Annotated in this window: 51 protein-coding genes and 1 pseudogene (1 of these 52 running past the window's edge); 30 read left to right on the plus strand and 22 right to left on the minus strand. The window is 69.9% G+C overall.

The features are described 5' to 3' along the window. The coding region (locus AC1MLT_RS16510) for a transporter associated domain-containing protein (RefSeq protein WP_481035099.1) at positions 1–196 on the plus strand (196 nt) is incomplete at its 5' end. A gap of 143 nt (positions 197–339) precedes the next feature. On the opposite strand, the pseudogene AC1MLT_RS16515 reads toward AC1MLT_RS16510, so the two are convergent. From AC1MLT_RS16515 to AC1MLT_RS16540, 6 genes and pseudogenes are all read right to left on the minus strand, one after another. After that, positions 340–1,145: pseudogene (locus AC1MLT_RS16515) on the minus strand (AraC family transcriptional regulator). Continuing rightward, positions 1,142–2,014, minus strand: a complete 873-nt coding sequence (locus AC1MLT_RS16520) for an oxidoreductase (protein WP_481035100.1) — start codon at positions 2,012–2,014, stop codon at positions 1,142–1,144. Before AC1MLT_RS16520 ends, AC1MLT_RS16515 begins: the two are co-directional and overlap by 4 nt. A 154-nt stretch (positions 2,015–2,168) precedes the next feature. Next, a complete protein-coding gene (locus tag AC1MLT_RS16525) occupies positions 2,169–3,149 on the minus strand; it encodes a Bug family tripartite tricarboxylate transporter substrate binding protein (RefSeq protein WP_481035101.1) in 981 nt (326 codons plus the stop codon). 32 nt (positions 3,150–3,181) lie between these two features. Then, the gene (locus tag AC1MLT_RS16530; protein WP_481035102.1) at positions 3,182–3,985 is read right to left on the minus strand and encodes an enoyl-CoA hydratase-related protein; all 804 of its coding nucleotides are present in this window, start codon (positions 3,983–3,985) and stop codon (positions 3,182–3,184) included. A gap of 33 nt (positions 3,986–4,018) precedes the next feature. Beyond that, complete coding sequence (locus tag AC1MLT_RS16535) at positions 4,019–5,233, minus strand: CaiB/BaiF CoA transferase family protein (RefSeq protein ID WP_481035104.1); 1,215 nt, start codon at positions 5,231–5,233, stop codon at positions 4,019–4,021. Between the two features lie 108 nt (positions 5,234–5,341). After that, complete coding sequence (locus AC1MLT_RS16540) at positions 5,342–6,235, minus strand: LysR substrate-binding domain-containing protein (RefSeq protein ID WP_481035105.1); 894 nt, start codon at positions 6,233–6,235, stop codon at positions 5,342–5,344. 182 nt (positions 6,236–6,417) lie between these two features. Here AC1MLT_RS16540 and AC1MLT_RS16545 point away from each other — a divergent pair, with 182 nt between their 5' ends. Then, positions 6,418–7,401: a tripartite tricarboxylate transporter substrate binding protein gene (locus AC1MLT_RS16545; RefSeq protein WP_481035107.1), complete on the plus strand. Its 984-nt coding sequence runs from the start codon at positions 6,418–6,420 to the stop codon at positions 7,399–7,401. 48 nt (positions 7,402–7,449) lie between these two features. Here the strand turns inward: AC1MLT_RS16545 and AC1MLT_RS16550 are convergent, their stop codons facing one another. Next, positions 7,450–8,400: a LysR family transcriptional regulator gene (locus AC1MLT_RS16550; RefSeq protein ID WP_481035109.1), complete on the minus strand. Its 951-nt coding sequence runs from the start codon at positions 8,398–8,400 to the stop codon at positions 7,450–7,452. 107 nt (positions 8,401–8,507) lie between these two features. Here AC1MLT_RS16550 and AC1MLT_RS16555 point away from each other — a divergent pair, with 107 nt between their 5' ends. The 3 genes from AC1MLT_RS16555 to AC1MLT_RS16565 are packed head-to-tail and all read left to right on the plus strand — an operon-like array spanning position 8,508 to position 11,928. Next, positions 8,508–10,346 carry a gamma-glutamyltransferase family protein gene (locus tag AC1MLT_RS16555; RefSeq protein ID WP_481035110.1) on the plus strand — a complete coding sequence of 613 codons (1,839 nt, stop codon included), beginning with the start codon at positions 8,508–8,510 and terminating at the stop codon, positions 10,344–10,346. Between the two features lie 48 nt (positions 10,347–10,394). Beyond that, a complete protein-coding gene (locus AC1MLT_RS16560) occupies positions 10,395–11,360 on the plus strand; it encodes a Bug family tripartite tricarboxylate transporter substrate binding protein (protein ID WP_481035111.1) in 966 nt (321 codons plus the stop codon). Next, the gene (locus AC1MLT_RS16565) at positions 11,353–11,928 is read left to right on the plus strand and encodes a GAF domain-containing protein (protein ID WP_481035112.1); all 576 of its coding nucleotides are present in this window, start codon (positions 11,353–11,355) and stop codon (positions 11,926–11,928) included. Before AC1MLT_RS16560 ends, AC1MLT_RS16565 begins: the two co-directional genes overlap by 8 nt. On the opposite strand, the gene AC1MLT_RS16570 is transcribed toward AC1MLT_RS16565, so the two are convergent. Beyond that, a complete protein-coding gene (locus AC1MLT_RS16570) occupies positions 11,925–13,589 on the minus strand; it encodes a tannase/feruloyl esterase family alpha/beta hydrolase (RefSeq protein WP_481035113.1) in 1,665 nt (554 codons plus the stop codon). The genes AC1MLT_RS16565 and AC1MLT_RS16570 overlap by 4 nt on opposite strands. A gap of 362 nt (positions 13,590–13,951) precedes the next feature. On the opposite strand from AC1MLT_RS16570, the gene AC1MLT_RS16575 reads away from it, so the two are divergent. Next, positions 13,952–15,673: a carboxylesterase/lipase family protein gene (locus AC1MLT_RS16575; protein ID WP_481035114.1), complete on the plus strand. Its 1,722-nt coding sequence runs from the start codon at positions 13,952–13,954 to the stop codon at positions 15,671–15,673. 42 nt (positions 15,674–15,715) lie between these two features. Here the strand turns inward: AC1MLT_RS16575 and AC1MLT_RS16580 are convergent, their stop codons facing one another. Both AC1MLT_RS16580 and AC1MLT_RS16585 read right to left on the minus strand, forming a co-directional pair. Then, on the minus strand, positions 15,716–17,899 hold the full coding sequence (locus tag AC1MLT_RS16580) for a putative bifunctional diguanylate cyclase/phosphodiesterase (RefSeq protein WP_481035116.1): 2,184 nt from the start codon (positions 17,897–17,899) through the stop codon (positions 15,716–15,718). Positions 17,900–17,940: 41 nt separating this feature from the next. After that, entirely contained in the window at positions 17,941–18,825 is an 885-nt protein-coding gene (locus AC1MLT_RS16585; RefSeq protein ID WP_481035117.1) for a LysR family transcriptional regulator, read from the minus strand. Positions 18,826–18,900: 75 nt separating this feature from the next. Here AC1MLT_RS16585 and AC1MLT_RS16590 point away from each other — a divergent pair, with 75 nt between their 5' ends. The 5 genes from AC1MLT_RS16590 (at position 18,901) to AC1MLT_RS16610 (ending at position 23,969) form a co-directional block, all read left to right on the plus strand. Next, positions 18,901–19,770, plus strand: a complete 870-nt coding sequence (locus AC1MLT_RS16590) for an HpcH/HpaI aldolase/citrate lyase family protein (RefSeq protein ID WP_481035118.1) — start codon at positions 18,901–18,903, stop codon at positions 19,768–19,770. A 73-nt stretch (positions 19,771–19,843) separates the two neighbouring features. Further along, positions 19,844–20,839 carry a tripartite tricarboxylate transporter substrate binding protein gene (locus tag AC1MLT_RS16595; protein WP_481035119.1) on the plus strand — a complete coding sequence of 332 codons (996 nt, stop codon included), beginning with the start codon at positions 19,844–19,846 and terminating at the stop codon, positions 20,837–20,839. A 14-nt stretch (positions 20,840–20,853) separates the two neighbouring features. Continuing rightward, positions 20,854–22,050 carry a CaiB/BaiF CoA transferase family protein gene (locus tag AC1MLT_RS16600; protein ID WP_481035120.1) on the plus strand — a complete coding sequence of 399 codons (1,197 nt, stop codon included), beginning with the start codon at positions 20,854–20,856 and terminating at the stop codon, positions 22,048–22,050. 110 nt (positions 22,051–22,160) lie between these two features. Continuing rightward, positions 22,161–22,949, plus strand: coding sequence for an amidohydrolase family protein (locus tag AC1MLT_RS16605; RefSeq protein WP_481035122.1), 789 nt, complete (start codon positions 22,161–22,163; stop codon positions 22,947–22,949). Positions 22,950–22,994: 45 nt separating this feature from the next. Continuing rightward, positions 22,995–23,969 carry a tripartite tricarboxylate transporter substrate binding protein gene (locus AC1MLT_RS16610; RefSeq protein WP_481035123.1) on the plus strand — a complete coding sequence of 325 codons (975 nt, stop codon included), beginning with the start codon at positions 22,995–22,997 and terminating at the stop codon, positions 23,967–23,969. On the opposite strand, the gene AC1MLT_RS16615 is transcribed toward AC1MLT_RS16610, so the two are convergent. Further along, entirely contained in the window at positions 23,956–24,726 is a 771-nt protein-coding gene (locus AC1MLT_RS16615; RefSeq protein WP_481035124.1) for an SDR family oxidoreductase, read from the minus strand. The two genes, AC1MLT_RS16610 and AC1MLT_RS16615, sit on opposite strands and share 14 nt — an antisense overlap. Before the next feature lie 115 nt (positions 24,727–24,841). On the opposite strand from AC1MLT_RS16615, the gene AC1MLT_RS16620 reads away from it, so the two are divergent. The 8 genes from AC1MLT_RS16620 (at position 24,842) to AC1MLT_RS16655 (ending at position 33,543) form a co-directional block, all read left to right on the plus strand. After that, positions 24,842–25,867 carry a GlxA family transcriptional regulator gene (locus AC1MLT_RS16620; RefSeq protein WP_481035125.1) on the plus strand — a complete coding sequence of 342 codons (1,026 nt, stop codon included), beginning with the start codon at positions 24,842–24,844 and terminating at the stop codon, positions 25,865–25,867. Between the two features lie 130 nt (positions 25,868–25,997). Beyond that, a complete protein-coding gene (locus AC1MLT_RS16625) occupies positions 25,998–27,167 on the plus strand; it encodes an ROK family protein (RefSeq protein ID WP_481035834.1) in 1,170 nt (389 codons plus the stop codon). Then, positions 27,164–28,684, plus strand: a complete 1,521-nt coding sequence (locus AC1MLT_RS16630) for a sugar ABC transporter ATP-binding protein (RefSeq protein WP_481035126.1) — start codon at positions 27,164–27,166, stop codon at positions 28,682–28,684. Before AC1MLT_RS16625 ends, AC1MLT_RS16630 begins: the two co-directional genes overlap by 4 nt. A 146-nt stretch (positions 28,685–28,830) precedes the next feature. Further along, positions 28,831–29,841: an ABC transporter permease gene (locus AC1MLT_RS16635; protein WP_481035127.1), complete on the plus strand. Its 1,011-nt coding sequence runs from the start codon at positions 28,831–28,833 to the stop codon at positions 29,839–29,841. Positions 29,842–29,990: 149 nt separating this feature from the next. Then, positions 29,991–30,953, plus strand: a complete 963-nt coding sequence (locus AC1MLT_RS16640; protein ID WP_481035129.1) for a substrate-binding domain-containing protein — start codon at positions 29,991–29,993, stop codon at positions 30,951–30,953. A 23-nt stretch (positions 30,954–30,976) separates the two neighbouring features. Beyond that, complete coding sequence (locus tag AC1MLT_RS16645; RefSeq protein ID WP_481035131.1) at positions 30,977–31,984, plus strand: sugar phosphate isomerase/epimerase family protein; 1,008 nt, start codon at positions 30,977–30,979, stop codon at positions 31,982–31,984. 26 nt (positions 31,985–32,010) lie between these two features. Continuing rightward, a complete protein-coding gene (locus tag AC1MLT_RS16650) occupies positions 32,011–33,168 on the plus strand; it encodes a Gfo/Idh/MocA family protein (protein WP_481035133.1) in 1,158 nt (385 codons plus the stop codon). 153 nt (positions 33,169–33,321) lie between these two features. After that, complete coding sequence (locus tag AC1MLT_RS16655) at positions 33,322–33,543, plus strand: hypothetical protein (RefSeq protein WP_481035134.1); 222 nt, start codon at positions 33,322–33,324, stop codon at positions 33,541–33,543. Positions 33,544–33,584: 41 nt separating this feature from the next. Here AC1MLT_RS16655 and AC1MLT_RS16660 read toward each other — a convergent pair whose 3' ends face one another. The 7 genes from AC1MLT_RS16660 to AC1MLT_RS16690 form a co-directional block, all read right to left on the minus strand. Next, positions 33,585–34,382 carry an HpcH/HpaI aldolase family protein gene (locus AC1MLT_RS16660; protein WP_481035135.1) on the minus strand — a complete coding sequence of 266 codons (798 nt, stop codon included), beginning with the start codon at positions 34,380–34,382 and terminating at the stop codon, positions 33,585–33,587. Positions 34,383–34,411: 29 nt separating this feature from the next. Beyond that, on the minus strand, positions 34,412–35,470 hold the full coding sequence (locus AC1MLT_RS16665) for a Bug family tripartite tricarboxylate transporter substrate binding protein (RefSeq protein WP_481035137.1): 1,059 nt from the start codon (positions 35,468–35,470) through the stop codon (positions 34,412–34,414). A 53-nt stretch (positions 35,471–35,523) separates the two neighbouring features. Beyond that, a complete protein-coding gene (locus AC1MLT_RS16670; protein ID WP_481035138.1) occupies positions 35,524–36,525 on the minus strand; it encodes a Bug family tripartite tricarboxylate transporter substrate binding protein in 1,002 nt (333 codons plus the stop codon). Positions 36,526–36,580: 55 nt separating this feature from the next. Further along, positions 36,581–37,654 carry a LacI family DNA-binding transcriptional regulator gene (locus AC1MLT_RS16675; protein WP_481035139.1) on the minus strand — a complete coding sequence of 358 codons (1,074 nt, stop codon included), beginning with the start codon at positions 37,652–37,654 and terminating at the stop codon, positions 36,581–36,583. Next, entirely contained in the window at positions 37,651–38,436 is a 786-nt protein-coding gene (locus AC1MLT_RS16680; RefSeq protein ID WP_481035141.1) for an SDR family NAD(P)-dependent oxidoreductase, read from the minus strand. The genes AC1MLT_RS16675 and AC1MLT_RS16680 overlap by 4 nt, the downstream gene beginning before the upstream one ends. Before the next feature lie 5 nt (positions 38,437–38,441). After that, positions 38,442–39,764, minus strand: coding sequence for a histidinol dehydrogenase (gene hisD / locus AC1MLT_RS16685; protein WP_481035142.1), 1,323 nt, complete (start codon positions 39,762–39,764; stop codon positions 38,442–38,444). A 132-nt stretch (positions 39,765–39,896) separates the two neighbouring features. Next, complete coding sequence (locus tag AC1MLT_RS16690; RefSeq protein WP_481035143.1) at positions 39,897–40,685, minus strand: IclR family transcriptional regulator; 789 nt, start codon at positions 40,683–40,685, stop codon at positions 39,897–39,899. Positions 40,686–40,895: 210 nt separating this feature from the next. Between AC1MLT_RS16690 and AC1MLT_RS16695 the strand changes: the two genes are divergently transcribed. From AC1MLT_RS16695 to AC1MLT_RS16715, 5 genes are read left to right on the plus strand one after another with little or no spacing between them, the layout of a single operon-like run. Further along, positions 40,896–41,942: an amidohydrolase family protein gene (locus tag AC1MLT_RS16695; protein WP_481035144.1), complete on the plus strand. Its 1,047-nt coding sequence runs from the start codon at positions 40,896–40,898 to the stop codon at positions 41,940–41,942. A 43-nt stretch (positions 41,943–41,985) separates the two neighbouring features. Further along, on the plus strand, positions 41,986–42,933 hold the full coding sequence (locus AC1MLT_RS16700) for a hydroxymethylglutaryl-CoA lyase (protein ID WP_481035145.1): 948 nt from the start codon (positions 41,986–41,988) through the stop codon (positions 42,931–42,933). Beyond that, a complete protein-coding gene (locus AC1MLT_RS16705; protein WP_481035146.1) occupies positions 42,926–44,152 on the plus strand; it encodes a CaiB/BaiF CoA transferase family protein in 1,227 nt (408 codons plus the stop codon). The genes AC1MLT_RS16700 and AC1MLT_RS16705 overlap by 8 nt, the downstream gene beginning before the upstream one ends. A 4-nt stretch (positions 44,153–44,156) precedes the next feature. Beyond that, positions 44,157–45,140, plus strand: coding sequence for a Bug family tripartite tricarboxylate transporter substrate binding protein (locus tag AC1MLT_RS16710; RefSeq protein ID WP_481035147.1), 984 nt, complete (start codon positions 44,157–44,159; stop codon positions 45,138–45,140). A 26-nt stretch (positions 45,141–45,166) separates the two neighbouring features. Further along, positions 45,167–46,138, plus strand: coding sequence for a Bug family tripartite tricarboxylate transporter substrate binding protein (locus tag AC1MLT_RS16715; RefSeq protein WP_481035148.1), 972 nt, complete (start codon positions 45,167–45,169; stop codon positions 46,136–46,138). Between the two features lie 36 nt (positions 46,139–46,174). On the opposite strand, the gene AC1MLT_RS16720 is transcribed toward AC1MLT_RS16715, so the two are convergent. Further along, positions 46,175–46,690, minus strand: coding sequence for a hypothetical protein (locus tag AC1MLT_RS16720; protein ID WP_481035149.1), 516 nt, complete (start codon positions 46,688–46,690; stop codon positions 46,175–46,177). 312 nt (positions 46,691–47,002) lie between these two features. Here AC1MLT_RS16720 and AC1MLT_RS16725 point away from each other — a divergent pair, with 312 nt between their 5' ends. Both AC1MLT_RS16725 and AC1MLT_RS16730 read left to right on the plus strand, forming a co-directional pair. Beyond that, positions 47,003–48,778, plus strand: a complete 1,776-nt coding sequence (locus tag AC1MLT_RS16725; RefSeq protein ID WP_481035150.1) for an alkaline phosphatase D family protein — start codon at positions 47,003–47,005, stop codon at positions 48,776–48,778. Between the two features lie 149 nt (positions 48,779–48,927). Then, entirely contained in the window at positions 48,928–49,134 is a 207-nt protein-coding gene (locus AC1MLT_RS16730) for a hypothetical protein (protein ID WP_481035151.1), read from the plus strand. A 225-nt stretch (positions 49,135–49,359) separates the two neighbouring features. Here the strand turns inward: AC1MLT_RS16730 and AC1MLT_RS16735 are convergent, their stop codons facing one another. Then, the gene (locus AC1MLT_RS16735) at positions 49,360–50,259 is read right to left on the minus strand and encodes a LysR family transcriptional regulator (protein WP_481035153.1); all 900 of its coding nucleotides are present in this window, start codon (positions 50,257–50,259) and stop codon (positions 49,360–49,362) included. 172 nt (positions 50,260–50,431) lie between these two features. On the opposite strand from AC1MLT_RS16735, the gene hglS reads away from it, so the two are divergent. Then, entirely contained in the window at positions 50,432–51,835 is a 1,404-nt protein-coding gene (hglS, locus tag AC1MLT_RS16740) for a 2-oxoadipate dioxygenase/decarboxylase HglS (protein WP_481035154.1), read from the plus strand. 68 nt (positions 51,836–51,903) lie between these two features. Here hglS and AC1MLT_RS16745 read toward each other — a convergent pair whose 3' ends face one another. After that, complete coding sequence (locus tag AC1MLT_RS16745) at positions 51,904–53,070, minus strand: mandelate racemase/muconate lactonizing enzyme family protein (RefSeq protein ID WP_481035155.1); 1,167 nt, start codon at positions 53,068–53,070, stop codon at positions 51,904–51,906. 104 nt (positions 53,071–53,174) lie between these two features. Between AC1MLT_RS16745 and AC1MLT_RS16750 the strand changes: the two genes are divergently transcribed. Next, positions 53,175–54,074 (plus strand): LysR family transcriptional regulator, encoded by a 900-nt coding sequence (locus AC1MLT_RS16750; protein ID WP_481035156.1) that lies wholly within the window; start codon positions 53,175–53,177, stop codon positions 54,072–54,074. A gap of 138 nt (positions 54,075–54,212) precedes the next feature. Beyond that, entirely contained in the window at positions 54,213–54,638 is a 426-nt protein-coding gene (locus AC1MLT_RS16755; RefSeq protein WP_481035157.1) for a universal stress protein, read from the plus strand. Here AC1MLT_RS16755 and AC1MLT_RS16760 read toward each other — a convergent pair. Beyond that, positions 54,631–55,209: a hemerythrin domain-containing protein gene (locus AC1MLT_RS16760; protein ID WP_481035158.1), complete on the minus strand. Its 579-nt coding sequence runs from the start codon at positions 55,207–55,209 to the stop codon at positions 54,631–54,633. The two genes, AC1MLT_RS16755 and AC1MLT_RS16760, sit on opposite strands and share 8 nt — an antisense overlap. Before the next feature lie 155 nt (positions 55,210–55,364). Between AC1MLT_RS16760 and AC1MLT_RS16765 the strand changes: the two genes are divergently transcribed. Further along, positions 55,365–55,421: the start of a universal stress protein gene (locus tag AC1MLT_RS16765; RefSeq protein ID WP_481035159.1), read on the plus strand. It continues 450 nt past the right edge of the window; 57 of the gene's 507 nt are visible here — the first part of the coding sequence; the start codon lies at positions 55,365–55,367; its stop codon lies beyond the right edge, outside the window.

Here is a 55,421-nt window from a genome sequence, read left to right on the forward strand (position 1 = left end):
TGAAGAGGACCGGGGTCGCTATCACACCCTCAGCGGCATGATGATGCTGCTGACCGGACGGTTGCCCAAAGTGGCTGATACGGTCGATTGGGAAGGGTGGCGGTTCGAGATCGTCGACATGGATGGCAAGACGATTGATAAAGTCCTGGCAAGTCGATTGCCCGAGGCAACGAAATCTGACGCGGATGTCGCTTGAAGAATGAATTGTTCCGGGCTGCCGTTAACTTATCAAAGCGATTCTCGGCATCGCGCCAGGATACCGATGGGCCCAGCCCGACCAAGTCAAAGTTCACAACACGCTCCAGGAGATCGGGGACGATCCAGCATGGGACGAGCGCATCAATGCGACGAGATCCACTGCTTCGGCCCAGGCATCTCCGGCATGGCGTAAGCGCTTCGCAGGCGCGCGACTTCCAAAGCCGGGCTCGAACCGAAAAGACGTTTGAATTCGCGACTGAACTGTGATGCGCTTTCGTAGCCCACATGCACTGCCGCAGCAGCGGCCGTCATGTTCTCCCGCAGCATCAGGAGCCGGGCCTTGTGCAGGCGTAGCGATTTCAGGTACTGGAGCGGGGACGCATGGGTCACTTCCTTGAAATGCGTGTGGAATGTGGCGACGCTCATGCCGGCCTCGGAGGCCAGGGTGTCGACCGCGAACGATTCGGCGTATGCCCCATGGATTCGTTGCAGCACCTTGCAGATTCGTGCCACGCGGCCTTTGTCAGACAACGCCGCCCGCAATGCGGGGCCTTGCGTTCCGCTCAGGACGCGAAAGTAGATTTCCTGGATCACTCCAGGGGACAGGATCGCGGCTTGGACGGGCGAGCCGATGACCTCCAGCAAACGCAGGACGCAGGCGGACAGATCCTCGTCGATGGGAGTCGAAAGCAGGCTGACCGGTGCCTGCTCGGGCGGACCGAGCAGATCGTCGAGTTGGATCGCGATCCGAGCGACCACCGGCAGGTCGAGCGTCAGGTAAACAGCTCGTACAGGACGGGTGTGGTCTTCAGTGGACGATCCGAACGCAGCAGTCGCACGCCCGAGACCGGCGTCGCGGTGTAGCCCTCCGACGGCGCAAGCCTGCGCATCAGGGAGACTGTGCGCTGGCGAATCGTTGCCCGGTCGTGCCCGAGGGTCTGCTTCATGGCACCCGAGCGTACCGGTCCCCGACGCACTGCCAGGCGTTGTCGGTGGAACACGTCAGCGCTTCATGGGCGGCGATTTGGGATTCCATGTCTCTGAGCCTTTCCCGCACGAGCCCGAGGGCGTCACTGCCGAGCAACAGCTGCACAGGTGGATCCTGCATCTGGACAAGTTCGAGGATGGCGGCCGCAGCCCTGGCTGGGTCACCGAGCTGTCTGCCGTGCTTCTGGTGACGCGCGTGGCGGATGGGATCGAAGAGCGCGTCGTAATCAGGAATGGTGCGATCCGAACGAACCATGGAGCGCCCGGCCCAGTCGGTGCGGAACGAGCCCGGCGCGACGGCGGTGACGGCCACGCCAAACGGCTTCATCTCCTTGGCCAGCACCTGTGAAATGCCTTCCAGGGCGAATTTGCTGCCGCAGTAGTAGGCGATGCCTGGCATGGTGATGAAGCCGCCCATCGAAGTGATATTGACGATGCGACCAGCACGGCGTTGACGCATGCCAGGGATCACCGCCTTGGCCAATGCCACGGCGCCGAAGACGTTCACGTCGAACTGCCTGCGCATCTCCTCGATGGGCGATTCCTCCATGATTCCCTCATGCCCATAGCCAGCGTTGTTGATCAGCACGTCGATCGGGCCGATCGAGGCCTCGACTTCGGCCACGACGGGTTCGATCCTTTCGAACTGTGTGATGTCGAGCAGGCGGGCATGGGCGCGGCCCGGTTGCAAGGCATCGAACAGCCGACGTGCCTCTTCGTCGCGGACGGTACCGACGACCTGATGGCCTGCGGACAGCGCGGCCATGGCAATGGCGCGCCCGAAGCCGCTGCTGACGCCGCTGATGAAAAAGAGCTTGGAGATGTTCATGGCCTGAATCGTAGGGAGGCAGGGTGGCGTCGCCTATGTCGAATCGTCTGGCATGCTTGCCTGATTCTCCGAAACATGCGCCCAGCAACCGCTGCCCGTGCAGGACCGATCTCCCGCGGGGACGGTCTCGATCTCCGTCTGATCGGCGAGGTCATCACTCCGGCTGGATGCCGGCGGCGCGGATCACGCCGCCCCACTTGCGCGAGTCCTGCGCCTGGAACTGCGCCAGTTCCTGCGGCGTGGTCGTCCAGGCCTCGGTGCCGGTCGCGTCGAAGAACGACTTCGCCTGCGGACTGCGGGTGGCATCGATCAGGAGTGCGCGCAGTTTCTCCACCACCGCAGGCGACGCCGCGGCGGGCAGGTAGGCGGCGAACCAGTAGCCGATGTCGTAGCCCTTCACGCCCGCTTCATCGATGGTGGGCGTGCCCGCGAGCCGAGCCAGACGGCGGGTGGTCGATACGCCCAGCGCACGCAGCTTGCCGCTCTCGATGTGTGGCAGGCCGGTGATGGTGTCGACCACCATCGAGTCGATCTGGCCTCCCAGCAGATCGGTGATCGCATTGGGATTGCTTTTGTAGGGGACGTACAGGATGTCGGTGCGACTCAATTGCTTGAACAGTTCACCGGCCACGCGACTGGATGAATTGCCGGCGCCGAAGCTGAGCCGACCCGGCTCGGCGCGTGCCCTGGCGACGAGGTCCGCGACGGTCCTGTAGGGCGCGTCGGCCCGCACGACCAACACCTGGCCGCCGCGTCCGAGGCCGGTGACCGGCCTGAAGTCCTTCTCGGGGTCATAGGGCAATTTCTTGAACAGGTGCGGATTGGCCGTCTGGGTGGTGTTGGTCGTGATGAGCACGGTATAGCCATCGCCTGCCGCGCGCGCGGCCTCCTGCGCCGCGATCAGGCCGCTGGCGCCGCCGCGGTTGTCGACGATGACCGGCTGCCGGGTCTGGGTCGTGACCGAGTGGGCGATAGCCCTGGCGATCTGGTCGGTCGCGCTGCCGGCGGCGAACGGCACCAGGAAGGTGATCGGGCGGTTCGGGTAGTCGGGCGCCTGGGCGAGGGCGGCACCGGTCGAGACCAGCGTGGCCCAGAAGGCGGTCGCGGATGCGAGGCGTGACATGAGTTTGTTCATGGGGGTCTCCATGGCGTCGTGCGCTCGAGCGGTCAGTCGCGCGCCGCCGGGCGTTCCAGGAAGCGTGCGACGCGCTCCTTGTGTTCGGCCCCGCAAAGCAGGATCGCCTGCATCGAGGCCGCCATCTCCAGGGTCGCTTCCAACGACGAGGTGGCCGATTCGCGTACGAGCTTCTTCGCCATGCGAAGGGCGTTCGGCGGGTTGGACGCGATGCGCCTGGCCCACGCGGTCGCCGTGCCATGGAGGTCCTCGCGCGGCACCACCTCGGAGACGATGCCCAGGCGCAGCGCCGTCCCGGCATCGAGGAACTCGCTGGTGAGCGTCATCTCCAGGGCCTTGGCCAGGCCCACGATGCGGGTCAGGAACCAGGCGCCGCCGATGCCCGAGACGAGGCCGATGCGCAGGAAGCTCTCGGCGAAGCGGGCATCGTCCGCCGCGATGCGGAGGTCGCACATCAGGGCCAGGTCGCAGCCCGCGCCGACGGCCGCGCCTTGCACCGCGGCGATGACCGGTGCGTCGATGGCCCTGATCGCCAGGGGAATCCGGTGCAGGCTCCTGCGCAGGCGTTCCCGCACCTCCTCCACGCCACCCTGCATCAGGTCGGCGCCGTCGCGCATGTCCTTGACGTTGCCGCCGCTGCAGAAGTGGCGGCCGGTCGACCGCAGCAGCACGCAGTGGACGTCCGGCTGCCGCGAGGCATCCTCCAGCGCCGAGGCCAGCGCCGCCGTCATGGCGACGGTCAGCGGGTGCCCGGGTTCGGCGGAGGACAGCGTGAGGGTCAGCACACCGTCCTCGGTGTGGCGGGTGACGAGTGGCGTGTCGGTGACGGGTTTCATGATGTCTCGATTCGATGGTTGGCGGATGTGGTGTCAGGCCGATGCGTCCGACGGCAGATCCTGGGCGACGAGGGCGCCGCTCGCATGCAGCGCCAGGGCTTCGGCGGCTGGAATGCCGTAGTCGGCCAGGATGCGCATGGAGTGCTGTCCCAGCATCGGCGCGGCTCGGTAGGGCGTCGCCCGATCGGTGCCGATCGCCAGGCCCGGCATGCGCACGGGACCGGCGATCGGATGCTCGGTCGTGATCTCGACGCCATTCGCGCGGTATTCGAGCGAGCCGCACACATCGCCATAGCTGGCGATCGGCGCGCACAGGATGTCGGCTTCGCTCAGGAGCGCGAGCCAGTGGTCCGTGCCGTGGCGCCGCAGCAGCGGGTCGAGTTCGGCGTGCAGGAGCGCGCGGTGGGCCACGCGGTCGTCGTTGGTGGCGAACCTGGGGTCCTCACGAAGGCCTGGAGCGCCCACCAGGCCGCAGAACCGGCGCCACCGCTCCGGGTGGTAGGCCGCGATCATCAACCAGCCGTCGGCACTCGGATAGGCCTCGTTGGGCGCCGCATAGGGCGCGGCGCTGCCGAGCCGGCCGGGCTCCTCGCCCGTGGACAGGTGAAAGGCCAGTCCCACCTGCTGAAGCATCAAGGTCGAATTGAACAGACTCAGGTCCAGATGCTGGCCCTGGCCGCCGGCGCGGACCTGGTGCAACGCGGCCAGCGTCGCGATCGTCGCCAGGTAGCCGGTGCTCATGTCCGCCACCGGAATGCCGACCTTGCAAGGCTCGCCTTCCCCTGCGCCCAGCATGCTCATGAGGCCCGAGGCCGCCTGGATGATCCCATCGACGCCGGCCTTGTCGCGCCCCGGTCCGGTCTGGCCATAGGCGGAGATCGAGCAGTACACCAGGCGTGGGTGGTCGTGCCGCAGGGACTCGTAATCCAGTCCGAAGCGGGCCATGACACCCGGGCGGAAGCTCTCCAGGACCACATCGGCGGACAGCGCCATCCTGCGCACCACGGCCCGGCCGGCCTCGCTCTTGAGATCGATGGCGAGACCGCGCTTGCTGCGGTTGACGCTCAGCGCCACGAGACTCTCGCCGTTCTGCCACGGCGGGCCGATCGCTCGCCCGAGCTCGCCCCCCAGCGGCTCGATCTTGCTGACATCCGCGCCCAGGTCGCCCAGCAGCATGCCGCAGACGGGTCCGGCGACCACATGTGAAAAGTCCAGCACACGCAGTCCGGACAGGCTGTCTCGCATCATCCTTCTCCGGCCCGACGGATGACGTCGGGTGCTTCTTCGTTGGGAAGGCTGAAGCGTATGGAGGGGCGACGGCGGCGGCAAACGACTTTTCGGGACGGTCCCTTGACTTTATGTCGATGCCAGCCAATCGAGAAAGGCCACGAGCGCCATGGAAGGTGGACGATCGGCGGGCCAGACGAAATGGTAGGTATGGCCGTGTCGGTCGAGCACGAAGTCCAGCGGCGCGACCAGCTCGCCGCGCTCGATCTCCCGTGCGACGAGCGCGCGTTGGGCCAGCGCGATCCCGTGGCCTTCCATGGCCGCCTGGTAGGCAAGCAGGGAGGTCTCGTATTTCATCCCGGCATAGGCGTTGACGGTCGTCGCTCCCGCGGCATCGAGCCAGAGGCGCCAGTCGTCGGGGCGCGCCAGGGAGTGCAGCAGCACGCAGCGCCGGAGATCGGCGGCCGTCGACGGTAGCGCGAAACCGGCCGTCGGTGCCATGACCGGAAGCAGCTGGTTGTCCAGCAGCCGCCGCGAATGGATCCGGGGCCGCGACCCATCGCCCAGTTCCACGCCGCCGTCGAGTTCCTCGCGGTCGAAGTCCAGCGGTGTGGAGGACGTCGCCACCTGCACGTCGATGTCCGGATGCGCGCCATGGAAGCCGGCCAGACGCGGGATGAGCCATTTGACGGCCAGCGTCGCCGGCGAGCGCAGTCGCAGCACATGCCGCCGGAAGCTGCCTCCCATGACCGCGTTGGTCGCTTCGCGCAGCCCGACCAGCAGGGGCGAGATGGCTTCGAGATAGCGCCGGCCCGCTTCGGTCAGGACGAAGCGTCCGCCCGTGCGATCGAACAGCTGCACGCCCAGGAAATCCTCGAGCGAGCGGATCTGGCGGCTGACCGCCGCCGGCGTGACGTGGAGTTCCTCCGCCGCCCGGGTGATGCTGCGCCATCTCGCGGCGACTTCGAATGCCTTGAGGGGATTGAGCGGCGGCAGCGGCAGCATGAAGGGCGTGGATGTCATTGCGGTGCGGACCGGCGACATGGCCGATCGGGTGATTCCTCATCAACGCGAACGCCGGGCAACAGCGGTCCGTGCGGCCGTCGGGCGGCCACTGTCCGCCAGCCGCTGTCCGCCAGCCGCCCGAGGCGAGAATACCGTTCGCTTCCTCGACCCCACGAACAAACAGGACCGGAAAAAAAAGAATGAAGAGACATACCTTGTTGCGCGTCTTCGCGGTCGCGGCGCTCGGCGCCGCATTCAGCCCCATCGCGTCGTCGGCGACCTGGCCGGAACGGCCCATCCGCCTGGTGGTGCCTTTCCCGCCCGGGCAGGCCACCGACATCTTCGCTCGCGCATTGGCCGAACAACTCGGCAAGCGATTGGGTCAGCCGGTCATCGTCGACAACAAGGGCGGTGCCGGCAGCAACATCGGGACCGAGATGGTGGCACGTGCGCCCGCGGACGGTTACGCGCTGCTGGTGGCGGGCAGCGCCATGGCCGTGAATCACACGCTCTACAAGACCCTGCCCTATGACGTCAAGAACGACCTGACCGGCATCACGCTCATCGCCAAGGTCCCGCTGGTGTTCCTGGCGACGCCGGCCTCCGGAATCACCTCCATCCAGGACCTGATCCGGCGCGCCAGGGCCGAACCCGGCGTCCTGAACTACGCCAGTGCCGGCGTGGGCGGGACCCAGCACCTGTCGGCCGAGATGTTCAAGGCGGCCACGGGCACCTTCATCACCCATATCCCGTATCGGGGCAGCGGTCCGGCACAGGCCGACTTCATGGCGGGACAGGTGCAGCTGATGGTCGACTCGGTGACTTCGGCATTGCCGCTGATCCAGAGCAACCGCGCCGTGCCGCTGGCCGTGACCTCGGTGAACCGCTCTGCGCAACTGCCCGGGGTGCCCGCCATGCGCGAGACCGGCATCGCCGCGTTGAAGGGGTTCGAAGGCGTGGGGTGGCTGGGCCTGATGGCACCCGCCCAGACGCGGCCCGACGTGGTCGCGCGTCTGAATCAGGAGGTCACGGAGATCCTCCGATCCGAGTCGATGGCGCGTTTCATCGGTGACCGTGGATCGATCGCGGCGCCGTCCACCGGGGCTGAATTCGATCGCTTCATCCAGACCGAGATCGTCAGGTGGGGCGATGCGGTGCGGCGATCCGGTGCCACGGCCCAGTAGCTGATTCGAGCGGATCGACGGCCGCGCCTGGCGCCTGGACGTCCGTGCCTAAGCGCCCGGGCGCAGGCCCGCCAGGATCGCATCGCGCAGGCCACTGATCACCGCCTCCTTGGGTGAGCCCTTGAGCCAGGCCAGTCCCACCGGTGGCAGCGACCAGGGCAGGGCCTGAGGCAGCACCTCGCCGGCGCCATCCTGCGCCACCGCCTGGGCGATGTCGTCCGGCAGCACGGTGACCCCGCGCGGCAGCCGCCGCAGGGCCGAAGCGAGGGTGCGCACGGCATAGGCCTCCAGCAGCGGCACGGGCGAGCGCTTGCCGGCGCTGGCGAACAAGGCGTCGATCACCTGACGGATGGGGGTGTCGGTGGGGGGGAACAGCCAGTCCATGTCCGACAGCTGGGCGATGTCGATCCGTGGATAGCCGCCCAGCCGCGCCGCGCTGGGCCGGGCCACCACCAGGCGGGGCCGTTGCTGGTAGAGCAGCACCTGCTGGATGTCGTCGTCGACCTCGGCCTGCGAGAAGCGGCAGATGGCGCAGTCGAGCGAGCGTTCGCGCAGTGCCCGCAGCAGGTTGCCGGTGAGGTCCTCCACCGACTCCACCGTGATGCGTGGCTGATAGGCGAAGAGATGCCCCCAGGTGAGGTCGAGCACCCGATCGGAGGCGTAGGGCAGCACGCCCAGCCGCAGGCGTCCCTGGCGTCCCACCCGCACGCTGTCCAGTTCCCGAACCAGCGCCTGGTTCTCCGCCACGGTGCAGCCGGCACGGGCGATGACCAGTTCGCCCGCGACGGTGGGCTCCAGGCCGCGACCGGTGCGAACGAACAGCAGCGTGCCGAAGATCTCCTCGATGTCGGCCAATGCCCGGGTCACGGTCGGCTGGCTGGTGCCCAGCAGCTCGGCCACCCGGGTGACGGAGCGATGCCGCGCCAGGGCGATCAGCAGGGTGTAGTGGCGCAGCTTGAGCCGGTTCTCGATGGCATCGGGCAGGGAAGCGGGTGGCATGCGCATCGACGATGAAGACATAGCAGAAAGGACATTGTGTCATGCATGGACATGCCCCTTGGTCTATTTCATGCTTCGCTCCCTCACATCCGACCGACCGCACCACCATGAGCACGTTCACCACCCGCCCCGAGATCACCGGCACCTTCGGCGTCGTCTCGTCCACCCACTGGCTCGCCTCGCAGACCGCGATGGGCGTGCTGGAGCGCGGCGGCAACGCCTTCGACGCCGCGGTCGCCGGCGGTTTCGTGCTCCAGATGGTCGAGCCGCACCTCAATGGCCCGGGCGGCGAGGTGCCATTGCTGCTGTGGAGCGAGTCCGAGCAACGCATGCTGGCCGTCAACGGCCAGGGCGTGGCGCCGGCCGAGGCCTCGGCGCAGGCCTTCCGGCGCCTGGGCTTCGAGCAGGTGCCGGGCATCGGCCTGCTGCCGGCCACCGTGCCGGGCGCGTTCGGGGCCTGGATGCGGGTGCTGCGCGACCACGGCACCTGGTCGCTCGCCGAGGTGCTGGCGCCCGCCATCGGCTATGCGCGCGACGGCTTTCCGCTGATCGAACGCGCGGTGCAGGCCATCTACGCGGTGCAGGACCTGTTCCGCGAGCAGTGGACATCGTCGGCCGCGACCTGGCTGCCGGACGGCCGGGTGCCCGCGCCCGGAGCGCTCTTTCGCCTGCCCGTGCTGGCCGCCACCTACGAGCGGCTGGTCGGCGAGGCCCAGCGCCGCGGGCCGGGGCGCATCGCCGAGATCGATGCCGCGGTGGACATCTGGTATCGCGGCTTCGTCGCCACCGAGATCGACGGCTACTACCGCACCGCCCGGGTGCGCGACTCCAGCGGCGAGTCGCATGGCGGCCTGCTGCGCTACGACGACCTGGCTAACTGGCGGGCCACGGTCGAGTCGCCGCTGACCATCGACTTCGGCCGCTACACCCTGGCCAAGTGCGGCTTCTGGAGCCAGGGCCCGGCCTTCCTGCAGCAGATCGGCATGCTGCGCCATGCCGGCCTGGAGCGGCACGCGCCGCACACCGCCGGCTTCGTCCATCGCATCGCCGAGGCCGCCAAGCTGGCCATGGCCGACCGCGCGGCCTGGTATGGCGCCGCGCCGGGCGCCTCGGCCGCGGCGCAGGCCGCGCTGCTGACCGACGACTACCTGCGCGCGCGCTGGGCCGAGACCGGCGAGCGCGCCGCGACCGACTTCCGGCCCGGCCATCCGGGCGGCCGCGAGCCCCGCCTGCCGGACCTCGACGTCGCGGCGCGCACCCTGCGCACCGCCGACGTGCGCTTCGGCATCGGCGAGCCGACCTTCGCCGCGCTGCCGCCGGTGGCCGAGTGGGCCGAGCGCGAGGTCTTCGTCGGCGACACCTGCCACATCGACGTCATCGACCGCCATGGCAACATGGCCGCCGCCACCCCGTCGGGCGGCTGGCTGTCGTCCAGCCCGACCATTCCCGCGCTCGGCTTCGCCATCAACACGCGGCTGCAGATGACCTGGATGGACGAGGGCCTGCCCAACACCGTCACCCCCGGCGTGCTGCCGTGCACCACGCTGTCGCCCTCGATGGCGCTGCGCGACGGCCGGCCCTACATGGCCTTCGGGACGCCGGGCGGCGACCAGCAGGACCAGTGGGCGCCGGCCTTCTTCCTGCGCCACGCGGTGCATGGCATGAACCTGCAGCAGGCCATCGATGCCCCGGCCTGGCACGTCGACCACTTCCCGGCGTCCTTCTGGCCGCGCCCGACCACCCTCAACCGCCTGACCGTCGAATCGCGTTTCGATCCGGCGCAGATCGAGGCCCTGCGCGCCGCCGGCCACGAGGTGCGCGTGGGCGAACCCTGGTCCGAGAGCCGCATGTCGGCCTGCACCCAGGAGCGCGACGCCCGGGGCCGCCTGCTGCTGCGCGCGGGCGCCAACCCGCGCGGCATGCAGGGCTACGCGGTGGGCCGCTGAACCGTTTCTCCGCTCTTTTCCATCCACTTCCAACTCCGGGCTCTTCCCATGACTTCCATCCTCCGACGCGGCCTGCTGGCCGCCGCTCTCCTCGGCACCGCGGGCCTGGCCTTCGCGGCCTATCCCGAGAAGCCCATCACGCTGATCGTGCCCTGGGCCGCCGGCGGTTCGACCGACATCCTGGCCCGCGCCCTGGCCGAACAGCTGACCCGGTCCATGGGCCAGCCGGTCATCGTCGACAACCGCGCGGGCGCTTCCGGCAACATCGGCTCCAACTTCGTCGCCAAGGCCAGGCCGGACGGCTACACCCTGCTGGTCGGCTCGATGAGCACCCACGCCATGAATCCCGCGATGATGGAGAAGATGCCCTTCCGGGGCGTCGAGGACTTCACGCCCATCGCGCAGATGGCCAACGTCGTCAACACCATGGTGGTCAGCAACTCGGTGCCGGTGAAGAACGTCAAGGAGTTCATCGCCTATGCCAAGGCCAATCCCGGCAAGCTGAACTACGCCAGCGCCGGCCCCGGCTCGACCAACCACCTGAGCGCGGTGCTGTTCGAGAAGGCGGCCGGCGTGCAGATGGTGCACGTGCCCTACAAGGGCGGGGCGCCGGCGGTGCTCGACACGGTGTCCGACCAGACCCAGGTGCTGTTCTCGGCCGGCACCCAGACCCTGCCGCACGTGAAGGGCGGCAAGCTGAAGCTGCTGGCCGTCACCGAGGCCCAGCGTTCGCCCCTGCTGCCGGACGTGCCGGCCGTCGCCGAGACCCTGCCCGGCTACGAGCTGAGCGTGTGGTATGGCCTCTTCGGCCCCGCCGGCATGCCCCGGGACCTGGTCGCCCGGCTGAACGAGGCGACCAATGCCGCGCTGTCGGATCCCGCCATCCGCGCCCGCATGGACAGCATCGGCGTCGAGGTCGTCAGGACCACGCCCGCGGTGTTCGCGGACATCCTGAAGAAGGACGCCGAGCGCTATGGCAAGACCATCCGCGACCTGGGCATCAAGAATGAATGAGGCATCCACCGAGCCGGCCGACCTGGCACTCCCGGCCGCCATCTGCCGGTTGCTGAGCCACGACCTGCCACGGGCGGCCGACCCCGGGGCGGCCCTGGCCATCGTCGAGGCGGTGCGCCAGCAGTTGCTGGGCGACGGCCTGCTCACCATCAACCTGGACGTCACCTCGCCGGAGGCGGCACCGGGCGTGGTCGAGCTGCAGCGCGCCTGGTCCTCGCGGCCGGCGCACTATCCGGTGGCGGGCCGCAAGCGCAAGACGCTCACGCCCTGGACGCGGCAGCTGCTGCGGCAGGCCGAAGTGTTCGTGGGCGAGGGCGACGATGCCCTCGCCGCCGTGTTCGACGATGCCGCCCTGATCCGTTCCATGGGCCTGCACGCGGTGGTCAACGTGCCGCTGGTCGAACCCGGCGGCCGGTGCTTCGCCACCTTCAACGTGCTCGGTGGCAACCAGGCCTGGACCCCGCGGGAGCGCCTGCTCATCGAGTTGCTGGCCGTGCTGGCGCTGCCGGCGGTCGGCCGCATCGCCGAGCGCCTGCGACCGGCGGCGGCGATGGCACCGGCGGGCTAGCCCGGTGCCCTGGCGCCGGTGACGGCGGCCGGCGCGACGCAGGTGAAATTCGCCGCGTCGTCGGTGCTGCCGCTGCCGACGTGGACGGCCTTCCTCGGATAGGGGCACAGCGGGCGGGTCCGCCCGGCGACGCCGCCCACGACACGGGTCGCCACGATGCGCTGCGGCGCCACGCCCTGATCCACCCAGCGATCCAGCGCCGAGAGCAGATCCCGATCGGCATCGACGACGGGCGAGGACGCGCCCGCGTTGCCGAAGTTCGACGTGCCGGTGCCGCCGGAGCAGTGGCCCATCCCGGGAACCAGGAAGAGACGGAAGAAGTCGTCCGTGGCCGCCTGCGAACCCTGCCGGTCGCGGACCTGCTCGTAGTAGGCGATGGTGTCCGCGGCATTCACCACGGGATCGGCCCAGCCCTGGTAGACGATCGCCTTCGCGCCACGCGACCTGAAGGCCTCGATGTCGGGGTTGACCTGATCGACCAGCGGGCTCACCAGGGCATCGGCGAGCTGCAGATCCCGGTCGTAGTCGAAGCTCCACCAGTTCCATGCCGCATCGTTGTGGACCCACAGCCGCCAGTAGTCGGAGCGCACCGGCTCAGTCGAGCCCCAGTAGCCGGGCCAGCCGGACTCGGTGCCCACCACCAGACCCGGATAGATCTGCGCGCCGGTGGTGGGGCTGCGGGGACCCGCGTAGATCTTCCGGGCCACGTCGAGCTCCGCCGGACTCAGGCAGCTGCCCGCGTTGCCGGTGCTGGCACACGAGAGGGACGCCACATCGAACGCCGGGGCGGTGCAGGCGCGCGGATCCTCCATCACGCCATCGGTCACGCCGTCGAGCGCATCGCATGCCTTGACGGCGGCGGTGGTGATGGCGGCCGCCTTGGCGGCCGACAGGATCACCGGGGTGTTGGTGTTCGGCTGGCGGTTTGAGAGGAAGCGGTGCATGAACTCGACATTCAGCCGGGTGCGATTGCCGCCCGGCGCACCGGCGATGACGCCGTCGAAATCCTGCGGATAGCGCTGGATCTCGGCATAGCCCTGGTGTCCGCCCGTGGAGCATCCGTAGTAGTACGCCTTCCGGGCGGGCACGCCCTGCAGTTCGGTGATCAGGCGCTTGGCCGGCACGGTGATCGCATGGATGGAGCGCGTGCCCCAGTCGGTGATCTTCTCCGGGTGTCCCCGGCCCCAGGCCATGTCCTCGGTGGTGTGGCCGGTGTCGCCGCCGATCACGGCATAGCCCTGCCGCATCGCGTAGGCCATGTCCGCATAGCTGAGCTGCGGGCTGTAGCCGCCATTGCCGGTGGTCACCATCTTGCCGTTCCAGCCCGAGCCCTGCGGCACCCAGACCTGGAAATCGATCGACGAATCGCTGCTGGGCTTCGCGTTGGCGTCGATGCGGCAGAAGGCGGGCAATCCAGCCAGCGCCGGGGCACCGGTGGCCGGCACATAGGCACCCGCCGGCACCGGCTTGGCGCTGCGGACCACGGCGCCCTCGAGCCCGAGGCGGGCGAAGCTGTCGACGTCGCAGGCCTTGGCGACGCCGGAACCCGTGCCACCGCCCGTCGGCGTGCCTTCGTCGCCACCGCCGCCGCCTCCGCCGCATGAGGCCAGCAGGCCCGAGGCCAGCAACGCGACGCAGGGAATGAAATACCGATTCGTCATGGTGTCTCCGATTCTTGGTGGGGCAGCCTAAGCCTGCGGACACTTCATGGGCAAATCAGAATTTCAGATCGATTCATTTGTATTCCGGATCGCTCCCGAATCCATCGACCGATTCATTGATCGATCCATGGATCACCCGATGGATGGCACGGCGTCGCTCCGACGCGGACCCCGACCGCGACGGGACAGGGCCCCACGACCCATAGCCCATCGTGATCGATCCCTCACGATGATTGAATGTCCAGGACGCGGCGGGCGGGATAACGTCGGCGGCCATGAATGCCAGAACCGACGACGAGACATCCGGGCCGGTCCCGCCAGGGCGGCGGACCTGGCGGTGGCGGGCATCCGCCGGCCTGGCGATGTCCCTCGCGCTGCTGGCGGGTGGCTGCGCGATCGAGCGCGGTGCGCCTTCCATGCAGCGCCGCACGACGGCGGGGCCGGTCGTCGGCAGCGACGACGGCCGGACGTCGGGCACCTGGAGCTGGAAGGGCGTGCCCTATGCCAGGGCGCCGGTCGCGGACCTGAGATGGCGTGCGCCGCGCGACGCGCGGGCCTGGACCGAACCCCGATCGGCCACGGCCTTCGGACCCGCCTGCGTCCAGACCGGTCGGCTGTACGGGCCCGGCCTGAACAATCGCCACGACGACAGCATCGGGACCACGCTGGGCAGGACCGTCGGGTCGGAGGACTGCCTGACGCTCAACATCTGGTCGCCCGCCGCGCCGGCGACCGTGCTCAGGCCGGTCATCGTGTTCGTCCACGGTGGCAGCAACATCGCCGGCTACACGGCGGATCCCGTCTACGACGGCGCGGCGCTCGCCCGCAGCCAGGATGCCGTCGTGGTGTCGCTCAACTACCGGCTGGGCGTCTTCGGGTTCCTGAACCAGGCGCAGCTCAAGAACGGCGACCGCGAAGAGGATTCGGGCAACTTCGCATTGCTCGACATCGTCAAGGCCCTGACCTTCGTGCAAGCCGACATCGCCGGGTTCGGTGGCGATCCGGGCCGGGTGACCCTGATGGGCCAGTCGGCCGGCGCCGTGAATGTCCATGCGCTCCTGACCTCGCCCATGCTGGTGGCGCGCGCCAGGCCCCTGTTCCACCGCGCCGTGGTGCTCAGTGGCGGCATCTCGACGGCCGCCTCGCTGCCCCAGGGCGCCATCGCGGGCGTGCTGCCGGCCGCGCTGTGGGCCGCGCGTGGCGACGCCCTGCTCGACGAGGGGCTCGTCGCCCAGGGGCGCGCCTCCGATGCGGCCGGCGCGCGTCGACTCGTCGCGGAGTCCGGCGCGGCGGCGGCGGGCGGGTGGCTCCGGGGCATGCCGGCCGACCTGGTGCTGGAACTGGTGCGGACGCGGCTCGCGGCGCGCGGCATGGCGTCGTCCAATCCGATCCCCGATGGCTGGGTGGTCGCGCGGGACCCCATCGCCGCCATCCGCGCGGATCGCTACCTCCACGTTCCGGTGCTCGCCGGCCATGCCCGCGACGAGACCAGGCTCTTCCCGCAGCTGCTGGCCCTGCGCCCGGAGTTCGGCGGCATCAGCGGACGCCTGCTCGACGATGCGGCTGTCTTCGCGCTGGTGGCGCACTACGACCCGGAAGCCGCGCCAGGCACGACGATCGAGCAGTGGATACCCGGCGCGCTGCTGCCGGTCGATGCGCCGATCACGGGCTTCGGTGCCTGTTCGGCCGCGCTGGACCGGCTCTGGTTCGCCGCCATACGGGACGACGCGCTGGATGCGCTGCGCGGCCGGCAGGCCGCCGTCTGGGCCTATGAATTCGACTGGGACCGGCTTCCCGCGCCCTTCGACAGGATCTTCGGAGCCGCGCATACCTTCGACCTGCCATTCGTGTTCGGCAATTTCGGTCCCTCCCTGTATTCGGGAATCTCGTTCACCCGGGCCAACGAACGTGGCCGGCTGGCCCTGTCGCGGGTGATGCAGGACGCGCTCGGCGCTTTCGCGCGCGATGGCGATCCGAACCATGCCGGTCTCGACGTGACGTGGAGGCCCTGGCCGGGCCGATTGCGATTCGACGCCGACCAGGACGTCCCGCGGGTGACCGCGCAGCAGGGCGATGCGTCCTGAGGCGGGCGGCGCGTGCGCCCGTCGGCGGCCCGGCGAGTCGCCTCAGGCGGCGAACACCTTCCGCTGGAGGAAATGCGTCAGGTCCGCGATGGCCATCGGCTTGCCATACAGATAGCCCTGGACGTGGCGGCAGCCGCATCGCTGCAGGAAGTCGCGCTGCTCGATGGTCTCGACGCCTTCGGCGATCACCTGCAGCTGGAGCTTGTCGGCCAGGAAGATGACGGCCTTGACGATCGCGGCATCGGCCTCGTCCTTGCAGATCTCGGTGATGAAACTGCGATCGATCTTCAGTCGCGTCAGCGGATAGCGCTTGAGCAGGCTCAGCGAGGCATAGCCGGTGCCGAAGTCGTCGAAGGCGATGCCCACGCCCAGGTGACGCAATGCGCGCAAGGGCTCCAGCACGAGTTCGTCGTGCGCCAGGATGATGTTCTCGGTGATCTCGAGCTCGAGCGCCTGGGGCGGAAGACCGGTGGCTTCGAGCACGCGCAGGACGTCGTGGGCCAGTTGCCCGTTCTGGAACTGGGCGCCGAAGAGGTTGACGCCCATGACCAGGTCGGGCAGCACCTTGCGCAGCTCCACCGCGTAGGCGCAGGCCGTCGCCAGCACCCACTGCCCGACCTCGGCCGCGCAGGCGCCCGATTCGATGGCGGCGATGAACCGGACCGGCGTCAGCAGACCCTCGGTCGGATGCCGCCAGCGCAGCAGTGCCTCCAGACCCACCAGGGCCTGATCGGCCACGCGGATCTGCGGCTGGTAGAACAATTCGAATTCCTGGTGCTCGAGGGCGCGCCGGAGCTCGCCTTCCAGCGCGCGTCGCGTCACGACCTTGTCCCTCAGCCGCGTGTTGAAGAAGCGCACGCGGTTGCGACCCTGCGCCTTGGCTTCGTACATCGCCAGGTCCGCCGCCGACAGCAGATCGCCCACGTCGGCGCCATCGCCGGGATGCACCGCGATCCCGATGCTCGCTGTGACGTGGGTCGGATGGGCATCGATGGCCTGGGGCGAGGCGATGGCCTTGAGCATGCACTGCGCGCCATGCTCGATCCGGCTCAGGATCGTCTCGCCCGGCATCAGGATGGCGAATTCGTCGCCGCCCAGGCGAGCCACGGTATCGATCGGCCGGGCGCACGACAGCAGTCGCGCGGCGACCTCCTTGACCACCTGATCGCCGGCGCGGTGGCCCAGCGTGTCGTTGACGTCCTTGAAGCCATCGAGATCGAGCATCATCAATGCGAACGGCTCCTGGCGATCCAGGCATTCGGCGACCCGGCCGAGCAGCACGCCGCGGTTGGGCAGGCCCGAGAGACTGTCGATGTGGGCGAGCTGGAACAGTCGCTCCTCGTCGGCCCGGCGGGTGGTCATGTCGCGGATGATGGCGCCGAAGCTGGCCTGGCCATCCTCCTTCCACGCGGACAGCGACAACTCGATCGGGAACTCCCGGCCGTCCTGGTGGCGCGCATCCAGCCCGACCGTGCTTCCCACCAGACGCGGAGCACCCCCGGCCACGACCCGCTGCAGGCCGGCGCCGTGGCTGCCGCGCATCCGCGGCGGCACGATCAGATCGATGCTCGAGCCGACCGCGTGCGTCGCCTCGAAGCCGAACAGCCGCTCGCAGGCCGAGTTCCAGAACGTGATGCGACCCTCGTGGTCGGCACAGATGATCCCGTCGGGCGAGGTGGCGGCGATCTGCTCGAAGCGGGTCTGGCCCGCGCGATGCGCGACGGCCAGCCGACGGACCTCGAGCTTGTCGAGCACCAGGCTCGCCAGGGCCTTCAGGTGCTCGCGATCCTGCGTCGACAGGCCATGGCGGGGGCGGTGATCGAGGATGCACAGCGTGCCCAGCACATGCCCACCGGGCGTGACCAGCGGCATGCCCGCATAGAAGCGTATGAAGGGGGGGCCCAGCACGAATGGGTTGTGGGCGAAACGCGGATCCAGCTTGGCATCGGCGACGACCAGGATGTCGTCGAGCTCCAGCGCGTGGGCGCAGAACGCCACGTCGCGCCCCGTCTCGCAGACATCCAGGCCCGTTCGGGCCGAGAAGAACTGGCGCTCGCGCTCGACGATGGAAACCAGGGCGATCGGCACGTCGAACAATCTCGATGCCAGCTGGACGATGGCATCCAGCCGCAATTCGCTGTCGTCCGCCTTGAGGTCGTATTCCGCCAGCGAGGCGAGACGGGCCGATTCATCGAGCGGCAATGGGGTGTATCGCATACGAGACATGAGGATGCCGGGTCTTGTTTCGGGGTGGAATGTCGACGCCGTCAGTGTGCCGCTTTCGCCGCGACGACCGCTTCCGCGCTGTCCACGAAGCCCTCGATCAGCGCCAGGCGGGCCGATCCGCGCAGCCACAGCACGCCGAATCGCCGTGGATCGGAGGGCAGGGGCAAGGCGATCTTGGCGACGTCCTGGCCGTCGAGCAGGGGCGATGCGATGTCGGGCACCAGCGAGACCCCGAGTCCGCGATCCACCATCATCGCGATGGCCAGCAGCGAGCTCAATTCGAAGCGTTCCTGCGGCACGATGCCCGCGGCGCGCAGGTAGCGGTCGGCCTGCTTGCCGCCACCCAGGCTGCGGTCGTAGCGGATCAGCGGCGAGCCACGCAGCAACTCGTGCGGATCGCACTTCGCGTGGCGGCGCGGCACCAGCAGCACCAGCGGCTCCTCGCGCAGCAATGTCCAGCCGAAGGTCTTGGCCAGTGCGAAGGGCGGATAGAGACACACGGCGGCGTCGAGCTCGCCCTGCTGCACGGCCTTGTAGAGCGTGGCCGTGGTGCCCGCATGCAGGAAGGTCCTGACGCTCCCGTGCGTGCGGACGAAATGCGCCAGGATGTCTGGCAGCAGGCTGTGCAGGGCGGTGTTGATGGAGCCGATGGTGAGCTCGCGGCCGGCCAGGTCGGCGCCCAGGAGGACCTTGAGATCGCCCACCTCGCGCACCACCGCCCTGGCACGCTGCGCCAGCAGATGACCGGCGGCGGTGGGCTGCACGGTGCGGCCGGCGCGGGCGAGCAGGCCGGTGCCCAGTTCGCGCTCGAGGGTCCGCATCTGCTGCGCGATGGCGGCGGGCGTCAGGTTGAGTCGGCGGGCGGCCTCGGACATCGAGCCCGACTCGACGACCAACAGGAAACTGTGCAGGTATTCGGTTTCCATGACCACACATTTTCTATCATCTGATCATAGAAACGATGTGTTCGTTGAGGTCCGGGCGCCACGGATACTGCCCGCATGAAAAGCAAACTCTTCGTTCCGGGCTCGCGCGCCGAACTGTTCGCCAAGTCGCTCGCCAGCGCCGCGGATGCCGTCTCCTTCGACCTGGAGGATGCCGTCGCGGAGTCGCGCAAGGACGAGGCCCGGGGCATCCTCGGGGAGTTCCTGCGCGCGGGGGGCGTCGTCGCCAGCGGGCAGACGATCATCGTACGCGTCAATGCCATGGACACGCCGCACTTCGAGGCCGACGTGCGCTGCGTCGTGCACCCGGGCGTGGATGTGCTGAATCTCCCGAAGCCCGAGAGCGCCGACCACGTGCGGGCCGCCGTGGCCTCGATCGAACGCGCGGAGCGGGCCAACCGCGTCGCGGTGCCGGTCGGCCTGCTGCTCAACATCGAGACGCCCGGCGCCCTGCGCACGGCGGTCGAGCTGGCGCGGTCGCATCCGCGCGTGGTCGGGCTGCAGCTCGGACTGGGCGACCTGTTCGAGCCGCTGGGCATCTCGCGGCGCGAGCCGTCGGCGATCCGGCAGGCCATGTTCGCGGTGCGCATGGCCGCGGCCGAGGCCGGGGTCTATGCCTACGACGGCGCCTTCGCGGACATCCGCGACATCGAGGGCTTCCGCGCCGAGGCCGAACTCGCGCGCGACCTCGGCTTCCTGGGCAAGACCTGCATCCATCCGAGCCAGGTGGCGATCGCCAATGACGTCTTCCGTCCGACCGAGGCCGAGATCGCCCATGCGCTGAAGGTGGTCGAGGCCACGCGCGAGGCCGATGCCCAGGGGGTCGGCGCCTATGTCGTCGACGGCCGGATGATCGATCTGCCCTTCGTGCTCCGCGCCCGCGCGATCGTCGCCAGCGCCCGTGGCCTGGGATTGCTGCCGCCCTGAGAAACGCCGCGTCCCCCCTCTCGAATCCCCGATGACAAGCAAAGACAACCAGAGACAACCGGAGCCGACACCCATGAACAGCCTTTCCCCCACCTTCCTGCGGCATGCCTCGGCGAGCGCGATCCTGGCGCTCTGCGGCGCCTGGCCGGCCGGCGTCGCCCTGGCGCAGGGCACCTATCCATCCAAGACCATCACGGTCGTCGTGCCCTATCCGGCCGGCGGCTCCAACGACACCTTCGCGCGCCAGGTCGCCAAGGAACTGGGCGACCGGCTCGGGCAGCCGGTGATCATCGACAACCGGCCGGGCGCCAGTGGCAACACCGGCACCGGCCAGGTGGCCCGGGCCGCGCCCGACGGCTACACGCTGGTGGCCGTGTCGTCGAGCATGACGACCAACGCGGCGATCCAGTCCAGGCTGCCCTTCGACCCCGTCAAGAGCTTCGCGCCGGTCGCGATGTTCGCCAAGGGGCCGTTCATCGTCGCGGTCAACAACGACTTCCCGGCCCGGACGCCGGCCGAGCTGATCGCGGCCATCAAGGCCAGGCCGGGCCAGTACAACTACGCCTCCTCGGGGACGGGCAGCGTCAACCAGTTCAGCACCGAGCTGCTCAAGGCCCGGGTCGGCGACCTGCAGATCACGCACATCCCCTACAAGGGCATGGGGCCGGCCGTGACCGACCTGGTGGGCAACCAGACGCAGCTGCTGATCTCCAGCGGCCCGTCGCTGCTGCCGATGGTGCGCAGCGGCAAGCTGCGCGCCGTCGGCATCACCAGCCTGAAGCCCAGTCCGATCGCGCCCGAATTGACCCCCATGGCCAGCGCCGTGCCCGGCTACGAGTTCGACCTCTGGTGGGGCCTGCTCGCGCCCGTGGGCACGCCCGCGGACGTGGTGGCCAAGCTCAATGGCGCGGTCAATGCCGCGCTGGCCACGCCCGAGCTGGCGGCCAACTTCCTGAAGGAGGGCGCCATCGCCACGCCGCTGACGCCGGTCGCCTTCGGCGAGGTGATCGCCCAGGACGTCGAGCGCTGGAAGAAGCTGGCGAAGCAGCAGAACATCACCGCCGATTGAAAGCAGAGACCCCCATGGACACTCCGACCGAAGCGCATGCTTCCTCCCTGCCTCCGCGCGCCGGTCCCGCGGGCCCCCTGAGCGGGCTCCGGGTCCTGGACCTGAGCGCCTACATCGCCGGGCCCTACGGCTGCTCGCTGCTGGCGGACCTGGGCGCCGAGGTCATCAAGATCGAGCCGCCCGCGGGCGACAACCTGCGCAAGTACCCGTCCACGCTGGAATCGGAGAGCCGCGCCTTCCTGGGCGTCAACCGCAGCAAGCTGGGCGTCGTGCTCGACCTCAAGCAGCCCGAGGACCTGGAGCGCCTGCTGGCCCTGGTGCGCAGCGCCGACGTGCTGGTGCACAACTTCCGCCCCAACGTGCCGCCACGCCTGGGCATCGCCTACGAGCAGCTGCGGGAGCTCAATCCGAGGCTGGTCTACTGCGCGGTCACCGGCTATGGCGACAGCGGACCGCTGAAGGAGAAGGCGGGCTACGACCAGGTGCTGCAGACCATGACCGGCATGTGCGCCCTGCAGGGACCGGCGGGCGGACCCCCCGAGATCCTCTATGGCTCGGTGGTCGACTACTACGCGGCCGCGCTGGTGGCCGGGGGCGTCTCGGCGGCGCTCTACGAGCGCGAGCGCAGCGGCCTGGGCCAGTACGTGGGCGTCTCCCTGCTGCGCTCGGCGCTCACCATGCAGTCGGCCCGGCTGGTGTGGGCCGACGACGAGCCGCGCGAGGTCGGCCGCGACATGCGCTCCGGCGGCATCACCGGCATCCACCCGACGCGCGAGGGATACCTCTACATCTCGGCCAACACGCCGCACTTCTGGCGCGCGCTGTGCGAGAGGACCGGGCTGACCGAGCTGCTGGTCGAGCGCTACGACAGCGTGCGCAAGCGCGCCCGGCACCACCAGGAGATCGTGCCCGTGCTGCACGCGGCGCTCGCGACCCGCGACGCCCTGGCGTGGGAGGGCATCTTCGGCGAGGCGGTCCCCTGCGCGGCCGCGCGCCGGATCGAGGACATGTTCGATTTCCCGCAGGTGCAGGCCGAGGACATGATCGCGATCTTCGAGCACCCGGTGGTCGGCAGCTATCGCGGCTTCACCCGGGGCTGGGCCTTCGGTCGTACGTCCGGGCCGGCTCCGTATGCCGCGCCGGTGCTCGACCAGCATGGCGAGCAGATCAAGGCCGAGGCGGATCGCCTGCGCGGAGCGGACGGCGCATGAGCCGGGCAGCGCCGGACCCGATGCCGGTCCCCCCGGTCCTGCCGGTCCCCAACTCCGCGGCCCGCGCGAGGCCGGCCACAGCGGCGCCCGCGAACGCCTGCGACGCGCACATGCACATCCTCGATGCGCGCTTCCCGCACGTGGCGCCGGTGATCGAGGGCGCCACGGTCGACGACTACCGCCTGCTGCAGGCCCTGACCGGCACCACCCGCACGGTGGTGGTCCAGCCGCGGCCCTTCGGGACCGACAACGCCGTCACCCTGGACGCCATCCGGCGCCTGGGCCTCGACCGCACGCGAGGCGTCGCCGTCGTCCGCCCCGACATCACCGATGCCGAACTGCAGCGGCTGCACGACGGCGGCATCCGGGGCATCCGCTTCTCGCTGCACACGCCGGTGCTCGCCGCCGTCGGCTTCGACATGGTCGAGCTGCTGGCCCGGCGGGTCCATGCCTGGGGCTGGCACCTCCAGCTGCACTGGAGCGCCGACCAGCTGGTCGAGCACGCGGCGCTGCTGCGGCGCCTGCCCACGCCGCTGGTGTTCGACCATCTGGCCCGTCTGCCGCCAGCCGACGGCACGGCGCATCCGGCCTTCGATCTCGCGCGGGCCTTCCTCGACGCGGGTCGCGCCTGGGTGAAGCTGTCCGGCGCCTATCTCGATTCCCGGTTGCCGCCAGGGCAGGGCCATGCCGACATGGACGCGGTGGCGCGCGCCTGGGTCCGGGCCGCGCCCGAGCGCCTGGTGTGGGGCAGCGACTGGCCGCACACCACCGAGACCCGGCACAAGCCCGACGACGCGGCGCTGTTCGACCTGCTGGCGCACTGGACCATGGACGAACACACGCGTCTGCGCGTGCTGGTCGACAACCCGGCCGAGCTCTATGGCTTCGGCGCCGCCTGACGATTCACTTCCGCTCCCGCATCCACACAGAGACCCATCCCGACCATGTCCAGATCCTTCCTCCGAATCCAGCGTCGCGGCGTCGTCCTGCTCTGCGCCGCGCTCCTGCCCCTGAGCGGCTGGGCCGCCTGGCCCGAGCGCGCGATCCGCATGGTCGTGCCCTATGCCGCCGGCGGCGGGGCCGACAACACGGCCCGCATCGTGGCGCAGCGCCTCGGCGAGATCCTCGGCCAGCCCATCGTCATCGACAACAGGCCCGGCGCCGGTGGCGTCATCGGCGCCGACAACGTCGCCAAGGCCCTGCCCGATGGCTACACGGTGCTCTACGACGCCTCGGCCTTCGGCGTCAATGGCGCGCTGCGCAAGCTGCCCTACGACCCGGTCAAGGACTTCATCCCCGTGTCCCTGGTGGCGACCGCGCCGCAGATCCTCGTGGTCGGCGCCGACAAGCCCTACAAGAGCGTGGCGGACCTCGTCGCCGCCGCGAAGAAGGAGCCCGGCCGGCTGACCTATGCGTCCGCCGGCGCGGGCACCGGCTCGCACCTGGCGGCGGAGATGTTCAACGAGCAGGCGAGGATCGAGACGCTGCACGTGCCCTACAAGGGCGGCGCGCCCGCCCTGACCGATGTCATGGCGGGGCAGGTCGACATGTACTTCGGCAATGCCGCCTCGACCCTGCAGAACCTCGGCGGGGGCAAGCTCCGCGCCCTGGCGGTGAGTTCGCGCAAGCGCATCCAGGGCCTGGATCACGTGCCGACCCTGCGCGAGAGCGGCATGCCCGACTACGAGGTGCTGGAGTGGAACGGCGTCTTCCTGCCCAGGAACACGCCCCGCGACATCGTCGATCGCCTGGTCCGGGCGACGCGCGAGGCCGTCGCCGATCCGACCGTGCGCGAACGGCTGCTGAAGGCGGGACTGGACCCGGTCGGCAACTCGGCGCCGGAATTCGCGGCCTTCATCAAGGCCGAGAGCGCCCGCTGGCAGGCCGTCGTCAAGGCGCGCCACATCACGCTGGACTGAGAACGCACGGGCCCGGGCGCGCGGCCAGCCAGGCCTGCAGGGTGGTGGCGCCCCGCCGCGCGCCATCGCCGGTGGTGAGCGAGTCGTCGTCGATCCGCTCGCCGAAGTAGAGGGCTCCGGCATCCGGGCGCACCTCGCGCGCATCGCCGGTGGCGCGCAGCCAGCGCTCCACCATCGCGGCCATGCCGGCGCGCTCCGGACCGCCGACCTCGACGATGCGATTCGCCGGCGCGCCCAGCGCGGCGTCGGCCATGGCGGCGGCCACGTCCCGGGCGGCGATCGGCTGCAGGTGCGCGGCCGGCAGGCGCACCACGTCGCCCTCGGTGCCCGACTGGGCGATGGCCGACAGGAACTCCATGAACTGGGTCGCACGCACGATCGTGTAGGGAAGGCCCGAGGCCTCGATCAGCTGCTCCTGCACGAGCTTGGCGCGGAAATACCCGCTGCCCTGCAGCCGGTCGGTGCCCACCACCGAGAGGGCGACGTGATGCCCGACGCCGGCCATCGCTTCGGCGGCGAGCAGGTTGCGCCCCGACGTGCGGAAGAAATGCATGACGGCCTCGTCCTCGAACGAGGGCGAGTTGGCGACGTCGACCACCACGTGCGCGCCGGCGAGCGCCGTCGCCAGGCCTTCACCGGTGAGGGTGTCGACGCCGCTTCGGGGGGAGGCCGCGACGGCCTCGTGCCCGCGTTGGCGCAGCAGCGCGATGAGGTGGGTGCCGATGAGGCCGGTGCCTCCGATGACGACGATCTTCATGATGGGTTGACCCGATGGATGATGCGATGTCGAATCGTAGGCTTCGAACGATCTGGCCGAAATGACAAAGAACCCTGGATTCCCGCCAAGCGCGGCGGATGCGTCGGAGGCGCCGATGGCGCCTGCATGGCCGTCGTCCCGCGCGCGGCCGAAGCGCGTGCTCTTCGTCGCCTTTCCCCGGGTCGGCCTGCTCGACCTGGCCGGTGCGCAGACGGTGTTCTGGGCCGCCACCAAGGCCCTGGCGGCGCGGGACCTGGCAGGCTACGAGTGCCGCACCGCCAGCCTCGAAGGCGGCCTGGTGCGCAGCGCCGAAGGCCTGGTGCTGCAGACCGATGCGCTCGCGCGGGTGCGCGCGTCGTCGGTCGACACGCTGGTCGTCCCGGGCTCGCCGCACATGCCCGAGGTGCTCGACGACGCGGAGGCGCTCGTGACGTGGTTGCGCCGCGCGGCCCCGAGGACACGCCGCACGGCCTCGGTGTGCAGCGGCGCCTTCCTGCTGGCCGCCGCCGGCCTGCTCGACCACAAGCGCGCCACCACGCACTGGCTGATGTTCGAGCTGATGGGCCGATGCTTTCCCGCGGTGCGGATCGACCGCGACGCGATCTTCGTGCAGCACGGCGCGATCTGGACCTCGGCCGGCGTGACGGCGGGCATCGACCTGGCCATGGCGATGGTCGAGGCCGACTGCGGCCACGAGGTGGCCATGGAGGTGGCGCGCGAACTCGTGGTCTACCTGAAGCGCCCCGGCGGCCAGTCGCAGTTCAGCGGCCTGCTCCAGGCCCAGGTCCGGGACTCGGCCGCGACGTTCGACGAACTCAACCGCTGGATCGTCGGCAACCTCGCGCGCGCCGACCTCGACGTCGAGGCATTGGCGGCGCGGGCCGGCATGAGCCCGCGCAACTTCGCGCGCGTCTACAAAGAGCGCACCGGCCGCACGCCGGCCCGGGCGGTGCAGGTCTTCCGGGTCGAGGCGGCCCGGCGGCTGCTGGAGAACACCGATGGCCCCGTCGACCGGATCGCGCAACGATGCGGCTTCGGTGACGAGGAACGCATGCGGGTGACCTTCCAGCGGCACCTGGGCGTGGCGCCCCGCGACTACCGGCGGCGCTTCGCGGCCCGGGATGCGCCCTCTTCGACCTGAATTTGTCCGAAGTTGGAGCTTGTCTGGCTGAAGAGGCGCCTCTAGTATTCGGCTGCCACCGGCCACACGATGCCGGAAGAAGCGACGGAGACACATGCCTGAACGCTGGAGCGGCCTGACCGCCGACGAACTGCTGCTGCTGGAAGCCACCTTCTGGTCGTCCGGCGGATCGCGCCATCGCATGGCCGAGCGCCTCGCCTTCTCCAAGAGCAAGGCCAACGCGCTGATCGCCGGACTGGTCGAGCAGGGCGTCCTCGCCGAAGCGGGACTGCAGCCGTCGTCGGGTGGCCGCCGCGCCGAGAACCTCCAGCTCAGCGACTCGCTCGGCGTGCTGCTGGGCATCGACATCGGCGCCACCAGCCTCGACCTCGCGGTGCTCGGGCCCGACCTGCGGCCGCTCGCGCGGCATGCCGAGGCCGCCGACGTGCGGCAGGGGCCGGGCGTGGTGCTGGCGCGCGTGCGCGTGCTGCTGCGCGACCTGCTGGCCCGGCTGGGGATCGATGCGCGATCGGTGATCGGCATCGGCATCGGCGTCCCCGGTCCGGTCAATTTCCAGAGCGGCCAGCTGGTGAACCCGCCCCTGATGCCGGCCTGGGACGGCTTCTCGATCCGCGACCTGCTGCGGGAGGACTATGCCGCGCCGGTCTTCGTCGACAACGACGTCAACCTGATGGCGCTGGGCGAGCTCTGGCGTCTGAAGCGATCGCTGTCGAACTTCCTGGTCATCAAGGTCGGCACCGGCATCGGCTGCGGCATCGTCTGCCATGGCGAGGTGTATCGCGGCGCGGCCGGCTCCGCCGGCGACGTCGGCCACATCTGCGTAGACCTGGAGGGGCCGCGCTGCCATTGCGGCAACGTCGGCTGCGTCGAGGTGATGGCCGCCGGCCCGGCCATCACGCGCATGGCGATGCAGGCGGCCAACGACGGCGAGAGCCAGGTCCTGGCCGAGTGCCTGCGCCGCACCGGCCGCATCGACGCGACCGATGTCGGCCATGCGGGCCGCGCCGGCGACGTGGCGGCCAACGGCATCATCCAGAAGGCGGCCGGCCTGCTCGGGCAGATGCTGGCGTCGGTGGTCAACTTCTTCAATCCCTCGCACATCTTCATCGGCGGCGGCATCACGCACGTGGGACCGCTGTTCCTGGCGGCGGTGCGCCAGAGCGTCTACCAGCGCTCGCTGGCGCTGTCGACGCGGCACCTGGAGATCCAGTACACGCCGCTCGGCGCGCAGGCCGGCGTCATCGGCGCGGGTGTGCTTGCCATGCAGGAAGCGCTGCGGGTGCGGGGAGTGGCGCCATGACGGCCGGCGCGGCGACGACCTCCGAGGGCGTGGCGGTCGACTTCGACGGCATCGTCAAGGCCTTCGGGCCGGTGCGGGTGCTGCATGGCGTGAGTTTCTCGCTGGCGCCCGGTCGCGTGGTCGGCCTGCTCGGCGAGAACGGCGCGGGCAAGTCGACGCTGATGAAGATCCTCGCCGGCTACGAGCAGCCGACCGAGGGCGTGCTGCGCGTCAACGGGACGCCGCGCCGCTTCGCCGGCTCGCGCGATGCCGAGGCCCTGGGCATCGTGCTGATCCACCAGGAATTCAACCTGGCCGAGGACCTGAGCGTGGCGCAGAACATCTTCCTCGGCCACGAGCGCAGGAAGGGCTGGCTGCTGGACGATGCGGCGATGGAGCGCGAGGCGGCGGCGGCATTGGCCCAGGTCGGCCTGCAGGTCGAGCCGCGCACCAAGGTGCGCCGGCTGATCGTGGCCGAGAAGCAGCTGGTCGAGATCGCCAAGGCCGTGGCCCGCCGGGCGCGCCTGCTGATCATGGACGAGCCGACGGCGACGCTGACCCCGGGCGAGACCGAGCGCCTGTTCCGGCTGATCGCGCAACTGCGCGCCGATGGCGTGACCATCGTCTACATCTCGCACAAGCTCGACGAGGTGCAGCGCGTGACCGACGAGGTGATCGTGATGCGCGATGGTCGCTTCGTCACCCGCGCCCTCACCACCGACGTGACGCGCCAACAGATGGCCAACCTGATGGTCGGGCGCGAGCTGGCCGATCTCTATCCGCCGCGCGACGCCGTGGCGCGGGAGGGCGCCCCGGCATTGCGCGTGCGGGATTTCGACGTGCCGGGCTGGGCACGCGAAGCGGCCTTCGAGGTGCGTCCGGGCGAGATCCTGGGCTTCGCCGGGCTGGTCGGCGCCGGCCGCACCGAATTGTTCGAGGGACTGATCGGCCTGCGGCCCGCGAGCGGCCAGGTCGAGATGCTCGGCCGCGCCGTCCCGGGCGCTCGCGGCTGGCGCAATCCGCGCGATGCCGCCCGGCATGGCTTCTCCTACCTCAGCGAGGACCGCAAGGGCAAGGGCCTGCACGTGCACTTCGGCCTGCGGCAGAACCTGACCCTGATGGCGCTGGAGCGCTATGCCACGCCCTGGCTGCGACCCGACGCGGAGCGCGCCGCGCTGGCCGAGGCCGTGAAGGACTATGGCATCCGCACCGGCAGCCTCGACGTGCGCGCCTCGTCGCTGTCGGGCGGCAACCAGCAGAAGCTGGCGCTGGCCAAGGTGCTGCAGCCGCAGCCGAAGGTGGTGGTGCTCGACGAGCCCACCCGTGGCGTCGACGTCGGCGCCAAGCGCGACATCTATTTCCTGATCCAGCGACTGGCCCGCGAGGGGCTGGCCGTGATCGTCGTCTCGTCCGAGCTGATGGAGCTGATCGGCCTGTGCCACCGCGTCGCGGTGATGCGCGCCGGCCGCATCGTGACCACGCTGGATGCCGAACATCTCACCGAAGAACAACTCATCGCCCATGCGACAGGGATATGACTCACCCCCAGGCTGCGCGCACTGCGTGTCGCTTCGCCAACCCCCTTGCAGGGGGCGACATCCGCGGACCGGCGCAGCCGGATCCGCGCTGTCCTGGGTGGGGGCTGTGACTTCCTGTATGGGCGTTACCAAGCATAGGAAAAGCCATGGCATCGAATCCTGAAGCGGGCGCCGCGGCGCATCGCGCCGACTCCGGGCCGGGCTGGGCCGAGCGCCTGCGCGGCATCGGGCCGGTCGCCGGGCTGGTGCTGCTGTGCATCGCCGGCACCCTGCTCAACGGCGACTTCGCCACGCTCGACAACGCGATGAACGTGCTCACCCGCACGGCCTTCATCGGCATCATCGCGGTGGGCATGTGCTTCGTGATCATCTCGGGCGGCATCGATCTCTCGGTGGGCTCGATGGCCGCGCTGATCGCCGGCAGCGTCATCATGTTCATCAACTGGGCCGGCCCGGCGACGGGCTCGCCCCTGATGGCGGTGATGCTGGGCGCGACGCTGGCGGTGGTGCTGGGCGCGGTCTTCGGCCTGGCGCACGGCCTGCTCATCACCAAGGGCCGCATCGAGCCCTTCATCGTGACCCTGGGCACGCTGGGCATCTTCCGTGCCTACCTGACCTACTTCGCCGATGGCGGCGCGCTCACGCTGGACAACGAGCTGTCGGACCTCTACGCGCCGGTCTACTACGCGAGCCTGCTGGGCATCCCGGTGCCGGTCTGGGTGTTCTTCGTCGTCGCGGTGGTCGGCGGCGTGATCCTCAACCGCACCGCCTATGGCCGCTATGTGCAGGCCATCGGCTCGAACGAGCAGGTGGCGCGCTACGCGGCGGTCGACGTCGACCGCGTGAAGATCCTGACCTACGTGCTGCTGGGCGTGTGCGTGGGCATCGCGACCCTGCTGTACGTGCCGCGCCTGGGCTCGGCCTCGCCGACCACCGGCCTGCTGTGGGAGCTCGAGGCCATCGCCGCCGTGATCGTCGGCGGCACGGCGCTCAAGGGCGGCGCGGGCAGCATCACCGGCACCGTCATCGGCGCCATCCTGCTGTCGGTCATCAGCAACATCCTGAACCTCACCAGCATCATCAGCGTGTACCTGAACGCGGCGGTGCAGGGCTTCGTGATCATCATCGTCGCGTTCCTCCAACGCGGGAAAAGATGACTCGCCCCCAGTCTTCGCGCACTTCGTGTCGCTTCGCCAACCCCCTGCCGGGGGCAACACCGGCGGAACCGGTTCCGCGGTGTTTCGCGAAAAATCATTCCGTCCATTGTTTCGTCATTGCTTCAGTCAACCACCAGGAGACATCCCTCATGACCCGTTTCACCCGTCGCCTTGCGCTCACGGCCATCGCGGCCGCTTCACTCGCCAGCCTGCCGGCCCTGGCGGCCGAGAAGGTCAACCTGGGGGTCTCGATCCCGGCCGCCACGCACAGCTTCATGGGCGGCATCAACTACTGGGCCAACCAGGCGAAGAAGGATCTGGAGAAGGAGCACAAGGACCTCAAGATCACCATCAAGACCGCCAGCGGCGCGCCCGAGCAGGCCAACCAGCTGCAGGACTTCACCACCGTCACCAAGATCAACGCGCTGGTGATCTTCCCGTTCGAGTCGGCCGCGCTCACCAAGCCGGTGGCGCAGGTCAAGGCCAAGGGCGCCTATGTCACGGTGGTCGATCGCGGCCTGACCGACACCAGCGCGCAGGATGCCTACGTGGCCGGCGACAACACCGCCTTCGGCCGCATCCCGGCCGAATACATCGTGAAGACACTGGGTGGCAAGGGCAACGTGGTCGCATTGCGCGGCATCGCGACCACGCTGGACAACGAGCGCATGGATGCCTTCAACGCGGTGCTCAAGAAGCATCCGGACGTCAAGCTGCTCGATGCCAAGTACGCCAACTGGAACCGCGACGATGCCTTCAAGGTGACGCAGGACTACCTGACGCGCTTCAAGCAGATCGATGCCATCTGGGCCGCCGACGACGACATGGCCGTGGGCGTGCTCAAGGCCATCGAGCAGGCCAAGCGCGACGACGTCAAGATCGTGTTCGGCGGCGCCGGCGCCAAGGGCATGGTCAAGACCATCATGGATGGCAAGGACAAGCGCATCGGCGCCGATGTCAGCTACTCGCCCAAGTTCATCTACGACGCGATCAAGCTGACGGCCGAGGCGCGCCTGAAGGGCGAGAAGCTGCCCGCCACCACGATCATCCCGTCGGTGCTGATCACCAAGGACAACGCCAAGGACTTCTACTTCCCCGGCTCTCCCTTCTGAACCCGGCTCGCTCCGCAGACGTCATGGCAAGACCCGTCACCCTCTTCACCGGCCAGTGGGCCGACCTGCCGCTGGCCGAGCTGGCGCCGCTGGCCAGGCGCATGGGCTACGACGGCCTCGAACTCGCGTGCTGGGGCGACCACTTCGACGTCCGGCAGGCGCTGGCGTCGGAGCGCTATGTGCGGGAGCGGCGCGAGCTGCTCGAGGCCCACGGCCTGCAGTGCTTCGCGATCGGCAACCACCTGGTCGGCCAGGCCGTCTGCGACCTGATCGACGAGCGCCACCGGGCCATCCTGCCGGACCACGTGTGGGGCGACGGCGAGCCCGAGGGCGTGCGCCAGCGCGCCGCCCGCGAGCTGGCCGACACCGCGCGCGCGGCGGCGGCCTTCGGCGTGAAGACCGTGACCGGTTTCACCGGTTCGTCGGTCTGGCATGCCACGTATGCCTTCCCGCCGACCACGCAGGCCTTCTGGGACCGGGGCTTCGCCGACTTCGGCCGGCGCTTCACGCCCATCCTCGACGTCTTCGACCAGCACGACATCGACTTCGCGCTCGAGGTCCATCCGACCGAGATCGCCTTCGACATCGCCTCGGCCGAGCGCGCCATCGCGGCCGTGGCCGGCCATCGCCGCTTCGGCTTCAACTTCGACCCGAGCCACCTGGGCTACCAGGGCGTGGACTACGTGCGCTTCATCCGGCAGTTCCACGAGCGGATCTTCAACGCCCACATGAAGGACGTCTGGTGGGGCCGGGGCGACGGCACGGTCGGTGTCTTCGGCGGCCACACCAGCTTCGGCGATGCGCGCCGCTTCTGGGATTTCCGCAGCGTGGGGCGCGGCATGATCGATTTCGAATCGGTGATCGTCGCGCTCAACGACATCGGCTATGCCGGTCCGCTGAGCGTGGAGTGGGAGGACAGCCGCATGGACCGCGTGCATGGCGCGACCGAGAGCGCGGCCTTCTGCAAGCGGCTGGACTTCGAGCCGGCGGCCGGCGCCTTCGACGCCGTCTTCGCCCGGGACGCGCGATGAACGCGGCCGCGTCCACATCCGGGCCCATGCCCCTGCATCGCCGGCTGCGCTACGCCATGGTCGGTGGCGGGCGCGATGCCTTCATCGGCGCGGTGCACCGGCATGCGATCGCGCTCGATGGGCAGGCGGAGCTGGTGGCGGGCGCGCTGTCGTCGAGTCCGCAGAAGGCGCGCGCCTCGGGGCGCGACCTGTTCCTGGACGAGGCGCGCAACCATGGCGACTGGGCCGCGCTGCTGGCCGACGAATGCCGCCGGCCGCCGCACGAGCGGATCGACTTCGTCGTCATCGTCACGCCCAACCACATGCACTTTCCCGTGGCGCAGGCCTTCGTCGAGGCCGGCTTCCACGTCGTGTGCGACAAGCCGCTGGTGCACACCCGCGCGCAGGCCGAGGCGCTGGTCGACGCCGTCGCGCGCCAGGGCACGGTCTTCGGCGTCACCTACAACTACAGCGGCTATCCGATGGTGCGGCAGGCGCGCGCCATGGTCGCGGCCGGCGAGATCGGCATCGTGCGCAAGGTGGTGGTCGAGTACAGCCAGGGCTGGCTCGCCACCGCGCTCGAGCAGGGCGGCAACAAGCAGGCCGGCTGGCGCCTCGATCCCGCGCGCAGCGGTGCCGCCGGCGCGATCGGCGACATCGGCTCGCATGCCGAGAACCTGATCGCCACCGTCACCGGATTGGAGATCGAGAGCCTGTGCGCCGACCTCGGCGCACTGGTGCCGGGCCGCGCGCTCGACGACGATGCCAACCTGCTGCTGCGCTTCACCAATGGCGCGCGCGGCGTGCTGGTGGCCTCGCAGATCAATACCGGTGTGGAGAACGACCTGCGCCTGCGCGTGGCCGGCACGCTCGGCACGCTCGAATGGCGCCAGGAGCAGCCCAACGAGCTGCTGCACCGGCCGCTCGACGGACCGGCGCGGTGCCTCACGCGCGGCTCGCCCTGGCTGCATGCGGCGGCGCTGCGCGGCAACCGCCTGCCGAGCGGCCATCCCGAAGGCTTCATCGAGGCCTTCGCCGATGTCTATGCCGGCATCCTCGCGGCCATCCGCGCCCGGCTCGCGGGCGCGACGGACGATCCGCCGGAGGCGGTCTATCCGGGCGTGGAGGAGGGCGCGCGCGGCGTGCGCTTCATCGAGCGCACCCTCGCTTCGGCGGCGAGCGAGGCCAAGTGGACGGCCTGGTGATCCGGCGCGCGAGAGGCTGGCGCCGGCCGAGCGACGAGCCCGCGCAGGCGTGAGAACGGGGTCCGGCGTCGCTTCCGCGTGCAGCGCGACGGCCTACAAACGAGCTTGGTGTTTGGTCTTAAACAGGTGGCCAACACTTCAAGGAGACCTCACATGAAGCACGCAATCCTGATCTCCGCGCTCATCGCATCGTCGACCTTCGGCATGGCGGGATGCTCGATGATGTCGAACGGCTACTCCGCCAACAACCCGCCCAGCGCGACGACGCGCGAGAATTGCCGTCAGCGGGGCGCCACGGCCGGACCCTCGAGCATGGATCGCGGCGCGATGACGGCGAAGATCGATGTCGACTGCGCGACGATGATGCCCAATTGAATGGGCACGACACCGCATGACACCCGCAGGCCGCACTCGTCTCAATACCTGAGCTCGCCGGTCGACGCCAGTCGCCCGCCGGCCGCGGAGGCCTGCTGGAAGGCCCGCGTGATCAGCCCGGTCGTGACGCCCGCGAAGTAGCGCGCGCCCCAGGCACCGAACAGCTCCTCGTCCTCGGGCGTCAAGGCGATGACCCCCGCGCAGTTGCCGGCGGCGCTGATGGCGCGCAGGGCGCGTTCGATCTCGCCCAGCACCGGAGCCGATTTCCAGTCGTTGTCGAAGCCCATCGAATGCGACAGGTCGTTGGGTCCGACGAAGACCGCGTCCACGCCGGGAACGGCGGCGATCTCGGCGGCCTGCGCGACGGCCTCGGGTGTCTCGATCATCACGATCAGCGCGATGCCGGCGTTGCTGCGCTCGGTGTGCGGGATGCCCGGAAACGCGCCATAGCCCGCGGCGCGCGGACTGAACGCGCTGCCACGCCGACCGCCGCGCGGATAACGCACCTGCTGCACCAGGTCGCGCGCCTCCTCGGCGCTCGCGACCATCGGGATCTGGACCGCGCTCGCGCCCATGTCGAGCACGCGCGAGATGTCGTGGCGCAGGCACCGGACGACCGGCACGATGCCGCTGGCACGCGCGGCCCGCAGCATGTTCTCGGTCGTCTCGAAGTCGGCGCTGCCATGCTCGTTGTCGATGATCACGAAGTCGAAGCCGGCATAGCCGCACATCTCGACGATCGCCGGGCTCGGCAGCGAATTGAAGACGCCGCGCAGCCTGCGGCCGCTCGCCAGCATGGCCGGCAGCCGGTCGTCGAGGGGGTGATGACTCAGGTTCATGGAGGGTCCTTCGGGGGTTGCGGGGCGCGTCAGTCGATGGTGACGTGGTTGGCCTTGATGAGGGTCGCGAACTTGCGGGTCTCGTCCTGGATGAAGCTGCGGAACGCCTCGGGCGTCATGGGCTTGGGCGTGAAGCCCTGCGCGGCGAGCCGCTCGCCGACCGCGGGCGATGCCAGCACCGCGACGACCTCCTTGTTCAGCCAGGCCACCACCGGCTGTGGCGTGGCCGCCGGCGCCAGCAGGCCGAGCCAGGTGACGGCCTCGAAGCCCGGCACGCCCGATTCGGCCAGCGTCGGCAGGTCGGGCTGCAGCGGGGAACGCGTCGCGCTGGTCACCGCCAGCGCCTTGGCCTGGCCGTTCTTGGCGAAGGCGAGCGCGGTGGCCATGTTGTCGAACTGCATGTCGATCTGGTTGCCCGCGAGGTCGACCAGCGACTGGCTGCTGCCCTTGTAGGGGACATGCACCGCCGTGGCGCCCACGCGGTTGAGCAGCATCAGGGTGGTGAGGTGCTGCGAGGTGCCATTGCCGCTGGTGCCATAGGAGACGGCATCGGGTTTGGACTTGATCGTCGCCACCAGTTCGGCCACGTTGCGCGCGCCCGACTTGTTGCCCGCGAGCAGCACCAGCGGCGTGCTCGCCAGTTGCGTGACCGGCGCGAAGTCCTTGTCGACGTCATAGCCGATCTTCTTGAGCAATGTCGGGTTGACCGACAGCGCGGTCTGCGTGCCCAGCAGCAAGGTGTAGCCGTCGGGCTTGGCGCGTGCCACGTATTCGGTGCCGATGCCGCCGCCGGCGCCGGCCCGGTTGTCCACCACCACCGCGGTGTTCCAGCGCTTGCCGAGCTCGTCGGCGACGAGCCGCGCGACGATGTCGGTGGCGCCGCCGGCGGAGAAGGGGACGACGATCACGACCCGTCCCGTCTGCGGGTAGCCCTGCGGACCGGTGGGCGCGGCCGGTGCCTGCGCCAGTGCGCCGCCGGCCGCCGCGAACAGGCCCAGGCCGGTGATCAGGCGGGCGACCAGGCGTGGGAAGGGCCGCCGCGCGCGTGGCGGGAAGGCGATGGAAGGGGAGTGCGTCGTGTTCGTCATGGTGTGTCTCCGTGGTGGTGTTCCTGTGGGGGCTCGCGCGCGGGCCCGGGGGCTCATTCGGCCTGGATGCCGGCGTCCTGGATGACCTTGCCCCACTTCGCGATCTCGGCCTTCTGGAAGGTCGCGAAGGCGGCGGACGGCCGGCCGTCGGGCTCGACGCCCAGGTTGCGCAGCTTCTCCTGCACGTCGCGCTGCGCCACGATGGCGGCGATCTCCCGGCCCAGGCGCTCGACGATCGCAGTGGGCGTGCCGGCCGGCGCGAAGACGCCCTGCCAGGACTGCATCTCGAATTTCGGCGCTCCGGCCTCGGCCAGCGTCGGCACGTCCGGCAGGCTCGCGAGGCGCTGGCTGGACGTCACGCCGAGCACCTTGACGCGCTTGCCGTCGATCATCGGCCGCGCCGCGGCCACGGTCTCGAACACCATGTCGATCTGTCCGCCCACGAGATCGACCATCGCCTGGGAGCCGCCCTTGTAGATGATCTGGCGCATCCGGGTGTGCGTGATGTTCTGGAACAGCTGGCCCGAGAGGTGCTGCGAGGTGCCCGCGCCCGCGGTGCCGTAGGTCAGTCCGTCGGGCCTGGCCTGCAGCTCGGCGATCACCTGGGCGACGGAATCGAAGCGGCTGGTGCTGGAGACCACGAGCACGTTGCTCACCATGCCGACCAGGTTGACCGGCACGAAATCCGTGACCGGGTCGTAGCCCAGGTTCCTGGTGAAGAAGGGGTTGACCGCGTGGGTGGTGATGGTGCCGCCCATGAGCGTGTAGCCATCCGGCGCGGCGCGCGCGACCACCTGCGTGCCGAGGATGCCCGAGACGCCGGGGCGGTTGTCGATCACCACCGGCTGGCCCAGCCGCTCGCCCAGGTGCTGGGCGATCAGGCGCGCCACGCCATCGGACACGCCGCCCGGCGAGAAGGGCACCACGTACTTGATCGGCCTGTTCGGCCACGGCGCCCCCTGCGCGTGCGCCGCGCCCAGCGGCAGGGAGGCGATGCTCGCGAGGGCGAGACCGGCCGTGAGCAGATGGAGCAGCGGGCGTCGACGGAGTGACATGGGGAGACTTTCTCGTGGGGGTGGGTGATGGGGAGTGGGAGGGGGCGGAGGCGGCTCAGGTGCCGGCGGACGTCGGCCTGCGGCGCGTCCGGGTTTTCGCCGGCGGCGCCGCGATGCTCGCCGCGCGCACCGAATCGCGCTCGACCAGTTCGCAGGGGATCACGATGTTGCGGGGCTGGGCATCGGGCCGCATCTGCTCGTGCAGCAGCTCGACCGTCGCCGCGACCATCTGCTCCACGCTCTGGACGACGGTCGTCAGGCGATAGGCGCCCCACGCGGCCTGGGGCACGTCGTCGAAGCCGACGATGCCGACGTCCTCCGGCACGCGCAGACCGAGCTCGCCGCGCAGCACGTCCATCACGGCGATCGCCATGTGGTCGTTGGCCACGAACACCGCGTCGGGCGGCGGACCCGGCCGGGCGAACATCTCGCGCGCGGCCTGCTGCGCGCGTTCGAAGCTGTAGTGCCCGACCGCGCGGCGATGGACCGGCACGCCGGCGCGCGCCATGGCCTCGTTGAAGCCACGTTCGCGCTCGACGTTGGTCGACGACTGCTCCAGGCCGGCCAGGAAGGCGATGCGCCGATGACCGCGCTCGAGCAGCAGCTCGGCCACCAGCGCGCCACCGCGCCGGTTGTCGGAGGTGACCGAGCTGGTGGTGTGGCGGGCATAGGCGCTGGTGTCGGGCACCCGGTTGAACAGCACCACCGGCACGCCGCTGTCGGCGCACTGCTTGGCCAGGGTGGGCGAGAGCATGGCCGACGCCATCACCACGCCATCGATCTGGTACTGCAGGATCTCGTCGAGCACGCCATCGGTCTCGTCGCCGTCGCTGATGAACATCAGCACGTGATAGCCCTGGCGCTGCAGCTTCTGCGAGAGCTTCTCGATGACCAGCGGATAGAACTGGTTCTCCAGGTAGCTCATCACCAGCGCGATGATCCGGCTGCGCCGCGTGATCAGGCTGCGCGCCATGGCGTTGGGCCGGTAGCCGAGCGTCTTGGCGGCCAGCGTGACGCGATGGCGCGTGTCCTCGGACACGCTGGCGCCCGGCGTGAACGTGCGACTGACGGCCGACTGCGAGACCTTCGCCAGCTTGGCCACGTCCTGCGCCGTGGGGCTGGATCTCATGCGGCGCTCCAGCCGCCATCGAGCATCAGGGCGCTGCCGGTCGCCAGGCTCGATGCGTCCGAGGCCAGGAACACGATGGCGCCCATGATCTCCTCGACGCGGCCGACCCGACGCAGGGCGATGCGCTCGACGACCCAGTCGCGGAATGCCGGATCCTCGAACATCCCGCTGGTCATCGTCGTCTCGATGAAGGTGGGGCACACGGTGTTGACGCGGATGCCCGCCGCGCCCAGCTCCCAGGCCAGCGCCTTCGTCATGCCCTCCATGGCGTGCTTGCTGGCGCAATAGAGCGTGCGCCGCGGACTGCCGACCACGCCCATCTGCGACGAGACATTGATGATGGAGCCGGGCAGGCCGGCCGCCAGCAGGCCACGGGCGACCGTGCGCGTGACATAGAACGCGGCCTTCACGTTGAGGTCGAACACCGCGTCGATGTCGGCATCGTCGACGTCGACCAGCGGCTTGGGCCGGTTGAGGCCGGCGTTGTTGACCAGGATCTGGAACGGGCCCGCGGCCGACAGCGTCGCTTCCACCGCCTTCGCGTCGGTGACGTCCAGCACCACATGGTCGCAACGGCCGCCCTCGGCGCGGATGCGCTCGCAGGCCTCGCGCAGCTCGGCCTGCGAGCGCGCCGCCAGCGTGACCTCGGCGCCGGCCTGCGCCAGCGCGGCGGCGGCCGCCAGGCCGATGCCACGGCCGGCGCCGGTGACCAGCGCGCGGCGTCCGTCGACGCGGAAGCCCGGGGTGCGCGGCAATGGGTTCGCGGGGGAAACCTCCGGCATCGCGCTCAATCCTCCAGGGCCGGCACCGGCTGGTACCAGGGCACGTCCGCCCGCGTGCCGTAGCGGCGCACGCGCAGGTTGGCCTGCTCGCCGTGGCCGGCGAAGTTCTCCATGTGGCACAGGCGCGAGCAGTACTCGCCCATCAGGGCGCTGGCCTCGTCGGTCAGCACCTTCTGGTAGGTGCAGGTCTTCATGAACTTGCCGACCCAGAGGCCGCCGGTGTAGCGGGCCGCGCGGTTGGTGGGCAGGGTGTGGTTGGTGCCGATCACCTTGTCGCCGAAGCTGACGTTGGTGCGCGGACCCAGGAACAGGCCGCCATAGTTGGTCATGTTGCGCAGGAAGTAGTCCGGGTCGCGCGTCATCACCTGCACGTGCTCGAAGGCCAGCTCGTCGGCCTTCTGCAGCATCTCCTCCTGCGTGTCGCAGACGATCACCTCGCCATATTCGGCCCAGCTCACGGACGCGATGGCCGCGGTGGGCAGGATGCGGAGCTGGCGTTCGATCTCGGCCAGGGTGTCGCGCGCCAGCTGCTCGCTGGTGGTCAGCAGGATGGCCGGCGAGGTCGGTCCGTGCTCGGCCTGGCCCAGCAGGTCGACGGCGCACATCTCGCCATCGGCGGTCTCGTCGGCGATCACCAGCGTTTCCGTCGGGCCCGCGAACAGGTCGATGCCGACGCGGCCATAGAGCTGGCGCTTGGCCTCGGCCACGTACATGTTGCCCGGGCCGACCAGCATGTCGACCGCCGCGACCGACTCGGTGCCGACCGCCATCGCCACCACCGCCTGCACGCCGCCGAGCACCAGGATCTCGTCGGCGCCGGCCATCGCCATCGCGGTCACGATGGCGGGATGGGGCGCGCCCTGGTAGGGCGGCGCGGTGGCGACGACGCGCTTCACGCCGGCCACCTTGGCCGTCAGCACGCTCATGTGCGCCGATGCCAGCAGCGGGTACTTGCCGCCCGGGATGTAGCAGCCGACCGCGTTCACGGGGATGTTTTTGTGACCCAGGATCACGCCCGGGAAGGTCTCGACCTCCACATCCTTCATGGAGTCGCGCTGGATCTGCGCGAAGTTGCGCACCTGCTTCTGGGCGAAGGTGATGTCCTCGATCTCGCGTGCCGTGAGGCTCCGGCGCGCCTTCTCGATGTCCGCGGCCGAGAGCCGGAAATCCGCCGGATCCCACTGGTCGAACTGCCGGCTGTAGTCGCGCACCGCGAGGTCGCCGCGCGCCTCGACGTCCTTGATGATCCGTTCGACCGTCGTTCGAACCTTGGCATCGTCGTCGGCGCGGACTTGGATGTCCTTTCCGCGCTTCAAGTATCTGATCATGGTCTGAAAACTCCAGGGTGGTTGTGCATACGTATGCAATCTGCTTGTCATGCATACGTATGCAAATAGGGACTATCCCTGATGGCCTCGTGGGCGCAGGGATGCGTGGCCGCGTCGGCGCGTCGTTGCGCGCTAGCCGGGGACGTCGGCGAAGTCCTTCGCATCGACGCCATCCAAGGTCGGCAGGTAGACGGCCTCGTCGCCACCCAGCGGCGCGGCGGCCTTGCGCGCCGCTTCGAGCAGCAGGCCGCAGTTCCTGGCCATGACCTCGGGCGGCACCATCCTCGAGCGGGGCCCGGAGAGGGTGAGGGCGCCCTGCAGCTCGCCCATGACGCCGAAGATGGGGACGGCCAGCGACGCGGTCTCGGGATCGCGCTCGCCATAGGACGCGCGCCAGAGTGGCGAGCGACCCTGCGCCGCCGAGATCCCGGCCGCGAACGCGATCAGGACCTTGCCCGAGGCGCCCTGGTCCAGCCGAAAGGCTTCGCCCACCCGGATGGAGAACCGCACGGCGCGCGGCGGCTCGGCCCGGAACAGCACCACGCGCTGGGTGTCGCGGCGGATGTAGAACGAGGCCGTCTCCCCGCTGGTCATGCTGAGCTGGTTGAGCAGGGGCTCGATGACATGGGCCACGGCGAAGGAGCCCTGGTAGACCGCGGCCAGCCGCAGGGGTTCGGGGCCGATCGCATACAGCCCCTCGGGCGTCTTGCGGATGTAGCCACCATGCTCCAGGGCGCCGAGCAGCCGCAGCACCGTGCTCTTGTACAGGCCGGTGCGGCGCGCGAGTTCCGTCAGGGTCAGGCGCGCGTCGGTCATGCCGAAGGCGCCGAGCAATGCGAACGCGCGGTCGAGGACGGCCACGCCACTGGTGGTCTCCGCGGCTGCCGCGACGGCGTCGATCGCATCGAGGGTGTCGGTCATGGAGTCGGTCCCGAAGAAAGGCTGCCCGAGTGTCTCACCGGGCCTCCCGCGCGCCCGCGTTCGCGCAAGGGTGGGAGGGTGACACGGGTTTACCCGCACGGCGCCAGGCCAGAAAGAGACTAAAGTTCTCTCAAGCAGAACATAATTCTATCAGGTAGAACAGAGAGGCAGGTTGCGATCCCGCGCGGGACGACCTCTCCGGAGACCCGCATGACCCCTTCCTCGAACCAATCCCCGGCGCCGGCGACGACGGGCAACTACCTGAGCGTCAGGCCCGAGTGGCTGGCCCTGCACCGGGAGGAGGTCCTGGAGCCCGGGCTGCCGATCATCGACGCGCACCATCACTTCTACGACCGGCCGGGCTGGCGCTATCTGAACCCCGAGTACGTGGAGGACGCCGGCTCGGGCCATCGTGTGATCGGCTCGGTCTACATGCAGGCGCTGACCCGCTATCGCGTCGATGGCCCCGAGGCGTTCCGCCCGGTGGGCGAGACGGAATTCGTCGCCGCCACGACCCCGCCCGCAGGCACCGAGGGCGTGCGGGTCGCCATGGGCATCGTCGGCCATGCCGACCTGCGCCGGGGTGCCGATGTCCGGGCGGTGCTGGAGGCCCACCTCGAAGCCGGCGGATCGCGCTTCCGTGGCATCCGGCACCTGACGACCTGGGATGCCGATGCGTCGCTGGTCAATCCGCTGACCGCCGCGCCGCGCGGCCTGCTGCTCGACGCCACCTACAGGCGGGGCGTGGCGCAACTCGACGAACTCGGCCTGTCCTACGACGCCTGGCTGCTGTCGCCCCAGCTGCCCGAGCTGCTGGACCTGGCGCGCGCCTTTCCCGGCCTGCCGATCGTCATCAACCACTGCGGCGGCATCGTGCGCATCGGTGCCTACGCGCAGCATCGGGAGGAGACCTTCGACGACTGGTCGGCATCGATCCGCGCCCTGGCGGCGCTGCCCAACGTCTTCATGAAGCTCGGCGGCCTGGGCATGCGCATCAACGGCTTCGGCTTCGAGACGCTGCCCACGCCCGCGACCTCGGCCGAGCTGGCCCAGCGCTGGGCACCGTGGATGCAGACCTGCATCGAGGCCTTCGGCGCCGAGCGCTGCATGTTCGAGAGCAATTTCCCGGTCGACAAGGGGTCGTACAGCTACACGACCTGCTGGAACGCGTTCAAGCGGCTGTGCGGCGGCGCGACCGCCCACGAGAAGCAGGCCTTGTTCGAAGGCACGGCACGCCGTGTCTACCGCCTGGGCTGACGGCCCGCATCCGCCCTTCATCACCCCCTCTCCGGAGACTCCCATGCCATCCCAGGATTCACGAGCACCCGACGTGCTCATCAGCGAGGTCGGTCCGCGCGACGGCCTGCAGTCGGTCAAGGCGACCATGCCGACGGCCGCCAAGCTGCGCTGGATCGACGCCCTGTACGCCGCCGGCGTGCGCGAGATCGAGGTGGCCTCGTTCGTCCCGGCCCGGCTGCTGCCGCAGATGGCCGATGCCGCCGAGGTCGTGCGCCACGCGCTCACGCTGAGCGGCCTCACCGTCATGGCGCTGGTGCCCAACCGCCGGGGCGCCCAGGCCGCGCTCGACGCCGGCGTGCACAAGCTCACCATGCCGGTGTCCGCCAGTGCCGCGCATTCGCTGGCCAACGTGCGCAAGACGCGCGAGGAGATGATCGAGGAGGTGCGCGCCATCGCCGACCTGCGCCGCGACATCGCGCCGCACGTGAAGCTGGAGGCCGGCATCTCCACCGCCTTCGGCTGCACGCTCCAGGGCGACGTGCCCGAGGACGAGGTGATCTGGCTGGCGGCCCGCTGCATCGAGGCGGGCGCCGACGAGTCGGGCCTGTCGGACACGGTGGGCTATGCCAACCCGGCGCAGGTCCGGCGCCTGTTCCGGCGCCTGCGCGCCGAGATCGGCGGCCACGCGGGCGCGGCCCACATGCACAACACGCGCGGCCTCGGACTGGCCAACTGCCTCGCCGCGTACGAGGAGGGCGTGCGCACCTTCGACTCGTCGCTCGGCGGCCTGGGCGGCTGCCCGTACGCGCCGGGCGCCTCGGGCAACGTGGTGACCGAGGACCTGGTGTTCATGTTCGAGGCCATGGGCGTGCGCACCGGCATCGACATCGAGGCGCTGTTCGCGGCGCGGGCGCCGCTCGTCGAGGGCCTGCCGGGCGAGCCGGTCTACGGCATGACGCCCGAGGCCGGCGTGCCCAAGGGCTTCGTCCAGGGAGCCGTCCATGCATGACGCGAACCCTGCCGACGCCACCCCCGCCGCCGCGACCCCCAGGCCGCTGCCCTACGCCGGCGTGCGCGTCATCGAATTCACCCACATGGTCATGGGGCCGACCTGCGGCCTGCTGCTGGGCGATCTCGGCGCCGAGGTGATCAAGGTCGAGCCGATCGATGGCGACGTCACCCGCAAGCTGCTGGGTTCGGGCGCCGGCTTCTTCCCGACCTTCAACCGCAACAAGCTGAGCATCGCGCTCGACCTGAAGCAGCCCGAAGGCGTCGAGGCCGCGTTGAGACTCATCGCCACGGCCGACATCGTGAGCGAGAACTTCAAGCCCGGCACCATGAAGAAGCTCGGGCTGGACTACGAGACGCTCAGGAAGCTCAATCCGCGCCTGATCTACATCAGCCACAAGGGCTTCCTGCCGGGACCGTACGACCATCGCACGGCGCTCGACGAGGTGGTGCAGATGATGGGCGGGCTGGCCTACATGACCGGCCGCGCCGGCGATCCGCTGCGCGCGGGCACCAGCGTGAACGACATCATGGGCGGCATGTTCGGCGCCATCGGGGCCATGGCGGCCCTGCGCCAGCGCGAGCTGACGGGGGAGGGCTGCGAGGTGCAGTCGGCGCTGTTCGAGAACAACATCTTCCTGGTGGCGCAGCACATGATGCAGTTCGCCGCCACCGGCAAGGCCGCCGATCCGATGCCCAGCCGGATCTCGGCCTGGGCGGTGTACGACGTCTTCACGGTCAAGGATGGCGAACAGATCTTCCTGGCCGCCGTCAGCGACAAGCAGTGGGCGATCTTCTGCAAGGCCTTCGGCCTGGAGGAGATGCTGGCCGATCCGCGCCTGAAGTCCAACAACGACCGCGTCCGGGCCCGCGACTGGATGATGCCGATGCTGCGCTCGCATCTGGCCGGGCGCAGCGCCGCCGAGCTGGCGGCGGTGTTCGAGGCCAACGAGCTGCCCTTCGCGCCGATCACCCGGCCGCAGGACCTGTTCGACGACCCGCACCTCAACCAGAGCGGCGGACTGGCGCCGATCCGCATGAACGACGGCTCGCGATCCAAGGTGCCGCTGCTGCCCTTCACCCTCGGTGGCGAGCGGCCCGGCATCCGCCTGCAGCCGCCCCTCATGGGCGAGCACACCGCGCGACTGCTGCGCGAGGCGGGCTACAGCGATGCCGACATCGACGCCCTCAGAGCCCAGCGAATCATCTCCGGAGACTGACCCCTTGACCCCTTGCTTCACCACCCTCCGCCGCGCATTGCTGCTCGGCACGGCCGCCCTGGCCTGCGGCTGTGCGCTGGCCCAATCGAGCTGGCCGGATCGCCCCATCAAGCTCATCGTGCCCTACACCGCCGGTGGCGCCACCGACATCGTGGCGCGCCTGATCGCGCAGAAGACCACCGACGACACGAAATGGGTGTTCGTGGTGGACAACCGCGCCGGTGGCGCCGGCAACATCGGTCTGGACGTGGTGGCCAAGTCCAAACCCGACGGCTACACGATCGGCATGGGCCAGACCGCCAACCTGGCGATCAACCCGACGCTGTTCCCGAAGATGGCCTACGACGCGCTGAAGGACTTCGCGCCGATCGCGGTGGTGGCCTCGCAGCCGGTGGCGCTGGTGGTGCGCGCGGACGCGCCCTGGAAGTCGCTGGCCGAGCTGGTGGCCGCGGCCAAGGCCCGGCCGGGCGAACTCAAGCAGGCCCTGGCGAGCACCGGCACCCTGGGCCACATGGCGGGCGAACTGCTCGCGAGCAAGGCCGGCTTCAAGGTCCTCAACGTGCCCTACAAGGGCGCGGCGCCGGCCATCACCGACCTGCTGGGCGGCCAGACCGACTTCATGTTCGCCACCCCGCAGGCGGCATTGGCCATGATCAAGGGCGGCAAGCTGCGCGCCCTGGCCGTCAGCTCCAGCCGGCGCCTGCCCGTGATGGCCGACGTGCCGACCGTGGCCGAGACCTACCAGGGCTTCGAGGCGCTCGACTGGAAGGCCCTGGTCGCGCCGGCGGGCACGCCGGCGGACATCGTCAGGAAGCTCAACGCGGCCGTCGACAAGGCCCTGGCCCGGCCCGACACGATCGCGCAGCTGCACGCCGAAGGCAGCCTGCCCGTGGGCGGCAGCGTGGAGAGCGCGGCCAGGTACCTCAAGGCCGAGCACACCCTGTGGGGCGGCATCGTGCGCAGCACGGGCGTGAAGCCGGACCAGTGAATCCCCCTTTTCCGATCGGAGACCCCATGAAGAAGATCCTCGGCCGCGTCTGCGCGGCGCTGGCGCTGTCGGGCGCGCTCGTCCCCGTCCTGGCCCAGACCTCCTGGCCGGATCGCCCGGTGCGCCTCGTGGTGCCCTATTCGCCCTCTGGCACCACCGACTACGCGGCGCGCCAGATCGCGCAGAAGCTCAGCGAACAGACCGGCAAGTCGTTCTACGTGGAGAACAAGGTCGGCGCGAGCGGGACCATCGGCTCCGACTACGTGGCCAAGGCCGCGCCCGATGGCAGCACCTTCCTGATCAACGACACCACCTACGCGATGCTGCCGCATCTGTTCAGGAAGCTGCCCTGGGACCACGCCACCGGGCTGGTGCCGGTGACGCGGATCGTCAACACGCCGCTGGTCGTGATGGTCGGCGGAAACTCGCCCTACAGGACCATGCAGGACCTGCTGGACGCGGCCCGGAAGAATCCGGGCCAGCTGACCTTCGGCTCCGGCGGCGTCGGCAGCTCGACCCACCTGGGTGGCGAACTCCTCGAGCAGAACGGCAAGCTCTCGCTCACGCACGTGCCCTACAAGGGTGCCGGCGAAGCCATGCTGGGGGTGGTGTCGGGACAGGTCGACGTGCTGGTGACGGCGGCGCCGACGGCCATCGCCCAGGTCAAGGGCGGCAAGGCGCGGGCCTTGCTCGTGACCTCGCCGCAGCGCCTGGCCGCGTTGCCCGACGTGCCGACCAGCGCACAGGCCGGACTCAAGGACTTCACGGCCACCAACTGGTTCGGCATCGCCGCGCCCAAGGGCACGCCGCCGGCCATCATCGACCGGATGCAGGCCGAGGTGGCCAAGGCCCTGGCCTCGCCCGACCTGGCCAGGCGCTTCGCCGATCAGGGCGCCGACGTGGCGGTCATGGCGCCGGCCGAGTTCCAGGCCTATGTGCGCAGCCAGGTCGAGGACTGGGGCAAGGTCATCAAGGCCGCCGGCGTCCAGGCCGAATGAGGACCCGGGCCGTTGCCCCGTTCAGGGACGACGGCCCTACTTGCCATCGCGATCGGAATCCCCCGGCACCGCCCGCTCCACGCGGTCGCTGACGCGATTCCAGGCATCGCGCGTGGCGTGCTTGGCACGGTCCCAGTCCAGCGACGACGATCCCCGCGCGCTGTTCCAGTCCCGCCCGAGATCCGCTTCCACGTCGTCGAACTGGCGGTCCGGATGCCGTGAACGGGCATTGACGCCATAGCCATAGGCCGGACCGTAGTCGTCGTAGGTCGAGCCGCTGCCGACGTACGAACGCGTCGCGTAGTTGTCCTTCCAGTACGCGTCCTCGGCGACGGGGTCGGCGGCGACGGACTTGCCCGTGAGCGCCCCCGCCACCACGCCGACCGCGGCGCCCACGAGGGCGCCCACGGGGCCGGTCATGCCACCGATCGCCGCGCCGGCGGCCGCGCCGCCCGCGATACCGCCCACCGCGCCGCCCACGGCGGCACCGACACCGGTCGCCGTGCCATCGCCGGTCTTCCGATCGTTGCGGTCGTCGTTCATGTCGTTCATGGTCTTTGTCTCCAAGGGGTTGATGGAATCCCGACCGTCGTCGCGTCGCTCGGCGCTGCCAAGGGCGCGGGTCCGACATGGCGGAAAGCCATCGCGAACAATGCCTGTGCGGTCCCGCCTACGTGGCGGGCGTGGGCATTCACACCGCATTGCATCGCTCTTGTCGATTGAGCAATCCATCACACGAAGCCGCAGTCCGATGGATTTCGCGATGGTCGATCCACCGCATTTATCCTGCACGCTCACTCCCCTCGCATCGAGTCGTCGAAGGACCGCTCGGACAGAAGAATCCATATCCCCACGAGGTCACTCATGCAATTCCCCCCTGGTCGAAAGGACCGCGATGGCGTCGACGACGACGCCCTGAAACCCGTTGCGATCGCGCGCGTCGCCGATGGCGGCCGCCGCTCGCTGATGCGCAGCGCGGTGCTGTTCGCGATGTTCGCGAGCGGGGGGCTGAGCCTCTCGGCCTGCGGCGGAGGTGGCGACGGGGGCGGGGGCGCGAGCGGCGCCGACGGCGGTGGCGGCCGCCCGCCCGAGGGCTCCGCCACGGTCTTCAAGCATGGCGTGGCCAGTGGCGATCCGCTTGCCGACCGGGTCATCCTCTGGACCCGCGTGACCCCGGCGGCACCGGGCAATCTCAGCGTCGACTGGGAAGTGGCCAGCGACGCGGGCTTCGGTGTGATCGTCGCGCGCGGGAGCGCCCTCACGGGACCGGACCGCGACTACACCGTCAAGGTCGATGCCTCGGTGCTGCAGCCGGGCAGCGTCTACTTCTATCGCTTCGCGCTCGGCGGCGACCGCTCGCCCGCGGGTCGCACCAAGACCCTGCCGGTGGGCGGCGTGGCGCAGGCCCGGCTGGCGGTGGTGTCGTGCGCCAACTTCCCGGCCGGCTATTTCAACGTCTATGCCGAGATCGCCGCGCGCACCGACCTCGACCTGGTGCTGCACCTGGGCGACTACATCTACGAGTTCGGACCGCTCGGCTATGCCTCGCAGCTGGCGATCGCGCTGGATCGCGTGTCGTCGCCCGATCGCGAGATCCTCACCCTGCAGGACTATCGGCAGCGCCATGCGCAGTACCGCACCGACGAGGACCTGCGGGCGATGCATGCCAGCCTGCCGATGATCGCGGTCTGGGACGATCACGACCTGGCCGACAACGCCTGGTCCGGTGGCGCCGGCAACCACGACGAGGCCACCGAAGGCGCCTTCGCCGCGCGCCGCGCCGCCGCCGTGCAGGCCTATCACGAATGGCTGCCCACCCGGCTGCCCGATCCCGCCAATCCGCTGCGCATCTATCGCTCCTTCGACATCGGCACCCTGGCGTCGCTGCACATGCTCGACACGCGGCTCATCGGCCGCGACAAGCAACTCGACCTGGACGAGTACCTCGCGGGCGAGGCGGCATCGCCCACGCGCCAGCTGCTCGGCGCGGCGCAGGTCGACTGGCTGGCGGGCCGCATGGCCGCCTCGGCCGCCACCTGGCAGGTGCTCGGCCAGCAGGTGCTGATGACGCGCATGGCCCTGCCGCTGAGCGTGGCCAGCGCCATCACGCCCGAGACGCTGGGCGCCTACCTGCTGGCGCTGTCGACCCCGGAGGTGGCGCGCAGCGACAGCCAGAAGGCCCTGATCGCCCAGCCCAAGGCGCCCTACAACCTCGATGCCTGGGATGGCTATCCGGCCGCGCGCGAGACCGTGCTGGGCCTGGCGCGCGACCAGGGCAAGAACCTGATCTCGCTGGCCGGCGACACCCACAATGCCTGGGCCGGCGACCTGACCGACATGGCCGGGCGCCGCGTCGGCGTCGAGTTCGCCGTGCCCTCCGTGTCCTCCCCGGGCTTCGAGCGGGTGCTGCCGCTGATCGCCAACGACGTGCTCTCGGATGGCTTCCGGCGCATGGTCGACGACCTGCGCTATGCCGAGACCAGCAAGCGCGGCTATGTGGTGCTGACGCTGACCCCGGGCGAGGCGCGCAGCGACTATGTCGAGGTGAGCACGATCCTCAGCCGCGACCATTCGGCCAGGGTCGCGCGCACGTTGCGCGTGCTGCCCGGCGCGGGCAACCTGCAGGTGCTCGGCGGTTGATCCGCATTCGACGCCGGATGCATTCACGCGGGATTCAGACAGGCTCCGGATACTGGGCGTGGCCATCCGAGCGTGATCCATGCATCGCGCGCCGCGACGAGGATCGACGCCGTCGATCGCGCGGTGCCGATGGCGTCCATGGAGTCCGCATGACAGTGTCCGATCGTCGCGTGAAGGTCCAGCTCGGTGTCGTCTATGTCGTCGAGGTCCTGGTCCATGCCGCCGAGGGTCGGTCGCCACCTGAACCGCTGGTGCCGGGCTACGCGCTGTTCGATCTCCACGACCGGCAGTTGAGCACGGAGTTCGCCTTCTTCAACGACGCCCTGGTGGCCGCCAGCGCCATGGGACTGGCCTGAGCCGGACCCGTCGGCATGCATCGACGCGAGTGCGCATCGGTGTTCGTCGATCAGTAGCCACGCGCTGGGTCGTAGAGGCCTTCGAGGGTGTCCGCGCGCTCGAACGCCACGCGTCCGCCGCCGCCACCCGGGTGAGGAACCCGATGTCCAGCCGAGACGACTGGGTGCCCGGATCCTGCGCGCCGATGCCCTCGGCGGCCAGCGACCGCGGCAAACGGTGCGCGGTCAGCCGGTGTCGCTGCGTGCCACGTCGATCAGCCAGGCGCGGAAGGCCTCCAGCGGCGCATGGCCGGCGCGGTTCGATGGCCAGGCCAGGTAGTAGCAGGCGTCGCTCGGCACCGTCGCGTCGATGGCCAGCACCAGGTCGCCGCGCTCGAGTTCGGCCCGAACCAGGAACTGCGGCAGCAATGCCACGCCCAGTCCCGAGATGGCGGCCTGCGCGGCCAGCGCGAACTGGTCGACCCGCATGCCGGGCGCCTCGGTCACCGCGATGCCCATGGCCTCGAACCAGCGTTCCCAGGCATCCGGCCGGCTCTCCAGGTACAGCAGGGGAGCGCTCAGGAGGTCGCGTGGCGTCGCGAAGGCATGGCGCTCGCGCAGGCCGGGACTGCAGGTGGGAGCGACCTGCTCGCTCATCAGCAGGTCGAGCTCGGCGCCCGGCCAGTGCGGCGCGCCGAAGTGGATCGCCGCGTCCATCGAGCCGGACTGGAAGTCGAAGGGCTCCGGCCGCGTGCTCAGGTTCAGGGTGACGCCCGGATGGCGGGCGAAGAAATCGGGCAGCCGGGGCGCCAGCCAGCGCGTGCCGAAGGTCGGCAGGATGCCGAGGTTGAGCGTGCCGCCCTGGGGATTGGCGCGGAAGCCCAGCGTGGCGCCGGAGATCTGGCGCAGCGCCTCGCGGATCTCGCGCGCATAGGCCTCGCCCGCCCGGTTCAGGAACACCGTCTGCCGCTCGCGGACGAAGAGCTCGCCGCCCAGCAGGTCCTCGAGCTGGCGGATCTGCCGGCTCACCGCGCTCTGCGTCAGGTGCAGCTCGGCGGCCGCGGCGGTGAAGCTGCGATGCCGGGCCGCCGCCTCGAAGGCGCACAGCGCGGCCATCGGCGGCAGGAAACGTCGGGACATGGCCATGGCGAGGTCATTCTATTGGCTCATCAAGTAGCGTCGATTCATCGTTTGACCGGCATCGCCGTCGTTCACAGAATGACAACCGTGGTCGGCCAGGCTGTGAGATCGGGGAATGAACCGCCCGACATCTCGCGGGAAGGTCCGGCCCCTCCGACGCTCGCCCCTCAAGGAACCCATGTCCGCCTCCCACGCCGTCCTCGTCGCGCCCGACGCCATCCGCTCCCGCTTCTCCGGCGCCATGTCGGAGATGTACCGACGCGAGGTGCCGCAATACGGCACCCTGCTGGACCTGGTGGCGGACATCAACGCCCGGCACCTGGCCGAGGCGCCCGGGCTGGAGGCCGCCCTGGCGCGCGCCGGCGACCTGGAGCGGCTGCATGTCGAGCGCCATGGCGCCATCCGGCTGGGCAGCGCGCGGGAGCTGTCCCAGGCGCGGCGCATCTTCGCCGTCATGGGGATGCGGCCGGTGGGCTACTACGACCTCTCGGTCGCCGGGGTGCCGGTCCACTCGACGGCCTTCCGGCCGATGACCGACGAGGCCCTGGCGGCCAATCCGTTCCGGCTCTTCACCTCGCTGCTGCGCCTCGAACTGATCAGCGACGTCGCGCTGCGCGAGGAGGCCGCGCGCATCCTCGCGCGGCGCGCCATCTTCACGCCGCGCGCGCTGGCGCTGACGGCGCTGGCCGAGTCGGCGGGCGGCCTGACCGATGGCGAAGCCGACGAGTTCGTCGCCGAGGTGCGCGAGACCTTCCGCTGGCATGGCGAGTCGACCGTCGACGCATCCACCTACGCGCGGCTGCACGACGCGCATCGCCTGATCGCCGACGTGGTCTGCTTCCGGGGGCCGCACATCAACCACCTCACGCCCCGCGTGCTCGACATCGACGCCGCGCAGGCCGGGATGCCCCGGCGCGGGATCGCGGCCAAGGATGTCGTCGAGGGCCCGCCGAGGCGCCGCCATCCGATCCTGCTGCGCCAGACCAGCTTCAAGGCATTGCAGGAGACCGTGCGCTTCGCCGGCGCCGACGAGGCCGGGCGCCACACCGCGCGCTTCGGCGAGATCGAGCAGCGTGGCATGGCCCTCACGCGGGCCGGCCGCGCCCTCTACGACCACCTGCTGGCCGGCGTGCGCGATGCCGCGCCGGCCGCTGCGGCCGGCACGGCATACGACGCGCGCCTGGCCGCTGCCTTCGGCGCCTTTCCGGACGATCTCGAGACGATCCGCCGCGACGCCCTGGCCTTCTTCCGCTACTACCTGGTGGCCGACCATCCGGCGGCCGGGGCCGGGGCGAGCCGCGATCTCGACACGCTGGTGGCCGCGGGCGCCGTGCGGGCCGAGCCGATCGTCTACGAGGACTTCCTGCCGGTCAGCGCCGCCGGCATCTTCCAGTCCAACCTGGGCGGCACCGAGCAGCGCAGCTACCGGGCCAACGAGGCCCGCGAGGCCTTCGAGCGCGATCTCGGCGCGCCGGTGCTCGACGAGTTCGCGCTCTACGAGGCGGCCCAGCAGCGCTCGATCGACGCGGTCCTGGCCGCGCTCGACGCGCGCGACCGGGCCGCCGCGAGGGCGGCGGCGTGAACCGGTCGGGTTCGCGGTGGCATCGATGCCATGGCCCCCTCGGGTGGGCCCCGCCACGGTGACCGATGTCAGGCCGACAGGGCCCGCATCTCGCGGTACAGGTCGGCCTTGCCCTCGAAGCCGATGCCCGGCAGGTCGGGCAGGGTGACGAAGCCGTTCTCGACCTTGACGCCATCGGGGAAGCCGCCGAAGGGCTGGAACAGGTCGGGATAGCTCTCGTTGCCGCCCAGCCCCAGGCCGGCGGCGATGTTGAGCGACATCTGGTGGCCGCCGTGCGGGATGCAGCGGCTGGCCGACCAGCCGTGCTCCTTCAACATGTCCAGCGTGCGCAGGTACTCGACCAGGCCATAGCTGAGCGCGCAGTCGAACTGCAGCCAGTCGCGGTCCGGGCGCATGCCGCCATAGCGGATCAGGTTGCGCGCGTCCTGCATGGAGAACAGGTCCTCGCCCGTGGCCATGGGGTTCTTGTAGAAATTGCGCAGCGCCGCCTGCAGCTCGAAGTCCAGCGGGTCGCCCGGTTCCTCGTACCAGAACAGGTCGTACTGCGACAGCGCCTTGGCGTAGGCGATGGCGGTCTCCAGGTCGAAGCGGCCGTTGGCGTCGACGCACAGCTTCTGGCCGTCCTGCAGCACTTCCATGATCGCGTCGATGCGCCGCAGGTCCTCGTCGAGCGAGGCGCCGCCGATCTTCTTCTTCACCACCGTGTAGCCGCGGTCGATGTAGCTGCGCATCTCGTCCTGCAGCTTCCCGTGGTCCTGGCCCGGGTAGTAATAGCCGCCGGCGGCGTAGACGAAGATCCTGCGGTCGGGCCGGCCGTCGCCGTAGCGGTCGGCCAGCAGCTGGAACAGCGGCTTGCCCTCGATCTTGGCGACCGCGTCCCAGACCGCCATGTCGATGGTGCCGATCGCCACCGAGCGCTCGCCATGGCCACCGGGCTTCTCGTTGGTGAACATCGCGTTCCAGATCCGGTGCGGATCGAGGTTGGTGCCGGCGTCGTCGACCAGCGAGGCGGGGTCGGCCTCCATGACGCGCGGGATGAAGCGCTCGCGCATGAGCTTGCCCTGGCCATAACGGCCATTGGAGTTGAAGCCATAGCCCACGACCGGCTCGCCGTCGCGGATCACATCGGTGATGACGGCCACCAGGCTCAGGGTCATCTTGCTAAAGTCGATGTAGGCGTTGCGGATGGGCGAGCTGATGGGCAGGGTCTTCTCGCGGATTTCGACGATCTTCATGGCGGTCTCCAGGACGGTTCGAGGGAAGGACCGGATGGTCGTCCGGATCGATCCGCCCGGCCAATGCTCATTTCCTCAACTTCCATGCGCTGGACGAACCGCCCATGAACCTGATCTGGCTCGACGACTTCATGGCGCTGGCCGCCACGGGCAATTTCTCGCGCGCGGCCGAGGAGCGGCACAGTTCGCAGCCCGCCTTCAGCCGCCGCATCCGGGCCCTGGAGGAATGGCTCGGCGCCGACCTGTTCGATCGCGACTCGCAGCCGGCCCGGCTCACCGAGGTCGGCCACTGGTTCGTCGGGATCGCGCAGGACCTGATGCTCCGCGTGACCCGCATCCCCGAGGACGCCCGCAGGATCTCCGAAGCCAGTTCCATCACCTTGCGCATGGCCTGCACGCACGCGCTGTCGACGACCTTCTGGCCGCGCTGGATCCGCAGTCTCGAGACCCGCATCACCCTGGGGCCGACGCAATTGCGCTCGGATGTCCTGGAACGCTGCGAATTGCTGATGGCGCAGGGCAAGGTGCAGTTCGTGCTGAGCCATGCCCACCCCGAGGTCCCGGGCGAACTCGACCGCGAGCCCCACCGGTCGATCCGCATCGGCGAGGACCTCCTGATCGCCGTGTCGGCGGCCGATGCCGACGGCCGGCCGCGCCATGCGCTCGCGCGCGCCGCCGGCTCGCGGGTGCCGGTGCTGCTCTACACCGACGAGTCCGGCCTGGGCCGGATCATGCGGACCTTGATCCGCCAGAAGCTCGACGCCCTGGCCGGCCCGGTGGCCTTCACGGCGCATCTGGCGTCGCTCCTGCGCGCCATGGCGCTGGAAGGCCGTGGCGTCGCCTGGCTGCCGCTGACCCTGGTGGCCGAGGACCTGGACCAGGGCCGCCTCGCGCGTGCCGCGGACGACGACTGGAACGTGCCGCTGGAGATCCGGCTGTATCGCGACCTCGAGCCGATCGGCAGGACCGCCGAGGACTTCTGGCGCGTGGCCGCCGACGAGTGAGGCGCCGCGGCCGCCGCCGGGCCGGCAGGCACCCGATCGGTCGAAACCTTGATCTCGATCAGCCGCCGCCACCTGCTCGCGCCCAAGAATGGACCCAGCCCGCACGGGCTGGCCATTCTTCCAACGGAGCATCACATCATGAGAATCCTCGTCGCCACCGATGGCTCGGCACCCGCGCTGCGGGCCGTCGAATACGCCATCCAGCTCGACCGGCGGCTGCGCACGCGCGACCGCATCACGCTCATCAGCGTGCACGACGACACGGCGCTGCGCCATGCGCGTTCGCTGGTGGGGCGCGCGGAGGTCGACGACTACCTGCGCGAACTCGGGGAGAAGGACGTCGAGGCCGCCCTCCGGCTGCTCGACGAGGCCGGCGTGGCGCACGACGTCGAACTGCGCATCGGCCACGTGGCGCAGGAGATCGTGCGCTGCGCCGACCAGGGCGCCTTCGACCTCGTCGTCGTGGGCGCCAAGGGGCGCGGCGCGATGGCCGACCTGCTGCTGGGCTCGGTGGCGCAACGCGTGCTGGCCCTGTCGGGCAAGCCGGTACTGGTCGTCAAGTAGGCCCGGGCAGCAGGCAGACGATGCGCGCGAACAAGCCGTCGTAGACGGCATCGGACGCTTGGCCGGCCAGGGCGTCGCGGTTGCGCGCGAAGGCCTCGTCGAGCTCGTCCCAGTCGTCCCGCGTCAGCACGCGCTCGGCCAGCGGCAGGATCTCGCGCTCCTCCAGCGCCATGTGACGCAGGTAGAAGTCGGCATAGTCGTCGACCGCCATCTCGAAGGCCCGCCGGCGGGATTCGCCCAGCATGTCGAAGGCCAGCAGCGCGTGCTCGACGTGGCGGATCCGGCGTTCGCCCCAGGCGTGGTCGTGATCGAGCCGATCGAGCAGTTCGCGCGCGAGCGGCGTGCGCGCGCGCAGCTTGGGGAACAGCACCTCGCTCTCCCTGCGGTGGTGACGTTGCTCGGGGAATTCGTCGACATAGAAGAGCATCGCACGCAGGAGCGCGAAATCGGGCGCCGTGCCCTCCCGGCGATGGCGTTCGAGCAGCATCACGAGGGCGCGCAGCACGGCCCTGAGCGCGGCATGTTCCCGGCGGATGGTCGTGAGGGCGTCGTGGGTGGAGGTGGCGGGCATCTGCATCTTCGGAGGGTCGCGCATCCGGCGCCGCGCGAGCTTGCTCCATGTCAAGCCACCGCGTTCCGCCGGGCCGGGAGTTTGATCGGCATCAGGGCGCGGGGCCGCCCGGCTGCGCAGACTGGACCCTTTCCATCCACGTCAGGGAGCACATCATGTACAGCAGGATCCTCGTTCCGGTCGACGGCAGTTCGACCTCGCGCCGGGGGCTG

It is taken from the genome of Variovorax sp. PEI5 (assembly GCF_056679935.1).

Coding starts and splice junctions, on each gene's coding strand:
- AC1MLT_RS16520 (WP_481035100.1), bottom strand. CDS start 2,014: ATGAACATCTCCAAGCTCTTTTTCATCAGCGGCGTCAGCAGCGGCTTC.
- AC1MLT_RS16525 (WP_481035101.1), bottom strand. CDS start 3,149: ATGAACAAACTCATGTCACGCCTCGCATCCGCGACCGCCTTCTGGGCC.
- AC1MLT_RS16530 (WP_481035102.1), bottom strand. CDS start 3,985: ATGAAACCCGTCACCGACACGCCACTCGTCACCCGCCACACCGAGGAC.
- AC1MLT_RS16535 (WP_481035104.1), bottom strand. CDS start 5,233: ATGATGCGAGACAGCCTGTCCGGACTGCGTGTGCTGGACTTTTCACAT.
- AC1MLT_RS16540 (WP_481035105.1), bottom strand. CDS start 6,235: ATGACATCCACGCCCTTCATGCTGCCGCTGCCGCCGCTCAATCCCCTC.
- AC1MLT_RS16545 (WP_481035107.1), top strand. CDS start 6,418: ATGAAGAGACATACCTTGTTGCGCGTCTTCGCGGTCGCGGCGCTCGGC.
- AC1MLT_RS16550 (WP_481035109.1), bottom strand. CDS start 8,400: ATGCCACCCGCTTCCCTGCCCGATGCCATCGAGAACCGGCTCAAGCTG.
- AC1MLT_RS16555 (WP_481035110.1), top strand. CDS start 8,508: ATGAGCACGTTCACCACCCGCCCCGAGATCACCGGCACCTTCGGCGTC.
- AC1MLT_RS16560 (WP_481035111.1), top strand. CDS start 10,395: ATGACTTCCATCCTCCGACGCGGCCTGCTGGCCGCCGCTCTCCTCGGC.
- AC1MLT_RS16565 (WP_481035112.1), top strand. CDS start 11,353: ATGAATGAGGCATCCACCGAGCCGGCCGACCTGGCACTCCCGGCCGCC.
- AC1MLT_RS16570 (WP_481035113.1), bottom strand. CDS start 13,589: ATGACGAATCGGTATTTCATTCCCTGCGTCGCGTTGCTGGCCTCGGGC.
- AC1MLT_RS16575 (WP_481035114.1), top strand. CDS start 13,952: ATGTCCCTCGCGCTGCTGGCGGGTGGCTGCGCGATCGAGCGCGGTGCG.
- AC1MLT_RS16580 (WP_481035116.1), bottom strand. CDS start 17,899: ATGTCTCGTATGCGATACACCCCATTGCCGCTCGATGAATCGGCCCGT.
- AC1MLT_RS16585 (WP_481035117.1), bottom strand. CDS start 18,825: ATGGAAACCGAATACCTGCACAGTTTCCTGTTGGTCGTCGAGTCGGGC.
- AC1MLT_RS16590 (WP_481035118.1), top strand. CDS start 18,901: ATGAAAAGCAAACTCTTCGTTCCGGGCTCGCGCGCCGAACTGTTCGCC.
- AC1MLT_RS16595 (WP_481035119.1), top strand. CDS start 19,844: ATGAACAGCCTTTCCCCCACCTTCCTGCGGCATGCCTCGGCGAGCGCG.
- AC1MLT_RS16600 (WP_481035120.1), top strand. CDS start 20,854: ATGGACACTCCGACCGAAGCGCATGCTTCCTCCCTGCCTCCGCGCGCC.
- AC1MLT_RS16605 (WP_481035122.1), top strand. CDS start 22,161: ATGCACATCCTCGATGCGCGCTTCCCGCACGTGGCGCCGGTGATCGAG.
- AC1MLT_RS16610 (WP_481035123.1), top strand. CDS start 22,995: ATGTCCAGATCCTTCCTCCGAATCCAGCGTCGCGGCGTCGTCCTGCTC.
- AC1MLT_RS16615 (WP_481035124.1), bottom strand. CDS start 24,726: ATGAAGATCGTCGTCATCGGAGGCACCGGCCTCATCGGCACCCACCTC.
- AC1MLT_RS16620 (WP_481035125.1), top strand. CDS start 24,842: ATGGCGCCTGCATGGCCGTCGTCCCGCGCGCGGCCGAAGCGCGTGCTC.
- AC1MLT_RS16630 (WP_481035126.1), top strand. CDS start 27,164: ATGACGGCCGGCGCGGCGACGACCTCCGAGGGCGTGGCGGTCGACTTC.
- AC1MLT_RS16635 (WP_481035127.1), top strand. CDS start 28,831: ATGGCATCGAATCCTGAAGCGGGCGCCGCGGCGCATCGCGCCGACTCC.
- AC1MLT_RS16640 (WP_481035129.1), top strand. CDS start 29,991: ATGACCCGTTTCACCCGTCGCCTTGCGCTCACGGCCATCGCGGCCGCT.
- AC1MLT_RS16645 (WP_481035131.1), top strand. CDS start 30,977: ATGGCAAGACCCGTCACCCTCTTCACCGGCCAGTGGGCCGACCTGCCG.
- AC1MLT_RS16650 (WP_481035133.1), top strand. CDS start 32,011: ATGCCCCTGCATCGCCGGCTGCGCTACGCCATGGTCGGTGGCGGGCGC.
- AC1MLT_RS16655 (WP_481035134.1), top strand. CDS start 33,322: ATGAAGCACGCAATCCTGATCTCCGCGCTCATCGCATCGTCGACCTTC.
- AC1MLT_RS16660 (WP_481035135.1), bottom strand. CDS start 34,382: ATGAACCTGAGTCATCACCCCCTCGACGACCGGCTGCCGGCCATGCTG.
- AC1MLT_RS16665 (WP_481035137.1), bottom strand. CDS start 35,470: ATGACGAACACGACGCACTCCCCTTCCATCGCCTTCCCGCCACGCGCG.
- AC1MLT_RS16670 (WP_481035138.1), bottom strand. CDS start 36,525: ATGTCACTCCGTCGACGCCCGCTGCTCCATCTGCTCACGGCCGGTCTC.
- AC1MLT_RS16675 (WP_481035139.1), bottom strand. CDS start 37,654: ATGAGATCCAGCCCCACGGCGCAGGACGTGGCCAAGCTGGCGAAGGTC.
- AC1MLT_RS16680 (WP_481035141.1), bottom strand. CDS start 38,436: ATGCCGGAGGTTTCCCCCGCGAACCCATTGCCGCGCACCCCGGGCTTC.
- hisD (WP_481035142.1), bottom strand. CDS start 39,764: ATGATCAGATACTTGAAGCGCGGAAAGGACATCCAAGTCCGCGCCGAC.
- AC1MLT_RS16690 (WP_481035143.1), bottom strand. CDS start 40,685: ATGACCGACACCCTCGATGCGATCGACGCCGTCGCGGCAGCCGCGGAG.
- AC1MLT_RS16695 (WP_481035144.1), top strand. CDS start 40,896: ATGACCCCTTCCTCGAACCAATCCCCGGCGCCGGCGACGACGGGCAAC.
- AC1MLT_RS16700 (WP_481035145.1), top strand. CDS start 41,986: ATGCCATCCCAGGATTCACGAGCACCCGACGTGCTCATCAGCGAGGTC.
- AC1MLT_RS16705 (WP_481035146.1), top strand. CDS start 42,926: ATGCATGACGCGAACCCTGCCGACGCCACCCCCGCCGCCGCGACCCCC.
- AC1MLT_RS16715 (WP_481035148.1), top strand. CDS start 45,167: ATGAAGAAGATCCTCGGCCGCGTCTGCGCGGCGCTGGCGCTGTCGGGC.
- AC1MLT_RS16720 (WP_481035149.1), bottom strand. CDS start 46,690: ATGAACGACATGAACGACGACCGCAACGATCGGAAGACCGGCGATGGC.
- AC1MLT_RS16725 (WP_481035150.1), top strand. CDS start 47,003: ATGCAATTCCCCCCTGGTCGAAAGGACCGCGATGGCGTCGACGACGAC.
- AC1MLT_RS16730 (WP_481035151.1), top strand. CDS start 48,928: ATGACAGTGTCCGATCGTCGCGTGAAGGTCCAGCTCGGTGTCGTCTAT.
- AC1MLT_RS16735 (WP_481035153.1), bottom strand. CDS start 50,259: ATGGCCATGTCCCGACGTTTCCTGCCGCCGATGGCCGCGCTGTGCGCC.
- hglS (WP_481035154.1), top strand. CDS start 50,432: ATGTCCGCCTCCCACGCCGTCCTCGTCGCGCCCGACGCCATCCGCTCC.
- AC1MLT_RS16745 (WP_481035155.1), bottom strand. CDS start 53,070: ATGAAGATCGTCGAAATCCGCGAGAAGACCCTGCCCATCAGCTCGCCC.
- AC1MLT_RS16750 (WP_481035156.1), top strand. CDS start 53,175: ATGAACCTGATCTGGCTCGACGACTTCATGGCGCTGGCCGCCACGGGC.
- AC1MLT_RS16755 (WP_481035157.1), top strand. CDS start 54,213: ATGAGAATCCTCGTCGCCACCGATGGCTCGGCACCCGCGCTGCGGGCC.
- AC1MLT_RS16760 (WP_481035158.1), bottom strand. CDS start 55,209: ATGCCCGCCACCTCCACCCACGACGCCCTCACGACCATCCGCCGGGAA.